The organism is Cohnella sp. (assembly GCF_041640265.1).
Classification (GTDB): Bacteria; Bacillota; Bacilli; order Paenibacillales; family Paenibacillaceae; genus Cohnella.
The window spans coordinates 1-46,305 of record NZ_JBEQAP010000044.1 but is presented as its reverse complement, the minus strand read 5'-3'; the positions used below and the strand labels follow the sequence as shown (position 1 = coordinate 46,305).

62 protein-coding genes are annotated in these 46,305 nt (G+C 48.8%); 56 read left to right on the top strand and 6 right to left on the bottom strand.

Features of this window, described 5'->3' with window-relative positions; genetic code table 11:
• The first annotated feature begins 388 nt into the window (after nt 1-388).
• The 4 genes from ACESLK_RS23455 to ACESLK_RS23440 all read left to right on the top strand — a co-directional run bounded on the left by ACESLK_RS23455 (nt 389) and on the right by ACESLK_RS23440 (nt 3,110).
• Nucleotides 389-775, top strand: coding sequence for a hypothetical protein (locus ACESLK_RS23455; RefSeq protein WP_373232137.1), 387 nt, complete (start codon nt 389-391; stop codon nt 773-775).
• 304 nt (nt 776-1,079) lie between these two features.
• Nucleotides 1,080-1,445, top strand: coding sequence for a hypothetical protein (locus ACESLK_RS23450; RefSeq protein ID WP_373232139.1), 366 nt, complete (start codon nt 1,080-1,082; stop codon nt 1,443-1,445).
• Between the two features lie 303 nt (nt 1,446-1,748).
• Nucleotides 1,749-2,162: a hypothetical protein gene (locus ACESLK_RS23445; protein WP_373232136.1), complete on the top strand. Its 414-nt coding sequence runs from the start codon at nt 1,749-1,751 to the stop codon at nt 2,160-2,162.
• A 237-nt stretch (nt 2,163-2,399) separates the two neighbouring features.
• Nucleotides 2,400-3,110, top strand: a complete 711-nt coding sequence (locus ACESLK_RS23440) for a hypothetical protein (RefSeq protein ID WP_373232135.1) — start codon at nt 2,400-2,402, stop codon at nt 3,108-3,110.
• A gap of 953 nt (nt 3,111-4,063) precedes the next feature.
• Here the strand turns inward: ACESLK_RS23440 and ACESLK_RS23435 are convergent.
• The 3 genes from ACESLK_RS23435 to ACESLK_RS23425 form a co-directional block, all read right to left on the bottom strand.
• Nucleotides 4,064-5,344 carry a tyrosine-type recombinase/integrase gene (locus tag ACESLK_RS23435; RefSeq protein WP_373232134.1) on the bottom strand — a complete coding sequence of 427 codons (1,281 nt, stop codon included), beginning with the start codon at nt 5,342-5,344 and terminating at the stop codon, nt 4,064-4,066.
• Between the two features lie 72 nt (nt 5,345-5,416).
• The gene (locus ACESLK_RS23430) at nt 5,417-5,887 is read right to left on the bottom strand and encodes an ImmA/IrrE family metallo-endopeptidase (RefSeq protein WP_373232133.1); all 471 of its coding nucleotides are present in this window, start codon (nt 5,885-5,887) and stop codon (nt 5,417-5,419) included.
• Nucleotides 5,888-5,904: 17 nt separating this feature from the next.
• The gene (locus ACESLK_RS23425; RefSeq protein ID WP_373232132.1) at nt 5,905-6,348 is read right to left on the bottom strand and encodes a helix-turn-helix domain-containing protein; all 444 of its coding nucleotides are present in this window, start codon (nt 6,346-6,348) and stop codon (nt 5,905-5,907) included.
• A 169-nt stretch (nt 6,349-6,517) separates the two neighbouring features.
• Between ACESLK_RS23425 and ACESLK_RS23420 the strand changes: the two genes are divergently transcribed.
• Both ACESLK_RS23420 and ACESLK_RS23415 read left to right on the top strand, forming a co-directional pair.
• A complete protein-coding gene (locus ACESLK_RS23420) occupies nt 6,518-6,748 on the top strand; it encodes a BetR domain protein (protein WP_373232131.1) in 231 nt (76 codons plus the stop codon).
• A gap of 28 nt (nt 6,749-6,776) precedes the next feature.
• Nucleotides 6,777-7,175, top strand: coding sequence for a helix-turn-helix domain-containing protein (locus ACESLK_RS23415; protein ID WP_373232130.1), 399 nt, complete (start codon nt 6,777-6,779; stop codon nt 7,173-7,175).
• A 26-nt stretch (nt 7,176-7,201) separates the two neighbouring features.
• Here ACESLK_RS23415 and ACESLK_RS23410 read toward each other — a convergent pair whose 3' ends face one another.
• Nucleotides 7,202-7,351 carry a hypothetical protein gene (locus ACESLK_RS23410; RefSeq protein ID WP_373232129.1) on the bottom strand — a complete coding sequence of 50 codons (150 nt, stop codon included), beginning with the start codon at nt 7,349-7,351 and terminating at the stop codon, nt 7,202-7,204.
• A gap of 13 nt (nt 7,352-7,364) precedes the next feature.
• Here ACESLK_RS23410 and ACESLK_RS23405 point away from each other — a divergent pair, with 13 nt between their 5' ends.
• The 32 genes from ACESLK_RS23405 (at nt 7,365) to ACESLK_RS23250 (ending at nt 29,200) form a co-directional block, all read left to right on the top strand.
• Nucleotides 7,365-7,643 carry a hypothetical protein gene (locus ACESLK_RS23405; protein WP_373232128.1) on the top strand — a complete coding sequence of 93 codons (279 nt, stop codon included), beginning with the start codon at nt 7,365-7,367 and terminating at the stop codon, nt 7,641-7,643.
• A gap of 81 nt (nt 7,644-7,724) precedes the next feature.
• Nucleotides 7,725-7,859: a hypothetical protein gene (locus tag ACESLK_RS23400; protein ID WP_373232127.1), complete on the top strand. Its 135-nt coding sequence runs from the start codon at nt 7,725-7,727 to the stop codon at nt 7,857-7,859.
• A 466-nt stretch (nt 7,860-8,325) separates the two neighbouring features.
• A complete protein-coding gene (locus ACESLK_RS23395) occupies nt 8,326-8,976 on the top strand; it encodes a rolling circle replication-associated protein (protein ID WP_373232126.1) in 651 nt (216 codons plus the stop codon).
• Complete coding sequence (locus tag ACESLK_RS23390) at nt 8,954-9,178, top strand: hypothetical protein (protein ID WP_373232125.1); 225 nt, start codon at nt 8,954-8,956, stop codon at nt 9,176-9,178. The genes ACESLK_RS23395 and ACESLK_RS23390 overlap by 23 nt, the downstream gene beginning before the upstream one ends.
• A 24-nt stretch (nt 9,179-9,202) precedes the next feature.
• Nucleotides 9,203-9,754, top strand: coding sequence for a Holliday junction resolvase RecU (locus ACESLK_RS23385; protein WP_373232124.1), 552 nt, complete (start codon nt 9,203-9,205; stop codon nt 9,752-9,754).
• Between the two features lie 216 nt (nt 9,755-9,970).
• Nucleotides 9,971-10,438: a DUF3850 domain-containing protein gene (locus ACESLK_RS23380; protein ID WP_373232123.1), complete on the top strand. Its 468-nt coding sequence runs from the start codon at nt 9,971-9,973 to the stop codon at nt 10,436-10,438.
• 44 nt (nt 10,439-10,482) lie between these two features.
• Complete coding sequence (locus tag ACESLK_RS23375) at nt 10,483-11,292, top strand: DNA adenine methylase (protein ID WP_373232122.1); 810 nt, start codon at nt 10,483-10,485, stop codon at nt 11,290-11,292.
• 36 nt (nt 11,293-11,328) lie between these two features.
• Nucleotides 11,329-11,853: a DUF3310 domain-containing protein gene (locus ACESLK_RS23370; protein ID WP_373232121.1), complete on the top strand. Its 525-nt coding sequence runs from the start codon at nt 11,329-11,331 to the stop codon at nt 11,851-11,853.
• Nucleotides 11,850-12,356 (top strand): HNH endonuclease, encoded by a 507-nt coding sequence (locus ACESLK_RS23365; RefSeq protein WP_373232120.1) that lies wholly within the window; start codon nt 11,850-11,852, stop codon nt 12,354-12,356. Before ACESLK_RS23370 ends, ACESLK_RS23365 begins: the two co-directional genes overlap by 4 nt.
• The gene (locus tag ACESLK_RS23360; RefSeq protein WP_373232119.1) at nt 12,292-12,648 is read left to right on the top strand and encodes a hypothetical protein; all 357 of its coding nucleotides are present in this window, start codon (nt 12,292-12,294) and stop codon (nt 12,646-12,648) included. Before ACESLK_RS23365 ends, ACESLK_RS23360 begins: the two co-directional genes overlap by 65 nt.
• 32 nt (nt 12,649-12,680) lie before the next feature.
• Nucleotides 12,681-12,854, top strand: a complete 174-nt coding sequence (locus ACESLK_RS23355) for a hypothetical protein (protein ID WP_373232118.1) — start codon at nt 12,681-12,683, stop codon at nt 12,852-12,854.
• A gap of 24 nt (nt 12,855-12,878) precedes the next feature.
• On the top strand, nt 12,879-13,274 hold the full coding sequence (locus tag ACESLK_RS23350) for a hypothetical protein (protein ID WP_373232117.1): 396 nt from the start codon (nt 12,879-12,881) through the stop codon (nt 13,272-13,274).
• Nucleotides 13,275-13,363: 89 nt separating this feature from the next.
• Nucleotides 13,364-13,651, top strand: a complete 288-nt coding sequence (locus ACESLK_RS23345) for an HNH endonuclease (RefSeq protein ID WP_373232116.1) — start codon at nt 13,364-13,366, stop codon at nt 13,649-13,651.
• A gap of 5 nt (nt 13,652-13,656) precedes the next feature.
• The gene (locus ACESLK_RS23340) at nt 13,657-14,169 is read left to right on the top strand and encodes an NUMOD4 domain-containing protein (protein WP_373232115.1); all 513 of its coding nucleotides are present in this window, start codon (nt 13,657-13,659) and stop codon (nt 14,167-14,169) included.
• A gap of 27 nt (nt 14,170-14,196) precedes the next feature.
• Entirely contained in the window at nt 14,197-14,556 is a 360-nt protein-coding gene (locus ACESLK_RS23335; protein ID WP_373232114.1) for a hypothetical protein, read from the top strand.
• 127 nt (nt 14,557-14,683) lie between these two features.
• Complete coding sequence (locus ACESLK_RS23330) at nt 14,684-15,292, top strand: hypothetical protein (protein WP_373232113.1); 609 nt, start codon at nt 14,684-14,686, stop codon at nt 15,290-15,292.
• The gene (locus tag ACESLK_RS23325) at nt 15,282-17,024 is read left to right on the top strand and encodes a terminase large subunit (protein WP_373232112.1); all 1,743 of its coding nucleotides are present in this window, start codon (nt 15,282-15,284) and stop codon (nt 17,022-17,024) included. Before ACESLK_RS23330 ends, ACESLK_RS23325 begins: the two co-directional genes overlap by 11 nt.
• A 14-nt stretch (nt 17,025-17,038) precedes the next feature.
• Nucleotides 17,039-18,247, top strand: a complete 1,209-nt coding sequence (locus tag ACESLK_RS23320; protein WP_373232111.1) for a phage portal protein — start codon at nt 17,039-17,041, stop codon at nt 18,245-18,247.
• A complete protein-coding gene (locus ACESLK_RS23315) occupies nt 18,228-18,857 on the top strand; it encodes an HK97 family phage prohead protease (protein ID WP_373232110.1) in 630 nt (209 codons plus the stop codon). The genes ACESLK_RS23320 and ACESLK_RS23315 overlap by 20 nt, the downstream gene beginning before the upstream one ends.
• 13 nt (nt 18,858-18,870) lie before the next feature.
• On the top strand, nt 18,871-20,094 hold the full coding sequence (locus ACESLK_RS23310; RefSeq protein ID WP_373232109.1) for a phage major capsid protein: 1,224 nt from the start codon (nt 18,871-18,873) through the stop codon (nt 20,092-20,094).
• 15 nt (nt 20,095-20,109) lie between these two features.
• Nucleotides 20,110-20,340 (top strand): hypothetical protein, encoded by a 231-nt coding sequence (locus ACESLK_RS23305; RefSeq protein ID WP_373232108.1) that lies wholly within the window; start codon nt 20,110-20,112, stop codon nt 20,338-20,340.
• Complete coding sequence (locus ACESLK_RS23300) at nt 20,324-20,608, top strand: hypothetical protein (protein WP_373232107.1); 285 nt, start codon at nt 20,324-20,326, stop codon at nt 20,606-20,608. Before ACESLK_RS23305 ends, ACESLK_RS23300 begins: the two co-directional genes overlap by 17 nt.
• A complete protein-coding gene (locus ACESLK_RS23295) occupies nt 20,515-20,961 on the top strand; it encodes a phage head completion protein (protein ID WP_373232106.1) in 447 nt (148 codons plus the stop codon). The genes ACESLK_RS23300 and ACESLK_RS23295 overlap by 94 nt, the downstream gene beginning before the upstream one ends.
• A complete protein-coding gene (locus ACESLK_RS23290) occupies nt 20,961-21,398 on the top strand; it encodes an HK97-gp10 family putative phage morphogenesis protein (RefSeq protein ID WP_373232105.1) in 438 nt (145 codons plus the stop codon). Before ACESLK_RS23295 ends, ACESLK_RS23290 begins: the two co-directional genes overlap by 1 nt.
• Nucleotides 21,391-21,747 carry a hypothetical protein gene (locus ACESLK_RS23285; RefSeq protein ID WP_373232104.1) on the top strand — a complete coding sequence of 119 codons (357 nt, stop codon included), beginning with the start codon at nt 21,391-21,393 and terminating at the stop codon, nt 21,745-21,747. Before ACESLK_RS23290 ends, ACESLK_RS23285 begins: the two co-directional genes overlap by 8 nt.
• 5 nt (nt 21,748-21,752) lie before the next feature.
• A complete protein-coding gene (locus ACESLK_RS23280; protein WP_373232103.1) occupies nt 21,753-22,661 on the top strand; it encodes a major tail protein in 909 nt (302 codons plus the stop codon).
• Nucleotides 22,662-22,724: 63 nt separating this feature from the next.
• Complete coding sequence (gene gpG / locus ACESLK_RS23275) at nt 22,725-23,036, top strand: phage tail assembly chaperone G (protein ID WP_373232102.1); 312 nt, start codon at nt 22,725-22,727, stop codon at nt 23,034-23,036.
• A 59-nt stretch (nt 23,037-23,095) separates the two neighbouring features.
• Entirely contained in the window at nt 23,096-23,266 is a 171-nt protein-coding gene (locus tag ACESLK_RS23270) for a hypothetical protein (RefSeq protein WP_373232101.1), read from the top strand.
• 12 nt (nt 23,267-23,278) lie between these two features.
• Complete coding sequence (locus ACESLK_RS23265; protein WP_373232100.1) at nt 23,279-25,936, top strand: phage tail tape measure protein; 2,658 nt, start codon at nt 23,279-23,281, stop codon at nt 25,934-25,936.
• Nucleotides 25,937-25,947: 11 nt separating this feature from the next.
• The gene (locus ACESLK_RS23260) at nt 25,948-26,742 is read left to right on the top strand and encodes a distal tail protein Dit (protein ID WP_373232099.1); all 795 of its coding nucleotides are present in this window, start codon (nt 25,948-25,950) and stop codon (nt 26,740-26,742) included.
• 12 nt (nt 26,743-26,754) lie between these two features.
• A complete protein-coding gene (locus ACESLK_RS23255; RefSeq protein ID WP_373232098.1) occupies nt 26,755-28,581 on the top strand; it encodes a glycosyl hydrolase family 28-related protein in 1,827 nt (608 codons plus the stop codon).
• Between the two features lie 31 nt (nt 28,582-28,612).
• On the top strand, nt 28,613-29,200 hold the full coding sequence (locus ACESLK_RS23250) for a macro domain-containing protein (RefSeq protein WP_373232097.1): 588 nt from the start codon (nt 28,613-28,615) through the stop codon (nt 29,198-29,200).
• 16 nt (nt 29,201-29,216) lie between these two features.
• On the opposite strand, the gene ACESLK_RS23245 is transcribed toward ACESLK_RS23250, so the two are convergent.
• Nucleotides 29,217-29,435: a helix-turn-helix domain-containing protein gene (locus ACESLK_RS23245; protein WP_373232096.1), complete on the bottom strand. Its 219-nt coding sequence runs from the start codon at nt 29,433-29,435 to the stop codon at nt 29,217-29,219.
• Between the two features lie 134 nt (nt 29,436-29,569).
• Here ACESLK_RS23245 and xerA point away from each other — a divergent pair, with 134 nt between their 5' ends.
• Nucleotides 29,570-30,562, top strand: a complete 993-nt coding sequence (xerA, locus tag ACESLK_RS23240; RefSeq protein WP_373232095.1) for a site-specific tyrosine recombinase/integron integrase — start codon at nt 29,570-29,572, stop codon at nt 30,560-30,562.
• Nucleotides 30,563-30,600: 38 nt separating this feature from the next.
• On the top strand, nt 30,601-32,469 hold the full coding sequence (locus ACESLK_RS23235) for a phage tail spike protein (RefSeq protein ID WP_373232094.1): 1,869 nt from the start codon (nt 30,601-30,603) through the stop codon (nt 32,467-32,469).
• Here the strand turns inward: ACESLK_RS23235 and ACESLK_RS23230 are convergent.
• The gene (locus ACESLK_RS23230; protein WP_373232093.1) at nt 32,463-33,002 is read right to left on the bottom strand and encodes a stalk domain-containing protein; all 540 of its coding nucleotides are present in this window, start codon (nt 33,000-33,002) and stop codon (nt 32,463-32,465) included. The two genes, ACESLK_RS23235 and ACESLK_RS23230, sit on opposite strands and share 7 nt — an antisense overlap.
• Nucleotides 33,003-33,218: 216 nt before the next feature.
• Between ACESLK_RS23230 and ACESLK_RS23225 the strand changes: the two genes are divergently transcribed.
• From ACESLK_RS23225 to ACESLK_RS23150, 16 genes are all read left to right on the top strand, one after another.
• The gene (locus ACESLK_RS23225) at nt 33,219-34,043 is read left to right on the top strand and encodes a hypothetical protein (protein WP_373232092.1); all 825 of its coding nucleotides are present in this window, start codon (nt 33,219-33,221) and stop codon (nt 34,041-34,043) included.
• A gap of 12 nt (nt 34,044-34,055) precedes the next feature.
• Nucleotides 34,056-35,390 carry an ISL3 family transposase gene (locus tag ACESLK_RS23220; protein WP_373232091.1) on the top strand — a complete coding sequence of 445 codons (1,335 nt, stop codon included), beginning with the start codon at nt 34,056-34,058 and terminating at the stop codon, nt 35,388-35,390.
• A 51-nt stretch (nt 35,391-35,441) separates the two neighbouring features.
• Nucleotides 35,442-36,131, top strand: a complete 690-nt coding sequence (locus tag ACESLK_RS23215; RefSeq protein WP_373232090.1) for a Rha family transcriptional regulator — start codon at nt 35,442-35,444, stop codon at nt 36,129-36,131.
• A 24-nt stretch (nt 36,132-36,155) separates the two neighbouring features.
• The gene (locus ACESLK_RS23210) at nt 36,156-36,614 is read left to right on the top strand and encodes a phage holin family protein (RefSeq protein WP_373232089.1); all 459 of its coding nucleotides are present in this window, start codon (nt 36,156-36,158) and stop codon (nt 36,612-36,614) included.
• Nucleotides 36,611-37,138 (top strand): HNH endonuclease signature motif containing protein, encoded by a 528-nt coding sequence (locus tag ACESLK_RS23205; protein ID WP_373232088.1) that lies wholly within the window; start codon nt 36,611-36,613, stop codon nt 37,136-37,138. The genes ACESLK_RS23210 and ACESLK_RS23205 overlap by 4 nt, the downstream gene beginning before the upstream one ends.
• 63 nt (nt 37,139-37,201) lie before the next feature.
• Nucleotides 37,202-37,936, top strand: a complete 735-nt coding sequence (locus ACESLK_RS23200; protein WP_483862626.1) for an N-acetylmuramoyl-L-alanine amidase — start codon at nt 37,202-37,204, stop codon at nt 37,934-37,936.
• Nucleotides 37,937-38,203: 267 nt separating this feature from the next.
• Nucleotides 38,204-38,713 carry a DUF1572 family protein gene (locus ACESLK_RS23195; RefSeq protein ID WP_373232086.1) on the top strand — a complete coding sequence of 170 codons (510 nt, stop codon included), beginning with the start codon at nt 38,204-38,206 and terminating at the stop codon, nt 38,711-38,713.
• Nucleotides 38,714-38,989: 276 nt separating this feature from the next.
• Nucleotides 38,990-39,694 (top strand): HAD family hydrolase, encoded by a 705-nt coding sequence (locus tag ACESLK_RS23190; protein ID WP_373232085.1) that lies wholly within the window; start codon nt 38,990-38,992, stop codon nt 39,692-39,694.
• 219 nt (nt 39,695-39,913) lie between these two features.
• Nucleotides 39,914-40,396: a tetratricopeptide repeat protein gene (locus ACESLK_RS23185; protein WP_373232084.1), complete on the top strand. Its 483-nt coding sequence runs from the start codon at nt 39,914-39,916 to the stop codon at nt 40,394-40,396.
• Between the two features lie 237 nt (nt 40,397-40,633).
• Complete coding sequence (locus tag ACESLK_RS23180) at nt 40,634-41,266, top strand: pyridoxamine 5'-phosphate oxidase family protein (RefSeq protein ID WP_373232083.1); 633 nt, start codon at nt 40,634-40,636, stop codon at nt 41,264-41,266.
• A gap of 288 nt (nt 41,267-41,554) precedes the next feature.
• Complete coding sequence (locus ACESLK_RS23175; protein WP_373232082.1) at nt 41,555-42,115, top strand: histidine phosphatase family protein; 561 nt, start codon at nt 41,555-41,557, stop codon at nt 42,113-42,115.
• Nucleotides 42,116-42,291: 176 nt separating this feature from the next.
• Complete coding sequence (locus ACESLK_RS23170; RefSeq protein WP_373232081.1) at nt 42,292-42,954, top strand: 3'-5' exonuclease; 663 nt, start codon at nt 42,292-42,294, stop codon at nt 42,952-42,954.
• Nucleotides 42,955-43,134: 180 nt separating this feature from the next.
• Complete coding sequence (locus tag ACESLK_RS23165) at nt 43,135-43,875, top strand: SDR family NAD(P)-dependent oxidoreductase (protein WP_373232080.1); 741 nt, start codon at nt 43,135-43,137, stop codon at nt 43,873-43,875.
• A 217-nt stretch (nt 43,876-44,092) separates the two neighbouring features.
• Nucleotides 44,093-44,746 (top strand): hypothetical protein, encoded by a 654-nt coding sequence (locus tag ACESLK_RS23160; protein ID WP_373232079.1) that lies wholly within the window; start codon nt 44,093-44,095, stop codon nt 44,744-44,746.
• Between the two features lie 241 nt (nt 44,747-44,987).
• Nucleotides 44,988-45,494 (top strand): HIT family protein, encoded by a 507-nt coding sequence (locus ACESLK_RS23155; RefSeq protein ID WP_373232138.1) that lies wholly within the window; start codon nt 44,988-44,990, stop codon nt 45,492-45,494.
• A 205-nt stretch (nt 45,495-45,699) separates the two neighbouring features.
• Nucleotides 45,700-46,239 (top strand): GIY-YIG nuclease family protein, encoded by a 540-nt coding sequence (locus tag ACESLK_RS23150; protein WP_373232078.1) that lies wholly within the window; start codon nt 45,700-45,702, stop codon nt 46,237-46,239.
• Nucleotides 46,240-46,305 lie beyond the last annotated feature (66 nt).

Genomic DNA, 46,305 nt, shown 5'->3' with positions numbered 1-46,305 from the left:
GGAAATTTTTATACATAGGTATAGATTGATTTATCAAATACATAATGAGCGGATAATAATTCAAACAATAATACACGGGGCAAGAAATTATATGAAAGAATAAAGGGCAATTTGCAGGTATTTCAGGAGCTCCTTCAGATAACACAATATTCACGCTGCGGGCCATGCGGCCCTCGATCTGCCAGAAGTATATTCGAGGAAGTGAAATCAGGCAGATACATCCATTCCCCTAAGACTGGAGTAATTCAGATACAGGGAAGAGGAATCAGCCGAACACATCCAACTCTCTAACCGCATCGCGGCCGCCCTCCGGGCTTAAGAGAGTTGGACGTCGTGAATATAAGAACGTTATCTGAAATATCTGCTTGGTGGGAAAGGAGAAGTGCTTATGAGGGTGATAATTGGTTGTTCTCTAATATTTTTAACGTATTACTTGATGGGGCTAATTTTAGATAGCTCGTTTTTTGAAGAACCAGATTATTCATATTTAATCGAGTACCTGGTTTTAGCATTAATAGGGCTTCCAAACTGCATTCTCTCGTTAAGAATGAAAATACGTAACCTTTATTTAAAATGGATTTTGTATTCGACAGTACCTGGATTACTTTTTATGTTGTTTGCACGATTTCAAGAAAGTTCCGGAGGCTTTATATCATTTTCTTGGGATTGGGGGTTGTGGGAATTATTTTTGCCTGCAATTTATACAGTGGTACAAATCATTTTTATACTATATATTTTGGCGATTAGAAATGAGAAAAAAACAAAAGAGAGTTGAAAAGAACATGTGAGCTAAGAAGGCAGATACTTTCAGATAACACCGTATTCACGCATCGCGCGGGGCGTTGCCCCTCGGTCCGGCCGAAGGACTTCGGGGAAGCGAGATCAGCCGGACACATCCGCATCGACTAACCGCATCGCGGCCGCCCCTGACGGGGCTTAAGTCGGTGAGGCGTAGTGAACACTCGGACGTTATAAGAAATCAGCGCAAAACGAGAAAACAAAAGCAAATTTCTTCTTCTAAAGATGTTAAGATAACGAATAATTTACTTTCAAAAGAAGTGAAGAAAGGACATTCTAAAATGGGAGACGTATCAAACTTAAGTAAGATTGAATCAATAAAATCTATGAAGTCGACAATTAATAAGCTTGAGAATGCCTTATCCCAAATGACTAACAATGGTGCAAATACTACACTAGTAAAGAAGAGACTCCATGCAGTTTACATCGGCTTAGCTATGCTAGAACACGTTTGGAATCAAAGCCCCCTTCATTATACTCAAGAGGATTTAACAGAAGCTCGAAAAGTTATAACTGGTCTACTTCCATCAATTGAAAACAGCTATGTTAAGTCAAAAACTGGTAGTCCTCAAAGGACGCTTTTAGAAAGAAGAATTAAAGCATTAGAACAATCTATTCAAGCGATTGACGAAATTGTCACCAAATAACTCGTGTTGTACGAAAGAGGTTATGTGAAGGTATATCGTAGAAGGCGCTGACATCTTATAACACCATATTCACGCATCGGGCTTTCGCCCTCGGTCCGGCACGAAGTTAGAAGTGGATCGGAGAGGCATTTCAGTTTCGGGGAAGCGGAAGCAGCCGGACACATCCGCACCGACTAACTGCACAAGCGCAGCCGGTTCCTGGCGGAACCTTAAGTCGGTGGGAAGTCGCGAATACGAGAACGTTATATGAAATATCCAGAAGATCCAAAACGGAAAACAAAACTGCTGTACAGGAGGTCTTTTATGAGTGTAGGATATTCTGGAACACCATTAGTAAAAAAACTAGGAATCAAAGAAGGTTCAAGAGTATTGTTTATTAATGAACCTATTAACTATTTTACTTTGCTAGGCGAAATTCCAACGGTGGAGAAAATGAATAGAAATTTATCATCAAATGATATTGATTTTGTTCATTTATTTTCAAAATCACAAGATGAATTATTTTCTTTACTAAAAGAATTTAAGGGTAAAATAAATGATTCAGGTATGATCTGGGTTTCTTGGCCGAAGAAGGCCTCGAAAATAATTACTGATTTGAGTGAGGATAACATTAGAAGATATGCATTAAGCATAGATTTGGTGGACGTTAAGGTATGTGCTATTGATGAGGTATGGTCAGGACTAAAACTAGTAATACCTTTGAAGAATAGAAAATAAGGATTTTTCGAAGAAGCTGGATATTTCACATAACACCATATTCACACATCGGCAGACAAGCTGCCTCGGTCCGGCACGAAGTTTGATGTAAACTCAAGAGGTATTTCAGAAACAAAGAAGTGAACTCAGCCGGACACATCGATCTCCCTAAGATAGGAGCTATCTAAGGGAGATCGATGTCGTGAATACAGCAACGTTATAGGAAATTCCGGCAATTTCAAATAATGGAGGTATTCTATGAAACATTTCTCGTTAATAACATTTCTCGTAACAACATTGATTTTGGCAAGCTGTACTAATAATAATTCCAATAATACTTCAAGCCCGACTGGAACTCCAACCTCAACTCCGAATTTAGCTGTAGCTTCAAATGATACAATACCTTCAGGAACAACTGAAGTGAGTACAGAATCAGAAGTGCCTGAAATTGAAGTGCCTGAATCAGAATATCCTGATGTAAATTCTTCTGAAGTAGGTAAAGTCTTAGAGGATAAATATTATTCAATTAAATCAAATAAATCACTGGTTCAGCTGAGAAATGATGAAGAATCAGTGCTTAATATTTTAGGTAAACCAATAAAGGAAACAACACCAAAACAACTCGGAGATGGAGCAGATACTTTTAGTGAAATGTATAGTAAGACGATTTCCTACGAAGGTCTCTCTTTGCGATTTTTAGGAATGTCCGAAGAAGAACTGTGGTTGGCGGAAATAGAAATAAGCAGTAACAAATATCAAACTTCTGAAGGAATTAAAATAGGAGATAGTTTAAATTCATTGTTAAATGCATATCCAAATATTAAATATAAAGATACTACTATTATCGAAGAGAAACCAAATACAAAGGTTTATGGTTTTTGGCAAGATTACCTTGGATTTTTTGCAGATTTCTTAATTGACGAGAATGAAAATATTGAAGAAATTCATATGTATTTTGTATTTGATTAATTTTGGGGAGTCTCAAGAAGGCCTGAACTTCCTATAACACCATATTCACGCATCGGGCCATTCGGCCCTCGGTCCGGCAGAAGTTAGAAGTGGATGCTAAGAGGGATTTTCAGCAGCAAAGAAGTAGATTCAGCCGGACACACCCGCACCACCTAACCGCATCGCGGCCGCTCCCTTTGGTCGCTTAAGGTGATGGGGCGTCGTGAATGCACAAACGTTATCTGAAAGACCCAAGTGCAAATATTTTCAAATACGTTAATTTGTTGTAAGATAGAACCAATCAAATTAGGAAGTGAGGTTATATTTTGATACCTCCTTATGTTGTAGATCTCTAGGTACCTTACTCAATATCCTTAAACGGGTAAATCTAAAGTATGTACCAGGGATCATATTGTTTAATAATGATGAAGTTAAAGCTTGGGAATTGGAACTGTGTAGCAAGTGTCTGAATGAACAAATGAAGTTAAAGAGAGATTTCGACCCTAGAATCAAGAAATTGAATGAGTATCGAAATCACAGAAAAACCAAGCACTATTATAATCATGAAGTTAAATGGATTCGTAACCTCACCCAAAGAAGATTTAGAATGAAATTTAAGAACAACATTTTCTATGAAGAATATTATAAGCCTATACCACATGACTATCGAACAAATGGATGGTTATCTTTTTAATCAGTGAAGGAGAGAAGAAATTCTCTCCTTTTTTTTAGAAATATTTGAATGTAACTCTTGAAGTGGGGGCCATCAGATAACACCGTATTCACGCTGCGGGGCATTCGCCCCTTGGTTGTCAGATGTATAATCATGGAAGATATGAGCAGACAACACACGACCCAGCCTAAGATAAGAGCTATCTAAGGCTGGGTCGCGTCGTGAATACAAGAACGTCATCTGAAAGAGCCCGTGGCCCTAGTGATTTCGGCGTTTTTACCCACGCATTACCCACAACAGCTTATTTTCCGATGCTGTCGATGAGGGCGTCGAGCTTTTCGACGTCCGCCCGGCGGCGAGCCTCCGTTACATGGTTGTAAATCCTGGTCGTCGCTGCATCTTTCGTGTGGCCGATTTGGCGTTGAATCGAATTGAGGTCGATTCCCGCCTCGGCGGACAAGCTAACGTATGTGTGGCGTAGATTGTGGGGCGTAAGGTGGAGCGGGAAACCCGTCCGGTTTAAGACAATCTTCATGTGTTCTTCCGCATCGCGCGGGGACATTGGGAGTCCCGGAAAAGCTCGAGCGTTGATAAAGATGAAATTTCGATCAGATTTTGCATATCTTTTTCCGACCAACAACCTAAATTTCTTCCGCTCATGAATCTGCGTCTTAAGAGCGGCAATGACCCGATCAGTAACATCTACCGTCCGGATGGACGACTTTGTCTTGGGTGTGTCGATTACGAATTTCTGGATACCGCCAGAAGCGTCGAGATTTTTTATAACCCGAAGCTGCTTAGTGGCCTCTAAGATGTCCTTGTCCTCAAGGGCGCATAACTCACCGATCCGCAGGCCGGAATAGGCGAGGATAAAAAACGCGCGAAAGAGTTGCTTTGAACGAAACGCTTCCTCCTCGTTGCTTGCTGCCGATGCCATTTCCTCGGCGGCGCGCAAGAGCAGGGCGAGTTTATCCTTTTCGAAATACAACTCAGCGGGATCTTGGTCTTCAAGCTCTTCGACCGTAGTGCTAAAATCCGGAAATGTTACTTCTTCAGTGATGTCGTGCGCGATCAAAGAATAGGGCTTATTAGCAGCTTTTTCGAACATCATGCCCATCGTTGACCACGTTTGAGTTATCGTGCTTTTGCTCAACCCTTCGCTCCTCATTTCGTCAAGAAGCTCTTGGTACTCGTATGCAGCGATTTCCTTGAGTTTTCTCCCCGTCCACCGCTTGAGCGGTCGTCTGAGCGATCCTCTACGTACCTTCAGTGTGTTGCTTTTCTTCTTACCAGAGCGCTCATAGATTTCGAGAAACTTTTCGGCCCATTGTTCGAACAGAACATTGTCCGGATCGACGTAACGATTATTGATGATATCGGCCTTTATGAGAACGCCTGCATCGAATGCCGCTTGAGCAGTAGGGTAAGATATGGTTTCCTTAAATTTGCGCCGTTTTTTACCATTCACCGTAATGGGAACGGTGTACCGAAACGTAAACCGGCCATCACGTTCCCGAACGCCTGTAGGCAGCTTCTTCTTTCGCGGCTTCTTTGCTTTTTTCTCCTTCCCTTTCTTCTCCATATTCTGGATACCTCCAAACGTATGTTCGGTTTTTGTATATGATTAATCGCCATGCGGCGAGGAAGCGCAAGATTATGTACTATAGGGCTCGAAAACGATAAGCGGGTCTAATTGGATGAGGTAGTCGTTATGGTAAACGGCGACGCCGTGATGGTCTCGCAAGCGTTCTAATGCCGCGACCAAAAAGGGCTCCGTAACGTCGAGAAATTGAGCCAACTCATATTGATTACGAACGCCAGCTATACTCGCGCGAATTAAATCATCAAGAGAAATTAAACGACGGTAGGCCCAAGCGCGGGAACGAAGTTCTTGTTTCCGGTTTGCGAGAATAGTTTGATCCAGGATGTCGCCGACCGTCTTACAGACATGACCAACCTCTTCGGCGAGTATGCAGGTTCTTTCGATGAGCGATGAAATTGCGGAGTTGATGCCGATTCTATTGTTTTTAAGAAGTCCTTTAGCTCCGGATTCCATAGGGAATTCATATACCCGTGTTCCGAGAGACTCAGCTTCCGCTATCAGAGATTCGTACCTTCTTCGCATGATGTCACGTCACCTCGTCAGAGCTTGTCTAATTTATCCAAGTCCTTCCGCATCAATTCAATTTGTTCCTCCGAATAGTCGTCGTTATGAGCAGCGATAGGCATGAGGTAAGGCTTCGCGCAGCGATCATATTCAACCTCAAGAACAGCATTAACGGTGTATTTGCCTTTTTCATCAAGAGACCTGTACTTGTTCAAAAACAGAATTTCATCGATAGAGATGTCAAAGTCGTTTGATGCGACCTCTTCGTTCGATTCATCTATTCCCATTATATATAGGGGAGTAGTTTTCAAGGCTTTGGCAAGAAGGGCGATTTTATCGCGACGCATATTTTCGATGTCGCCAGTTTCCCACTTGCGGACCGTACTTTTTCCAACGCCAACGATATTACCAACCTGTTCGAGGGTAAGCTTTAGTTCTTTCCTCCTCTTCTGTAGGTGCCGGCCATTAATATCACTCACGATTAATTCCTCCAATCTATTTGCAATTATATACAATTAGTGTCTTTTATGCAACTAATGAATCGAAATAAAAACAAAAAGTGTCTTTTAAGGGTTGACTGCTTAAGCATCGTGGATTAAGATGGAAGTGTCCAAAAAGACACATCCGAAGGAGAAGGAGGGCGGTGATATGGACAGCAATGCTTTGAAGGCAATATTGGTGTTAAAGGGAATGCGAGTCGATGACCTTATCAGAAAATTGAAAGAGAATCAAGGATTAAACCTAAGTAAGAGTGCGTTTTATCGGAAGTTGAAGGGGAAGTGTGAGTTTGACAGAAGGGAAATTCTCGCAATTTCCAAAGAGTTGAAAATCGGGCCGGAAAAAATGATGTCAATTTTTTTTAATGAAAAAGTGTCGTAAAAGATACTTTGTTTTGGAGGGATAGAAATTGAACATCGCCATATTAGAAAAAGCCCTCGATTCCGTCGTAGACGAGGCGGTGTCCGAGATTGCGAATCAAGCCCGTTCGCTGAACGAAGCGCTCGAACTAACTCGGAAAATGATTTGGATCAACAGCAATCCCGCCCTTATTGGATTGGTTCAAACCCAGGTCATTTTCCGACTCGGGGAAGAATTCCGACCGAAACCGAAATTGGTGGAGCCGGAGCCGGAAATCATGACATTCGACGTCGAGGACATCGCAAAGCGATTGAAGATCAGCAAGGAAACCGTAAAGAAGCGGTTGCGCAATGGCGAAATCGAGGGATATCGCCAGGGGCATCACTGGCGGGTACATCGCGACAAGCTTCTCGATTACGAGCGTCGATTAATGGGGGCGAGCGGATAACGAAGGCCGCCGAAAGGAGCAATTATTCAATGAAAACCTACATCGTCCGTTTCCACCATCCCCGGCACGGTTCCGTATTCGCGGAGATCGTCGCCGGTTCGCACTTCGACGCCGAGTCGGATTTCGAGAGCCGATTCGCGCAACGAATTATCTCGATTCACGAGAAGCCGGCTCATTGGGGGCCGTGACATGACGAAGGTTAAATGGGCAACATCGACACCAAAGTCGTCCAAGGTAATCAAGGTGGAAATAGACCATTGGTGGATGCGTGCGAGGATGCACAGGAACGAGATGGATACGATCGAGGAGTTTTTCCCTCATAGGGGCAGATACCGAGAACTATGGTCTGATCACTGGAAAAAGCGCTGCCATGCAGTACTGATGGCACAGACGCTACACGTCGAGCTGAGCGCCGCTGAGCGCAGAGAAGCCGGAGAGGAAGTGAGAACCCATGAGAATCAGTCGTAGGAGTTGGAGTGCGTTGACGCTTCGCGAAAAGCTGGCAATCATCAGCAACGCGATCACCATCAATAGGAGGAGGTGGAGGAAATGAACGTATCCTCGATCGTTATTTACTGGTTGTTGCTGAGCACGCTGGCGCTATTCCTAGTAATGCCGTTCCTGCGGATCGCCAAGCAAGCGGATGAGCGCGCCGAGGATTTGTGGGGAAACGAACGAGAATGAGGAAAAAGGAAATCGCCCCGTGAGCAGCTTTGAGGGAAGCGGCCCCGGGGCGAAATCGTCGCGAACTGATACATACCAACTACTTCCATTGTATCAGATTTCGCGGCAGGCGACAACGCTTTTGCCGAGCGTTATCGGGCTCGTAATGGGTATTATCTTTCCTGCGATGCACGCACGCGAAAGGAGATGGAAGATTAATAGACAGTCCGGCAGGGGGTGGCAACCCCTCGGATGATGCAGCAGGACGGACGTACCCCTACGGCACTATGATGCAGGGGGAGCCGATGTGAGGAGTTTCATTCGCGAAAAGAAGATTTACTGCGGAAAGCAGTACATGGAAGTGGACATATACCCGCTGACTCAGGCGGGGCAAATACCACGGAAGCGGGGGAAGAAGGAGAAAGTATCCGCCCCGAAGCAACGGAACCTGAACGACAAGAACGCCAAGAGGTTTTTCGTACAGCTCGTGAACACGAACTTTGGAGCGGATGATCTGCACGTAACCGTCACCTATGCCCGAGTACCGGAGACGATTGAGGAAGCGGAGCGGGAAGCGGCCAATTACATCAGGAGGATTGCGCATAAGCGGAAGCGGGAGGGACTGCCCCCGCTCAAGTACGTGCTTGTGACGGAGTACAGCACGAAAGCGGACAAGCCCATACGAATACATCATCACATCATCATGTCGGGCGGACTGGATCGGGACTCGGTCGAGGACTTGTGGCGTAGACCGCGGAAGCGGGGGCAGAAGCAGGGAAACAGGATAGGGTTCGCCAACGCAGACCGCTTGAAGCCGGACGAACATGGACTCGAAGCGCTCGCCCGCTATCTCATGAAGAACCCGAACGGACGGAAGCGCTGGAGCAGCAGCCAGAACCTCGAAAAGCCGGAGTGCCGGACCAACGACAGCAAATACACTCGAAGGCAGCTTGAACGGATCGTCCGGGATGAAATCGACAATCAGGCATATTGGACGAAGAAGTACCCGGATTGGGACCTCACGGAATGCAAGCCGGCATATAGCGAAATTACCGGATGGGCCGTCTACCTTAAACTTCGCCGGTCGCAGCCGGCCGACAAGGAGGGGAGAAAGCGTGAGAGCAGCAGACGAAATTGACCAAGAAATCCGAAATGTCGTTAAAGCGCTGGAGCGGGACGGGCTTTCCCGGGAGCAACGCGACCGCGGATGGAAACGGTACGACGAGTTGCAGGCGGAGGCGCAAGCAGCTTATCGCGGCGAAGCAGAAGCGTACATTCAGAGCATTCGCGGAACGCTTGAGTCCAAGGGCGCTAAAAGCCCGAGCCGGAAGCGGGCCTAATCAATTAAACCGAGGTGAGGTCAAATGAGGCACAGTAGAGCTAATAGAGGCATGGCCTTCGAGATGTTAATCGAACATTGTAACATGATGTACGAGATTCGGGAGATAGCAATCATCAACAAGCGGCCAACGCCGGTTAAGATCACGTCCGTAGTAGGGAATCGGGTGAACGGGATGCTGACCAAACCTTCGACGGTCGACTATGACGGTCATTATCAGCAACGCGGCGTAGCGTTCGAAGCTAAGTCGGTTTCTCAGGGAGATCGATTCCCAATTTCGAACCTCGAAAAGCACCAGTTCGATTATTTGGCCCGTGCGCATTACGTAGGCGGCGCAGTAAGTTTCATCATCGTCGAGTATCAGGCCGCAAGACGGACGTTCCTGCTTCCATACCCAACGCTAGAACGCATATGGAGATCGCAGTCGACGGCGATTAAGGGCAGTAAGAGCATCTATATAGCCGACATGGAGCGGGATGGGTTCGAGGTAAAGCCCGGGCGCGGGTTGCCGCTGGATTATCTGGCCGTCGTCGATGTCATTTGGGATATTCCGGGAGGTGAGGCGGGAAATGGTTAAGTACGAGGATAGCTGGTTCTCCACATTTGAAATGCCAGAGAAAACGGCGAACGCAGTCAAAGAGCAAAAGGAAAAAAGTATATTGTCCAAATGATCAAGCAGCCGAACGGGAATTACATCTTGCGGTATCGCGGAATGACGGAACTGGAGAAAGCTGAGAAAAGCCGCCAAGCCAAAATGAACAAAAATATCACGAATTAGGGAGTGATAAGGGCGATGAGACACCCGAAAACGCACATACTAAAATGTTGGACCGAATTTTTTCAGGCGGTTAAATCGGGAGCCAAGACGTTCGAGATCAGGTTAAATGATCGTGATTATCAAACCGGAGATACACTCGTGTTACAAGAGTTCATCCCGATGGGAGAACAGATCGGCGGCGGACAGTTTACGGGAGACAGGTTAATCCGAAGCATCTCCTATATGACCGATTGGGAGCAAAAACCCGGATACGTCGCCCTCGGCATTACGGATCAATGCGAAGCCACAAGGCTAAGAGACGACATCACCGAAGCAATCAGCATTTGGGAATACATGCAAATGGACGATGATCCGGAAAATACTATTGGGCGCGTGATCAATAAGCTCCGTGAAGCCCTCTCCTCTCCCCATAGAGAGGATGAAAGGAAATGTCCAATATGCAATACCAGCATTACAGGGTATTGCATCGTGAATAACCATTAATGCAAAAACGACCCATTATGTGCAGTAGGAAGGAGGGATCCGGAGTGAGTACAGTTTCGCCTCTGATATGGTTTGGCGGGAAGGGGAAGCAAGCGGAATACATCATCGGCAAAATGCCTGCCCATAAGGTGTATGTCGAGCCCTTCGGCGGAGCTGCCCATGTGATCGCTCAAAAGCCGCGAACAAACCACGAAGTATACAACGACATTGACGGTATCGTGGTGAATTTCATTCTCCAGTCTATCGAGAATACAGACGCACTCATTGAACGATGCGCGGTCATTCCGTACAGCAGAGAACTCTATGATCGATGGCGCAGAGAGGAATTGCCTCGGGATCCACTTGAAAGAGCAGTTCGGTGGTTCTACTTGAATAGATCGGCCATTTCCAAAGGAAACGCCGATGAAGTGCCAAAGACAGGTTGGCGACATAGCACAACATCAAGCCAAAATCCAGCTATGGGCTATGTGAATGCTTGCGAAAAAATTCGGACGTTCGCTAAGAGAATGCAAGGCGTGATGATTGAAAGGTTAGATTTTCGCGCTGTAATCGAAAAATACGACTCGGCCGAAGCGTTATTCTACGTAGACCCGCCGTATGTAGGTCGCGAAAAATTCTACGCCGGGGGATTCACTACGAAAGATCACTACGAGCTAGGAGAATTACTTAATTCAGCTCGCGCTAAAGTGATGATTTCGTATTATGACGATCCGATCATCCAAGAGATTTATGGTCACTGGAATGTAGAGAGGCGCGGGGCATTCAAGCAGGCTGTCGGTGGTCAAAATATTGGCGGCCAGGCAGAAGAGTTGTTGATCATGAACTATGAAATAAAGCAAACGACCTTGTTCTGAAGTTGCACAGTTCGAAGATTTTTTGAAGCAAAGGAGATGAACGGAGTCGTGAGATACATCAAACACGGATCGGCTGGTATACGAAAGGACGCATGGACGCATCGGCAGGACATGCTTCTGGCCGAAGTCGTATTGCGCGAGGCGGACGGGGCGGAACGCATTCCGACCGAAGCCTTCGCAATGGCTGCCCCGATTGTTGGACGAAGCGCATCTGCATGTCAGCAGCGCTGGAACAGTGAACTGAAGAGCAAGCATTGGGACTTGAGCGTCATCCAGTCAATTCCCGCCGATGAAGAACCGATATCGGGAGCACAGCACGAGACGAAGGAAGAACCTGTAAAGCACGATCCGGTCGAACATCCATCGCATTACACGAAAGGCGGAATAGAGACGATAGATTTCATCCGCGCCAAATTGAGCAAGGAAGAGTTTGTCGGCTACTGCCGAGGGAACGTACTCAAGTACCTGAGCAGAGGTCCGCATAAGGGCGGCGTTGAGGATTATCGAAAAGCGAATGTATACCTGGAATGGATGATCGAGGCAGCGGAGGCGACGTCATGACGAAAGAGCCTGTGAGCAAAAAGCGTAAAGCAATATGGGACAAGTCCGGGGGGCTGTGTTGGTACTGCGGAACGACCCTGCCGGAACGGGGGTGGCACGCCGACCACTTTGAGCCGCTTGGAAGACGGCCGATCCTAATCAACCGTGAATACCAAAAAAATGAATCCGGAAGGATAGTAGGGTTTACGGAGGCGGAAGAAAAAAGACCGCCATCCCATCCGGAGCGCGACAATCTTGAAAATCTAGTTCCGGCATGTCAGAGCTGCAACACGTTAAAAGGCATGGGCAGCATCGAAGGGTTCCGACGTCAGATCGCCCAATTCATCAACAGCCTGAACCGGTACACCAATCAGTACAAGATAGCCAAAAAGTACGGACTCGTTCAGGAAATCGATAAACCGGTCACATTCTGGTTCGAGAGACGGGAGGGGATATACCATGACCCAGGCGGAACGGGACAGGAACATCGGATTCAACTGGGAGCGGGCATTCCCGATTATTGAAGATGCTTTAGGATTCAAACTGCGGGCATGGCAAAAACACTACCTTCATACAGGGCAGGGCATGCCTAATGGTCGAATGAACGGGCGAACAACCGTGTATTGCATCCGCTTGGCGCTAACCTACGTAAAGCCAATCAAGATCGAAGACATCGGAACCCATCGTGATGAGGAACACGGAAGCCAGTACGTGAGATGGTTCCGTAGCAGGTTTTTGGATATCCAGCACATGTTAAAGAGAGCCGGGCTTCCGGTTGTCGAGATCCTGCGAACTGGAGCGGGTGATACGCCATAATCAGTGGATTATATACGATAATCCTTAATGACGTGGAGCAAGGAACCATCTATCTGCCGGACGTTCATAAGTACATGGATGACTTTTTCGTAGATGTCGACTACGACGTCAACAAGCGGAAGAAGACAATTCACATCAAAGCATCACCTGAAGAGATGAAGGCAATCGAACTATACCGGTATCATCATTATCCGGCAGGGGATTGAAAAGGGGAGAGGGAGGGAAAGCCGATGATCATGAGTGAATACAAGGACACGATAATAGAACTGGACATTCTGCAGGATCTGCGGGCTGATCTCGTAAGGCAACTAGAACAACAACATCGAATAGTGTGGACAGGGATGGCACCTTCCGCGCCGATGCCGGCGCACGTTCCGCTGGACAAAGCTCTCTCCAAGTACGATAACGTCGTCGAGAGATTACGAGCGATCGAGAGCGAGATCGGAATGAAAAGGAAGCTTATTCAAGGGATTGACGAGAAGCTATCGAAGCTTAACGGACTGAATCATACGATCGGATACAAGCGTCTCGTAGAAGGGAAGAGCCTAAAAGAAATAGCCGATGAAATAGGGTATTCATACAGCCATGTAAGAAATGTGATGTCGGGGGCGAAAGTACAATCATAGTACAATGATATTGAAAAATCCTGATATACTCGTAGTATGTGAAGGCTGCATCCAAACGGGTGCGGCCTTTCTTTATTGGAGCTGATGAAATGGCAAGGCATCCCGAGATATACGCCGATCCACAATGGCCGAAGGCGAGGAAGTACGTTATCGCCAGGGCAAACGGGTTATGCGAGGAATGCGGCCGGAATGGAAGAGTTACGAAGGGGCGCGAGGTCGACCACATTATCGAGCTGACGGACGAGAATAAGCATGACTGGAACATCGCGTACAACCCGGACAACCTTCGCTTACTTTGTTCGCCGTGCCACAATCACCGCCACCAACGGAGCATAGGTCTACAGGACTTCGTGACTCCGATAAGATTGGAGGAATGATGGGGTTGGAGATTTGGAAGGACATTCAGGGATACGAAGGAATGTACCAGGTCAGCGACTTGGGGAGGGTAAGAAGCCTTAACAGAATTGATTGCGCCGGACGCAGGTTGAAGGGCACGCTGATGAAGCTATCGAAAACCCGTGGAGATTATCTAATGGTCGGGCTGACGAAGAACGGGGAAACAAAGCTGTTCAGGATAAATCGCTTGGTAGCGATGATGTTCATTCCGAATCCGAACGAATTACCTGAAGTCGGGCATGATGACGACGATAGACAAAACAATAGAGTTCAAAACCTATACTGGACAGATCGTTCGGAGAATTGCACACACAACGATAGGCATAAGAGGGTTGGCGAGAAGATTGGGAAGGCTATCATTGGCGAATCAAGTTGTTCAGTCATTCGTTTCAAATCGTCACTTGAAGCGGAGAGGAATGGATTCAATTCATCCGCCATCCGAAATTGCCTGACCGGGAGATCGCGCACACATAATGGTTACACTTGGAGTTATGCGTAACGCCAATATGAGAAAGGAGCGAACAGAATGAACTGGAACATGGAACGCTGGAACGTCGATAGAAAGCTTGAGTATCTGTCCCACCTGATCGAGCTTCGGGATAGCATAAAGGGGAATGAGGATCGCGACACACTAAACGGTCGGATCAAAAGGCTTACAGATAGCATCGAGATAGATTTGGGCATCGAGAAAAAAATCGATGGCAGACACAGCTTCGCCATTCCCGATACTATTGTTACGCTTAAAGCTCATGAGCCTTCGATTGTAACCAACGCGTTAAGGGATCGACTTGACCTGATCAACAAGCAGCCGCACCGAGAAGATGAATCGAGGTATCGCGAACAAATCGAATTGCTGATTCGAAAGTTTGAAGGAAAAGTTTTCTGAAAAAATTTAAATCCCCCCCGGGTCTGAAAAAATTTTTCGGGTTTGGGAAACCGCAAAGGGGAGCTTCACATTTACTCGCGGGTTTTTCCGCGTATGACCCCCCTCCCCCTCGAAAGGAAGTGTGGACGTGAAAACGAACGAGTTCGACAAACTTCAAAAAATTTCCAATGAGCAATCGGCGGAAGAGTGGGAAGAACGCCTTCGGTTGACGCCGGAAGAGATTGCCAAGCGCGAAGCGGCCGCACAAGTCGAGGTAGAGCGGGAGCGTCATCGCTTGAGACTCGAAGAACTGGCGGCACAGCGGCAAGCTGAAGCCGCGAAAGAGGAAGAAGCACGCAAGCAGGTCGAGAAGGAGAAGAAGGCGCGGAAGCGAAGGCTTGCGAGTGAAGTGAAGCGCCTGCGTGAGAGTTACAACGACTTGCCTCCCGACCTGATGCGCGTTGCGGAAGGGCTGATCCAGCGGGCGGCATTCATGCGCCTAACGTTGGAGGATTACGAACGGGACATCGAGGATAATGGTTCCGTGGAGATGTTTCAGCAATCTCCGAATGTTCCGCCGATGCAACGAAAGCGGCCCGTCGCTGAATTGTACAACACGATGAACAAGAACTATCAAAGCATAACCAAGCAGCTCGCCGACCTGGTACCTCCCGCGCCGCCAGTCCCGAAGGCTCCACCTCCCAAGGACCCTTTCGAGCAATTGTTAGATAGAGGGCGCGAGGGTAATGGCGGCTAATGTACCGCAGTATATTGCCGATTGGCACGACTACGTAGCGCGGGAGCCGCAGAAGCACAGCAAGGACATTAAGAAGCTGAAGAAGCTCGTCGAAAAGCTGCTGAAAAGCAAAACGGTATGGTACGACCCCATCGATGTGGATGCCTTCATTGTGTTTTGCCGCATGGTGAAGCATCGTGAAGGCCGATGGGCCGGCCAGCCGTTCGAGCTGTCGATCGAACAGAAATATATCGCCGCCTGCATATTCGGATTCAAAATGATGGACGAGGAAATCGGAGTCGTGGTTCGCTACTTCCGAGAACTCGTCCTTTTTGTTGCCCGGAAATGGGGGAAATCGACGTTCATTTCGGCGATCGCGAACTTCCTGCTGATGGCCGACAATGAGCCGGCCGCACAAGTCTGGTGTCTCGCGACCATGAAGACGCAGGCGGCGATCGTTTACGAGAATGCGAAGGCGTTCCTGCAATCGAGCCCGATCCTGACGCCTGAAGGCGAGCCGCGGAAGCATTGGCGGACGAAGCGGGACAAAGACAACACGGAAATGCTGCTCTTCCCGAAAATGAACAGCTTCATGAAGGCGGGAAGCAAGAACAGCGAGAACCAGGACGGTCTAAACCCGCACGCCTATGTCATCGATGAGCTACACGCAATCAAGAACCGGAACACCTATGACGTGTTTTCGTCTGCCCAGGGAGCAAGAACGCAACCGCTCGGCGTCATCATTTCGACGTTCGGGTTCGTGCGGGAAGGAATCTTCGATGCGATCCTCGATCGCTGTTTGAAGGTGCTCAATGGCAAGAGCGACGAGCGAATATTCCCGATGATCTTCCGAATTGACGATGACGACGACCCGGCGGATCGCTCCTGCTGGATCAAGGCGAACCCGGGTCTTGGTGATCATCCGACCATGAGTTACTTGGAAGGCGAGTACAAAAAGGCCATGGAAGACCCGGCGCAGCTCCCGTCCTTCCTGGCGAAGCATCTTAACCGCGCATCCGGGTCGAGCGTTGTTTACTTCGATGCCCATCAGGTGAACCGGTGCGCGGTCGACATGACGGTCGATATGATCCGGGACAAGTACGCGGCCGGCGGGGTGGACTTAGCCGAGACGACGGACCTGTGCTGTGCGACGGCGCTTGTTCCGATCGGCGGAAAGCTCCGCGTGTTCCAGAAGTATTTCGTCGCCCGGCAACGCATCGAGCAGAACAGCAAAGCGGACAAGATGGCTTACGAGAGCTTCACGCGAACCGGAGCGGGAGATCCGCTGAACAAGGAACTGCTGCATATCTGCGAGGGGGCCATGGTCAAGAAGTCGGACGTCACCGCATGGTTCGTGGAGCTGGCCGAGAAATACGACGTCACCTTTTGGAAGATCGGGTTCGACCGCTGGCACGGCGGGGACTGGGTGGACGAGATGGAGCAAAACGGATTCCCGAAAGAGGATGCCAGCGAGCGCGGGGTGACGTTCCCGATTGCTCAAGGTTCCAAGTCGCTCAGCCAGCCCATGAAAGAGACGCGGGCTTTGTTCGAGGACGGCATCGTCGAGTATAGCCGGCATAACGGGTTATTCCGCTGGTGCGTCACCAACACGGCCGCCAAAATCGACACGAACAACAATATTCAGCCGAACAAGTCTAAGAGCAGGGCACGTATAGACGGTTACGTATCCTTTTTGCTCGCCTACATTGCCTATAAGAAGGTCGAGGACTTGTTCGCAGAATACCAGCCGTGAGGGAGGTGAAAAATTTGGGGTTTTGGAAGAGGCTTAAAACGATCGGCCGCAAGCAGGAGACGATAACCGCCGCGCAGATCATCGATTTACTGAACCGGGGAACGCCGCTCATGGGTTTTGGTCGGCAGCTCTACGACATTCCGGAAGTGCGGACGGCGATCAACTTCATCGCCGAGAAGGTGGCAAGCGTGCCGTTTTACCATGCACGCGCGGACACTGACGGGAATGTCAAGACGGAGCACAGGAGCAAGATCCAATATGTGCTCGGCATCCGGGCGAATCAGTACCAGGGGCCGCAAGTCTTTTGGACCTACGTCATTACGAGGCTGCTGCTCTCCAACAACGTCTATATCTTCCCGGATTGGGACGACGCCGGCCAGCTTCGCGGACTCTATGTCCTGCCGTTTACAACGCATGAATTTTTCGACGCACCGAACGGCGAGGTCGGGATAAAATTCCCGGCTGCGGGCGGGGGATACGATTTCCACTACAGCGACATCGTGCATCTGCAGCGATTCCCGACGCAAAACGGAGGGGCGCGCAAACAGGCGACACGGGGGTATGTGGAAATCGTCGACACGATGCAGGAGCAGGCGGTCAAGGACAGCAAGAACAGCCAGCGCATCGCGGCGCTACTGATCAACAAAGCGCAGCTCAAGTCATCGGACCAGAAGAAACGTTTGGAAGAGTTCAAGGAAACGTTCCTCACGGCCGAAAACACGACGGGCTTCGGCATGATCGGTCCTGATTATGAAGTGAAGGACTTGAACCTGAAGTCGACGCCGCTGAACAAGGAACTGCTCGAATCGATCGTCAATTATCTGTACGTCTATTTCGGCGGCAGCCGCGAGATTTTCACACATACGGCGACCGAAATCCAGCTCAGTCAATTCGTCGTGAATACGATCCTGCCGTTCATCTATCAAATCGAAGAAGAGCTGACCTACAAGCTCTTCAGCCTGAACGAGATCGGGCACGGCAACAAAGTGCAATCGGAAATGGCTGATCTTGAAATTACCACGATAGCCGCCAAGACGACGTTCTTCAAAGAGATGATGTTCGGCGGCGTCATGACACGGAACGAAGTCCGGCGGCGAATCGGCTTGTCTCGCGGTCCGGCTGAGCTGGACAAGTTCATGGAAAGCAAGAACTTCCAGACGCTCCCTCCGGGCGACTACACGGTGAAAGGTGGTGAGACAACCAGTGGAACAGAATCCGAATAAACGCTCGCCATTGACGCAGCGCTCCAAGAAACGCGTAAATTTTGACGAGGAAAAATCACGGTTCCGAGCCGTCACCGAAGAAGTGGACGGCGCAGAGGTACGGAAACTGCGCGGCTACCCCATCCTGTTCGACGTTCCTGGAAGGCCGTATCGCGGAAGCATGTGGGTCGAGAAGATCGACAAGAACGCGCTTGCGGATGTGGACCTATCGAACATCGTCATCCTCATTGATCATAATACGACCTGGGCTCTCGGCCGGAGCGGGAAAAACATGAACGCGACCGTCGACGACACGGGTCTTTTTGTTGACGTCACGCTCGGCAATACCTGGATCGACGATTACATCTATGACCGGGTGCAGCGCGAGATCATCGACAGCATGTCGTTTTGGTTTGATTCCCAAGCCGTCATCGCGTCGGATTGGGACAATAAAATCGATTACGTCATGAAGATCAACGAGATTTACGAGGTGAGCATCGTCGTATTCCCGGCGTATGACGAGACTGTCATCATCGCAGCCGACGGCGAAGCCGAAGATCCCGAGCCGGAGACGCCGGAAGAGGATGAAGCATTGAAAGCGGCTTTACAAAATCTGATAGAGCAACTTTAAGGAGGGCTTATCCATGAAGATTTCCCAGAAGGAGGCGGCCGAACTGCGCCGCGAGAAAGGCGAACTGGAACAAAAGCGTCTGACGCTGAAGGCAAAGGCGAAGAACCACCGCAGCGCATCGGCGGAAGAATTGCAAACGACGGCCGATGAGCTGCGGTCCATCGGCGAGCGTATCGACGAAATCAACGAACAGCTTGTCGATGCGCCTGAGACCAACCAAAGAGGAGGATTGCAACGCATGAAGACAACCGAAATTACGGAAGAAAACTTCCGCAGCTCCGAAAAGTACCGCGACGCCTTCTTCCGCTCCTTCATCAACCGCCGGGTCGCGGAGGAGGACGCGGAAATCCTGTCCTACGGCAAGCGGGCCATTACCGACATGAACGGCGGCAGCGTATCCAGCGGCGCGGAATATCTCGTGCCGAAGACGACGCTGGACGTGATCAAGTCGATCATCACGAAATACGGCCAAATCTACGCAGCCATCACGAAATACGGCTTCGAGGGCAATGTCTCGATTCCGATCGGTACGGCCGGAGCCCCGACGGCGAACGCCGACGGCACGGTCACGCTGAACTTTTCGTTCACGGAAGTGTCGATCGCGCAAGAAGCCGTCGTCGCGACGATCAAGATCAAGAACCTGCTGCTGAAGAACAGCATTTCCGCGTTGGAAACGTATCTGGCGACCGAGATGGGGAAATATCTCGGAACCTATCTCGACAACGCCGTGCTCAATGGGGACGGCGGTACGTTCACGGGTATCCTGTCGTCCATCACGGCCGCGCCGTCGGCGAAGCAAACCTATTCGGACATGGACTGGTCGACGCTGATGGACATCGAGGCCGAGGTCGACAGCCCTTACGGCGACGACGCCGTGTTCGTGATGCGTCGGAAGACGTTCTTCAAACGTTTCCGCAAGATGACGGACGCCAGCGGCCTCCCGATCGCGACGTCGATCCCGGTCATCACCGGAAACGGAAAGACGAAATTCGTACTCGATGGACACGACGTCATCTTTACGACGGCGATGGTCGAAGACGACATCCTGTTCGGAGACCTGAATCAGTACGTCGTGAACGAGTCGCAAGAGATCACGATCGAGTCCTCGACCGAAGGCGACGACGTGTTCGGCAAGGACCAAACGATGTGGCGCGGTAAGGTCTATGCGGGCGGTAAGCCGCTGTTCGCGAAGACGACCTTCACCTACTGGGGTTACGAAGCTGATCCTGGAACCTAAGAAAGGGTGAGTCAAATGGCGAGAACCAAGAAGACGGAGGGGCTGCCTGCGCAGCCTCTTGAAGGCGTAGACCTTTCGATGGGTCCAGACAAGACGGTCATCGCGTGGAAGGCAACGCGCCCGCTCACGGTCAAGGAGCATGAGAGCATTTCCGCGAAGCTGAGGGCGGAAGCCAAGGCGACGGGGCTGAACATCCTGTTCGTACCGTACTCGGTGGAGGTTGGCGACGATGCCCCTGAGCAATGACGAGTTGCTGCAAAAAGTGAAGGAGGGCTTGGGACTTGGTGGGGATTATCAGAACCACACCTTGCTACCGAAAGTGCTCGCCGCAAGGGGCTATATGCTGAACGCCGGAGTTACGCTGGAACAACTCGAAAGCGACCTGGGGATTGCAACGCTAACGGTCGGGGCGAATGACTTATGGAACCTGACGTCGGGAGAAGTGAAGTTCTCGGAAGCTTTCAACCTCATACTGCTACCGCAGCTCATGGCCGTAAGCATACCAGAGGGTTGATCATGTGGAAACCGAATATTCAGCAAATGACCACGCCGATCCGAATCAAGCGCCGGAAAGAGACGAACGTCAACGGCGCGCCGAAGGTCTCTTTTGAGGATGCGGAACCGCCGATCGCTTACTGCAACTGGAAGAGCCGCGGCGGAACGGAGAGCACACAGTCCGGCACCCTCGTCGTGGACGATACGGCCGAAGTCGTGATGTGGTTCCGACCGGACATTTCCAAACAGGATCAGGTATGGCTTTACGATGACCCGAAACAAGCCTACGACGTCATTAGCGTGCCTGAGAACGTCGAAATGCGGAATCAGTTCCTTATCCTGAAGGTCAAACGCCGGGCGGTGAATGCGTAATGGCGAGATCCTATGGACGCAATGCGCTGCGTGGCGGGGTCAGCCTCGGCTTGTCCGGGCTGGACGAATACCTGAAGCGGATCGAGCAAGCCGGGAAGAACGCGGAAGACGCCGTAATCATGGCGATTGAGGAGTCCTGCGAAATCGTCCGGGCGGACATGGTAGCCGGAGCGGAACGTCATCGGAACAGGGGCGAAGTTGTCGAAGCGATCGCCGTATCTCCCGTGACGAAGGACGGATACGTCTATTCCGCGGCGGTCGGCATCGACCTAAACGAGCATCCGGAAGCCTTTCACGGCATCTACCAGGAATACGGCGACGCGCATTCGCCTGGGTTCCCCGATCCCTTCGTTCGCCCCGCCTTCGACAACAACAAGAACAAAGTCAAGAAGAAGCAGCGCGAAATACTGAAGCGGGAGGGGATGCCGATTGATTAACCTGTACGCCCACGTATACGGCACGCTGTCGGCCCTCGGCTATCCCGTACGGGAGCAAGGGACGTATGCCCCGGGCGACGAACTGCCCGAAACGCACGTCACGTATTTTTTCGTCGACAGCCCGAACGACAGCCACGCGGACAATGAGCCGACCAGTACGACGACCCGGATACAGGTTGCGCTTTACAGCCGAGATCCGGAAATCAAGCAAGCGGCGAACGCCACCCTGAAGGACGTCATGCTGCCGGCCGGCTTCCTGCGTGTCGGCGGCGGCGATCTGCCTTACAACACCGCGACCGGCCATTATGGCTTTCGCTGTGATTTTCGATTCTATGACATGGAGGATTGATCAACTTGGATAAAAAGTATGGAGAGTTCGTTGGCGTCAAAAACCTGCACTACGCCATCATCTCGCAGGACGATGAAGCGGGGTATGTCGCGAACGCACCCGTCTATCTGGCCCCGGCTGCCGAAATCGCGGGCGAAGCCGAAATCAACAACACGCCGACGTATTACGACAACAAGCCCGGGTTTAACTACGTGTCCGAAGGCGTGACAACGCTGACGATCACGGTTTCCGGCGTACCCGCGCGCCTCATGGCGATCCTGCTCGGCAAGCACTTCGACGAGGCCAGCGGACGCGTCTACGACAGCGGGCAGCCGAACCCTCCGAACGTGGCGATCGGCTTCGAGTACGGCGTCGGCCCGCGTGAAAGCCGCCTCTATTGGTATCTCGCCGGTACGTTCTCCGGCGGCGCGGAAGAAGCGGCCACAAAATCCAACGACGTCGACATTCGGACGTATCAGCTTACGTATACGGCCGTTGCCACGACTCATGAATGGGACTTCGGCGGCGAACTTACGGCGTTGAAGCGTGTATTCGGCGACACGGCGGATGACGCCTTCGACAAGGCCGGCTGGTTCGCCCAAGTGCAGACACCGGATGCGTCCGGCACACCGCCAGCGCTCGCGCTATCCAGCATCGTTCCGGCAGACTTGGCGACATCGGTCGCCGTCGACTCGACGATCGTCCTGACGTTCAGCAACCGGATCGCTTCGGACGCCGTGAACGTGCTCAACGCAGATTCGGGAGACATCGTGACGGCCGCACGTTCGTGGGATACCGCCGGAAAAGTGCTCACGCTTACGCCTAACGCAGATCTGGACAACAATACGCGGTATATTATCACGGTGAGCGGCGTGAAAGACGTATACGGCCAGGAGCTGGCGGCGTCGACCTCAGAGTTTACCACGGCCGCCTAATCAAACAAGCGCAACAGGGCGGGGGATTTCCCGTCCTGTTTGCCATTTCAGGGAGGATCAATCATGGCAAAGCCAATTTTCGTCAATTTCACGGACCATAACGGAGATGTGGTCAAGACCTATACAACGGTATCGATCAAAACAGGCATGATGGACAAAGTATTTGACTTGGCCGAAAGGGCCGAAGAACTCGAAAAGAAACGGGAAATCAAGGAAGTCAGGGTCTTCTATGGCGACCTGAAAGCCTTGATCGTCGATCTTTTCGGCCGTCAGTTTACGTTCGACGAGTTGAACGATAATGTCGACCAGGACGAACTCATGGCCGTACTCGGCCGGCTCGTTGGCCGGATTTCCGGAGGAATGCGAAAAAACTAGCTCCGGGGGATCAACCGAAAGACGATTCCCCGGCCAGTTACCGAGCGTCGCTAGTCGGGATGAAATGGAACATATTCAAGGCGTTGAAATGGTCGCTCCATGAGATCGACGAAACCGATTTCGATAATCTGATTGCGTTCATCACTTTCAAGCAGGAAAGTGACCCGAACACGCGCATCATTAACGGCAAGACCTACCACAGGGCGTCCAAGCCCCCATCCTGGCTATAAGGCGGTGAGACAATGGCAGGAGAAAACGACCTTGGCGGTCGCGTAGGACTCGACATATCTGAGTTTCGCGCGAACGTGAACGAATTGAATAGGCAAATCCGCGTCGTGGATTCTGGATTCCGCGCCGCCGCTGCCGGGATGGACGATTGGAGCCAATCGCAAGAGGGTTTGCAGCAACGTGTCACGGCACTGAACCAAATCACAGAATTACAGGCGCAAAAGGTTGCGAACCTGACGGAGATGTACGAGCGTGTCGCAGCGGAGCAAGGCGCAAACAGCCGAGCAGCTCAGGAACTGCTGGTAAGGCTGAATCGGGAAACCGAAGTCCTGAACCAGCAGCGCCGAGAACTGCGGGACGTGACTGAACAACTTGGCAACTTTGGAGCAGAACAGGAGTCGGTGGCCGACAGCGCGGACGAAGCGACGGGGGCGCTCGGGAAGATGAGCGGAGCCCTTGGGGAGATTGGCAAGGTGACGGCTAAGGCGGCCGCGGCCGGCATCATCGCGGTCGGTGTAGCGGTGGCCGGAGCGATCGGCGGCATCGTCAAGTTTGCGGACGACTCTACCAAGGCATTTAACAAATTCCAGGCGCAAACCGGAGCGACAGCCGAAGAGATGGCGGAGTTCCGCGACGTCGCCCAAAATATCTATGCCGCCAACTTCGGGGAGAGTATCGACGATATCGCGGCGTCGATGGCGATCGTTAAGCAGACGACCGGACAAGTCGGAGACGCGCTCGAAGAAACGACCACGAACGCTTTAATGCTCCGCGACACGTTCGAGTTCGAGGTCGCGGAAAGCGTTAATGCCGCGAACTCCATGATGAAAGCGTTCGGGATCACGTCGGAGGAAGCCTATACGCTGATCGCCCAAGGCGCGCAGAACGGGGCAAATAAAAACGGGGATCTGATAGACGTTCTGAACGAGTATTCCGTTCACTTCGCCCAGCTCGGACTGGACGCCGAACAATTCACGAATGTCCTGATTCGCGGAGCTGAGTCCGGCGCGTTCACAATTGATAAGGTCGGCGACGCCGTGAAAGAATTCGGCATACGATCAAAGGACGAGAGCAAAGCGAGCGCGGAAGCATTTCAGGCGCTAGGGCTAAATGCGGAGCAGATGTTCGCCGCGTTTGCAGCCGGCGGACCGGAGGCAAAAAAGGCGTTCTCGACGGTCATCGATCGACTTGAGGACATGGAAGACCCGCTGAAGCAAAACCAAGCAGGTGTCGCGCTCTTTGGCACGATGTTCGAGGACCTTGGCGTCGAGGCGATTGCAGCGCTCGGTGACGTCAATGGCGCGGCTGACATGACAGGGGACACCCTGAAAAAAATCTCCGAAATCAAATACAACGACCTCGGTTCGGCCTTTGAGGGGTTGAAGCGTCAAGCGCTCGGCGCGTTGAAGCCAGTCACGGACAGCGCGACCAATATGATCAGCGGCATCGTCTCCGGTATACAAAATGGGGATTGGGCGTCCGTCGCGACAGCGGTCGCGACAGGCATCGCGGATATGGCGGGCCAGCTCGCCGAAATGCTGCCGGATCTATCCAATATCGCAACGACGATTATCGGTTCGCTCGCGGGGGCGATTACGGCCGCAATTCCGACGGTGCTCCCTGCCGTTGTGGAGACCGTCATCGCGCTCATTACGACGATCGTCCAAGTCATATCCGACAACGGCCCAATGCTGATTACGGCAGCCGTACAGGCGATCATGACTCTGATCGAGGGGATTGTAAGTGCGCTTCCCGAGCTCGTCAAGGTCGCGATCGAGCTGATTAAAACGCTCGCAGAAGGCATCATCGACGCGCTGCCGGGTCTGATCGACGCAGCGGTCGAAATCATTCTGACGCTCATCGACGGTATTCTTGACTTGCTGCCGGAACTCATTCCGGTCGCGCTGGAACTCATCATCACATTGGCCGAAGGGATCATTAATGCATTACCTGCACTGATCGCTAAAGTGCCGCAGATCATCGAGACGATTGTCAAAGTGATTACGCAAAACCTACCGAAGATCATCGACGCTGCGTTGCGAATCATTATGGCGCTGACCAAAGCGATCCTGAACAATCTGCCGCTAATCATCGAATCTGCGATTAAGATTATTGCAGCTCTCGTAAGTGGCATTGTACAGGCGATTCCGACGCTAATCAACGTCGTGCCGCAATTATTTTCGGCGTTGCTCAAAGCGTTCAAGGAAATCAAGTGGCGAGATTTAGGAGTAAATCTGATTAACGGCATTATCGACGGCGTAAAGAGCGCCGCCAAGAACCTTGCGAACAGTGTGGTAGATGCCGCCAAGGACGCGCTAAACCGGACAAAGGACTTCCTGGGCATCCGATCCCCGTCCCGCTTAATGCGAGACGAAGTCGGAATTCAAATCGGCGCAGGTATGGCCGAAGGGATTGCAGACAGCGCGAAACAGGTAAATGCAGCCATGCGGGCCATAAACGCCGACATATCGGGCGGGATACCAGAAATGCGGACGGAAAAAGCGGGAGCGGGCAACGTCGAGAACAATTTCAATTTCGCGGGGCTGTTCGCCGGCGCTCACATCGTCATCCAAAGCGACGACGATTACGAGACGATCGGAGATAAAGTCATTCGCACGCTGACGGATAAGGTCTCCCGGAATGGACGCGGAGCCGGTCTCAATCCGGCATAGGAGGGGTTACTTTGGTTGTTGCATCTATCGGCGGCGTTCGGCCGTCGGAAATCGGGCTTCAGGTGCTCAGGGAATCGGAGCGACCCGTCCTGCCGGACACGCGGGACCGGATGCTCACGATTCCGGGGCGTAACGGCGCTTGGGACTTCGGGTCAGACCTGGAGCCCAAGCGTTTTAATTTGGATTGTGCCTTTATGACGCCGGGAGCCAGAACGCTCCAACAATGCGTCGAGACGTTGGCGCGCCTGCTGCTCGATCCCTACGGTAGGCCGCGTACCGTCGAGTTAATCTTTTCCGTGACGCCGGACCGGTCCTATCAAGTGCGGTATTCCGGCTCCATGCCGATATCCAGACTTGTCGGCATGGGTCGCTTCACGCTGCCGTTAATCGCGGTAGACCCATTCTCCTACCAAATTGAGCCGATCTTAGATAGCGACGTCTTGCTCGACAGCGACGTGCGACTAGACGGGGAGATATACGGGTTCCCAGGCGTCACCAGCGGTTCAACGGTCAATGTACCCAATAAAGGGGACTTCATCGTCCGTCCGTACATCACCGTCGAGGGGAGTTTCGGCAATCTCGCGATAACCTCCGGTGGCAAGACCTTTTACTATACCGCGCCGATCAGCAACAAGACGCTCATCATCGACGGCGAGTCGCTCACGGTAGAAGTCGATGGAGTGAACATGCTGCACATGGTCGCCGGAGACTTTATCGAACTCGCACCGGGAGACAACGCGGTTACGGTATCCGGGGCCGGGCTTGCTTGCGACATTGAATTCGACGTGTCACCACGATACTTATAGGAGGAATCCGCAATGCAGTATCCAACGGGCAGTTACCGGCTCCGGCAAGCTTACCCCTTGTGGAACGCGAACGACCAAGAGCTTAAGCAGGAGATTACAGACCACAAGAACGCGAAGAACAATCCGCATGAGGTCACGGCGGCTCAGGTCGGCGCGGAAACGCCAGCAGGAGCGCAGGCAAAGGCAAACGCCGTACAGACCAATCTGGACGACCATGAGGCTGATATGGTGGCACACGTCACAGAGGCCGAGCACAACAAGCTTACAGGCATCCAAGCGGGGGCCGAGGTCAATCAGAACGCTTATTCTATTGTCTCAGTGCCCGGACAATCCCTACTGGCTGCCGATAACAAAATGTCCATGCTCAAGCTCAAGAATGGCGTCGGAATTGAAATCGTAACGAATCCGACCACCAATGAGGTCGAGTTTAACGCCACGGGCGAGGCGCTCCCCGGACCGCACGGCCCATCCCACGATCCGTTTGGCGCAGATCCAATTCCCGCACTTGTCCAAGTCATCGACGACGTGGCCAACCTTGCGGGAGCCGGCAGGACGACAGAAACGGTCAAGGGCAACGCCGACGCGATCGCTACGGTCGCCGCCGATGTGGTCGACCTGGACGCCGACCTTGCTGCACAAAAGGCGGATTTTACTCAGTTTGAGACGGATTTTGCGAAAGAAGTTGCTCCAGTCTTTAATGTCAAAGGATATGGAGCTAAAGGAGACGGAGTAACAGATGATACAGCGGCATTCCAAGCGGCTATAGATGCAGCTAAAGTAGTAGGAGGAACAGTTTTTGTTCCTGCCGTATTATTTTGGTATAAGATCACAGACACCCTAGATGTCCCATTAGCCGTTAGAATCGTCGGTGATAATTCCACATTCAATGGTTCATCAATTATGAAGTTTTATATGGATGATAAACCTACAACCTCGCCAGCAATTAAAATTCACGGCGTTGATAATGTGCAGTTAGAAAATCTATATTTCTTGAATGCACAAACGGTTAACCGCGTCGGTGTACACATCGACGGTTCAGTTAATAACAATTCATTCGTATCTTGTAAACATATTATTTCCAGTGGTTGGACTCAAGCATTTAGGGTGCGAAATACATGGATTGTGCAATTCCGTGATTGTTATGCCAAGGCATCTACAGACGGTTTTACTGTATCCGGAGGCACAATCACTACATGTCTGTTTGATCACTGTTATGCCGAGAGTTGCACAAATAATGGTTACTTCTCAAGCGGATCACACTACACGACGTTTATAAGTTGTGCTGCAGATTTTTGTTTGACAAGCTACTCAATATGGTCAAGCGACGCCGTGAGTATGGTTGGGTGTGGAAGTGAAGGGGCTATATCGACAGCAATTAGTATCCTTTCATCTACGGTCATTATTGACGGATTCACATCCGTTGGCAACGGGACAGACACAGACGCCAATACAGCGTCAATTCTCAATGCGGTAAACTCGCGAATCAACTGTAGAGGAATGTACGAACACACTTTGGCAAGCCCTAACCATAAGATTGCATCAGTATCGATAAATGCAACAACAACCGGAGAGTATGTGACTTGCCGAGAACTTCTTCCGGTGTTTTACCCTAAAAACGGCAAGTTTTTATTCAATGGACAGGCGTTCACGGCAGGATTGCCAACGGCTACGGGGTGGTTAGCATCCGATATCGGCAAGGTCGTATATGAGTCGGCCCCGGCAGAAGCAGGAACAACCCCTAACAAATACACAATATTCGGATACCAGAGGCTTACAGCAGGGGATGGCAACGTTCTTAATACTGATTGGCGCGCCCTAAGGGCATTGACGGGAAACTAATGGAACATTTTGTGCAGTAAAGGAGGAGCCTATGAACATCGTTTTTGTGGATACGAATCTTGATGTTTGCAGGGCGCTTGACGATGCGTTTCGGGGTGTTTCCGGAGTTGAAGTGGAGCACGGAAGATTCCAGGACGTCCCGGAATGGGATTGCGTAGTGAGCCCTGCAAATAGTTACGGCATGATGGATGGGGGTTTCGACCTCCATCTTTCTCGTTTCTTCGGACCCATGCTGCAGCAGAACGTCCACGATGTCATTTCGAGGCAACATGCCGGGGTTCAGCCGGTAGGAACTTGCGAAATCGTGGAGACAGGAAGCATCAAGCACCCGTTCGTTGCTCATGCTCCGACGATGGTTGTTCCTGGTCCGATCCACATGACCAATAACGTTTTCTTCGCAATGAAGGCCGTTCTGCTCGCCGCCAAGAAACACAATCGAAAAGGTAAGAGGATAATCCAACGACTCCTTTGCCCAGGACTCGGAACGGCCACGGGGCATGTCCCGCCCCATTCAGCGGCACGGCAAATGCGAAGAGCCTTCGGCCTGGTCGCCGATCCTCCAAAAGGCATGGACTGGAACGAAGCCCAAAAGATTCAGATCAGCATAGCGCCGGGGTAAGAAAAGAGCCTGCGGATTACTCCGTCGGCTCTTTCTCGTGCTTTAGCAATATGTCGGGCGTCACATTCAGATAGTCACAAAGCTTAGCGAGCAATACACGAGGATATCGCTCCATCTCGTCATTATAAAGCTGCCGGACGGAATCGAATCTGTAATCAATGTCCTTTGCGATTTGACGAATCGACAATCCTCGTTCGTCCGCGATGCGTTTCAGATCAGAATGAATCCTTGACACTGGTCAATCGCCTCCTTTGGTCCTATCATATACCATACTACGACCCGTAAAAAGGGTCAATAGTAGGATGACACACAAAGCGGGTCGTGTTAATATGAAGACACGCTAAACGGGTCATCAAGGAGGGCGAGGGAATGCAAGCTGCCGGAGAACATTTACTGTCGCAGATCAGTCAGTCGCTATTCACGATCCAACCGAACGTGAGCATTACGGAGATTCAGGCAAGATTGTCGGAAATCATCTCTCAATACGACATTAGGCGCATTGAGATCGAGGAGCCGCACCCGGACCTGCAGGAGAAGATTGAACTATTCCTGTCCGGGAAGAAACTCGAAGGGTTGTCGCCGCTGTCGCTGGACGGGTATCGGCTCCAATTGCGCGTGTTCGCGGAACACGTGAAGAAAAAGGTCGAGGACATCACGACGGCCGACCTTCGCGTCTATCTCGGACGCTTCCAGAACTTGAAGAGCGCAACCCTGGCATCCAAGCTATCCGTGCTCAAGTCGTTCTTCGGCTGGCTGGCCGCGGAAGATATCATTCCGAAAGACCCGTCGGCCAAAATCAAGCCTCCCAAAAAAGAAAAGCGTCTGCCGAAGGCGCTGACGATTGAGGAACTCGAAATGATGCGGGAAGCCTGCAAAACGATCCGTGAACGGGCGCTGATCGAGGTCATGTACGCGACCGGTTGCCGCCTCTCGGAGGTACAGCAGCTAAACCGGGCTGACATCGACTTTACCACGCAGTCATGTCGGGTCATTGGCAAGGGCAACAAGGAGCGGGAGGTTTATTTCAGCTTCAAGGCCATCTATCACCTGAAAAAATACTTCCTCTCGCGTGGGGACCAGGAACAGGCGCTATTCATCACCGAGCGCCGGCCGTTCCGCCGTATATCAGGGCGCGGGATTCAGCGCGAGATCGGGATTGTTGCGGCTCGGGCTAAGATCACCAAAAACGTCACGCCGCACACGATGAGGCACACCTTCGCGACATTGACGCTTAATAACGGCGCGGAGCTGGTGGCCGTCCAAGAGTTGCTAGGCCATGAAAACCCAGCGACGACGCAGATATATGCGTCCATCACTGCAGAGCGGAAGCGGGAGCAGCATAGAAAATATCTTGTTCAATAAGCCCCTTCGAGGGCTATTTCTTTTGGGGAGGGTTTTTCATGATAAAAGTCTATGACCAGACAATGAAGCTTGTCGCCTATCTGCAAAACGCTTTTAATGTCTCCTACGAAACGCCGTTCAACGGCCTATGGCACGCGTCGTTTTCGTTGCCGGCCGGAGACTCCAAGAACGAAGAATGTCAGGGATTGCGCTATGTCGAACTGTTCGACGGCGAAGAGCGGATAGACCTCTTCCGAATCATTCCGTACACGGCGACCAGGAGCGAAGACGGCACGACGATTTCCTACGAATGCGAGCACGTACTTGCGACGCTGCTGGACGACTTGCTGTTCCAGTTCCACACGATCGGCAACCTTGGCGTTTATACGTTTGATGTACTGCAATACGTCCTGTCCAAGCAGACGACGACGCGTTGGCAGCTCGGGTACACGACATTTAACCATCAATACGAGTATACGTGGGAGAACGAATCCCTTCTCGGAGCGCTGCTGTCCATCCCGAAGCCGTTCGCGGAGGAATACGAGTGGAAATGGGACACGACCGTATACCCATGGAAAATCAATCTTGTGACTCCATCGTCGGCGGTGCAGGCGTATATCCGCTACGGCGTAAACATGATCGGCATCACCAAGGAGACGGACCCGACGGCCATCTGCACGCGCATTTACCCGCTTGGATACGGCGAAGGCGTCAATCAACTCACAATCGCGGAGGTAAACGGCGGCGTGCCGTACATCGATGCGGACACGATCGGCACATACGGGATTATTGCAAAGACCTACGTCGACCGCAGATTTACCAACGCGGACACGCTCAAGGCTCAGGCGCAGACGATCCTCGACAATCTCAAGCGCCCACGAGTATCATACACCGTCCAGGCGGCCGAGCTGCACCGGATCACGCGGAACCCCATCGATCTATTCAAGGTCGGGTCAATGGTACGCGTGCAAGACGCGGAGCTGGGCGAGGACGTCGTTGTTCGCGTCGTAAACAAGCGCAAGGGGGACGTATACGGAGCACCGGGGAACATCGAGCTTGAGATCGCCAACAAACCCGTAGACGTGGCCGACGAAATATCAAGCCTGCAAAAACGGCAGCATATCGCGGAGGTTTACGCCCAAGGGGCAACAAACTGGGATACGCAACCGTTTGCCGATAACGCCGATCCATCACATCCGGCCACGCTTCGGTTCTGGATTCCGCAAGAGGCCGTCCGGATAAACAAAGTTCGGCTGTCATACGAGAGCCAGCGCTTCCGGGGCTATACGCAGGCGATCGAGGGCGGGGGAGCTGCGGCAATCACGAGCGGACCGAGCAGCCTGACGACGACCGGGCCGAGCAGTACAGTAACAACAAGTCAAGTAGGGGTAAATAACAATACGGATACGGGAATTGGGTTCATTGCATTTGACACGAATTTCAATACCTCCGGAACGATGGAGCAAGCTCCGAATCACAACCATGGTATTGCACCTGGTACGAGATTGGCTCTCGAAGGTGGCGGGGGAGTTACTTGGACGGCGTCAGGAGCACACGAACACAAGGTAGGGTATCACACTCATTACTTTACTAGCGACCCGCATGCCCACGGTATGGATCATACGCACCAAATGCCGCATGACCATGTCGTCGAATTGCCAAACCATACGCACGGAATTCAATTCGGAATCTATGAGGGACCGATTCCCACGGCTATGGGGCTGCTGGTAGACGGTGAACTCGTTCCTGGATCGGCAATCAGCGCAAATGATGTGGACTTGTTGCCGTACCTGAGCAAGGACGATGAAGGGAAAATAAGAAGAGGCCAATGGCACGAAATTGAACTCGTACCAAATGGCCTCGGTCGCGTTGTGGCTTCTGTCGTGATTCAACTGTTCGTACAGTCGCGAGGTGGCGGGGATTATTGAAAATACTCGTAAGTGGACCAACTAAATGAATAATCCCCGTTTTTGCGCTGGATGCTGTGATTATTCTTGTTGATCACAATGGCGTCCTTGTCGAGAACAGGGAATAAAAGGGTTTTATCTCCCGACGACAAAACAAACATCTTTTGGTCTTCTGACTTTTGGATGGATACGCCTATGACTTCGAGGTCGTCGGGTGAAACCCAATCTTTATTTTCAACAACATTCGTTCCGACATTCGGTTCACTCACTTGTTCCACATCCTTTTCCTTAGAATTGAGGGTGATCGTGCTTGATTCAAAAGTTACGTCATATCCAAGTATGTCGCCAGCTTCCCGGAGCGGGATATACGTCGAACCGTTGTACACGATTGGCGAGTATTTCAGTTCTACGTCAGATCCGTCCACCTTGACCTTATAATCTGGTCGCAAGGTCGCCGCGATCCTCTCAAACGCCGGTCCCGCAAAGGCGGTGGCCGATGTTGCAAGGAGCACGCCAGCGATCAGGCCGACGATAAGCATTCTAATGTTCTTCAAAGCGATTCCTCCCGTTCGTTTTTGATCATTATACCATATATTTACTAGATTCGACCCCGAAAGGTTTCGGGGTTACTTCATTTTAAAGGCTCTTCGGATAGTTTGGTGGAAAAGCCTCTTATGTAATTCTATTATAAATTCGGATTATACGGTGGAAAACCACCCCTTAAAATGGTATAATTGAAGTATGAAAAAGCCATTCTGGAGGTGCGGAAAATGTGGCGCGTAGTGATGTTCTCGGCTGGTATTGGTAGTTGGGCTGCTGGTATGCGAGTAGCCGAAAAATATGGTACAGAGAAGCTCATCCTCTTATTTACGGATGTGAAGCATAAGCTTGATCAGCATCCACACAGAGGGGAAGACCAAGATGCATACCGCTTTCTTGTTGAAGGAGCTCAGGTTATTGGCGGTAAGCTTGTATGGATTTCCCGTGGGAAGCATATCTGGCAAACGTTCGAAGATAACCGATATATGGGCAACAGTAGGGTTGACCCATGCAGCCGCGAGTTGAAGCGTGAATTGGCTCGTGAATGGGTCGAGAAGCATTTCAAACCTGATGAAGTAACCCTCTATATCGGTATCGACTGGACAGAGATGCACCGCTGTGCTTCTAACGAAAAGGCTTGGTATCCGTACAAGGTTGAGTTTCCGATGTGTGATCAGCCTTACCTGGTAAAGAGCGATATGTGTCGTTGGGCTGAATCTCTTGGTGTAAAACGCCCTAGGCTTTATGACTTAGGGTTCTCCCATAACAACTGTGGAGGCTTCTGCGTTAAGGCAGGATTGGGGCAGTTCTACAACCTGCTCAAAACGATGCCAGAACGCTATGCATACCACGAATCGAAGCAGGAGGAGCTGTTCTCCGTACTTGGAAAACGTGTTCCATTCCTGCGTCAGACAGTCAACGGCAAGCTACGGTATTTGAGCCTCAAAGAGTTCAGAGAACAGGTTGAAGCCGGTAAGCAGATCGATATGTTCGATTTAGGCGGTTGTGGCTGTTTCGGTGATGTTGATTTATCCTCGGATGTAGAAACAGCATAAGGAGCCCAACCAATGGACATTCTCAATCTGCCAGACTTCAAAATCATCGAGATAGCCGACAACGAACATGATATCCAGATTCGGGTGGAGGCTAGTTCTCCACCCCTTGCATGCCCTCACTGTGGCTGCGTAGCGAACCTGTACAAGCACGATAGTCGAGAACAGGTCTGTATGGACTTGCCCATCCATGGAAAGCGCGTAGGGCTCCATATACGCCGTCAGAGGTACAAATGCCGTGAGTGTAGCCAAACCTTCTGGGAGCGCTTAGAACGCACTATAGACGACAAGAGGAACTGTACACAACGCCTTGTGATCTACATCAGCAGACAGAGCCTCAAGCGGTCATTTACCAGCATTGCAGAAGACGTAGGGATGAACGAAAAGACAGTACGCAATATCTTCCGCGATTACATCAATGAGTTGGAGCAGCTGGTGCAGTTCGAGACTCCACGCTGGCTTGGAATTGATGAGATCCACATCATCAACAAGCCAAGATGCGTTATAGCCAATGTCGAGGAACGTACTGTTGTCGATATGCTCCAGAATCGAAACAAGGAGACGGTCGTAAATTACCTCTACAGGCTTCCGAACAAGGAACGGATAACTCACGTCACCATGGATATGTGGCAGCCATACAGGGACGCTGTGAAGGCCGTACTGCCCAAGGCTACAATCATCGTCGATAAGTTCCACGTAGTTCGTATGGCTAACCAAGCCATGGAGACGATCCGTAAGCAGCTTAGAGAAGGTCTGACAACGAAACAGAGGCGCGGCCTTATGCATGACCGTTTCATCCTTCTCAAACGCCATAAAGAGCTTAAGGAAATGGAGAAGGTAACGCTTGATCTATGGACTAAGAATCACCCCTCTCTCGGTATTGCTTATGAGTTGAAAGAAGCCTTTTTCGATATCTGGGAATGCGACAGCAGACAAAAGGCTTTTCTCAAGTACCACGATTGGAAAGCTAAGATCCCTAAAGAGCTTAAGCCAGCGTTTGAGCCTCTCACAAAGGCTATGGCGAACTGGGAAGAGGAAGTGTTCTCCTACTTCGACCATCGCATTACAAACGCCTATACGGAGTCTTTGAACAGCCTTATACGTGTTATGAATCGCATTGGCAGGGGCTACTCCTTTGAAGCCTTACGAGCCAAGATACTCTTTACAGAAGGCGTTATGAAGCAAGCCAAACCTAAATACGTTAAGGACTTCCGTTCTGATTTTGCACATCTGCCAGAGGATCACCCCCATCGGAAGCATCCTTCTATCGGCATTATTACCGATGTTGGAGCATTCCTTGGAACGGATATTTCCACCTTAATCGCTAAACTGGAAGAGGGTTCTTTATAGGCCCTTTTCCACCATAAAATCCGAATACCCATTTTAAAGGAGACATGTTCAATGAACCAATTGGTATTCATCGAAAACAACCGGCCAGTAACGGACAGCCTAACGGTAGCGGAAGCATTCGGAAAGGAACATAAGAACGTTCTCCGGGATATTGAATCACTTGAATGCAGTCCGGAGTTCTCACGGCTCAATTTCGAGCAGTCAACATATACGAATGACCGAGGACGAACCTATCCCAAATATCTCATGACGCAAGATGGTTTTTCTTTTCTCGTCATGGGGTACACCGGTAAAGAGGCGGCCAAATTCAAGGAAATGTACATCTCCGAGTTTAACCAGATGAGAGCCGAAATCGAAAAGCCAGATCCACAAAGACTCATTGCTATTGCACTAATTGAAGCTGGAAAGCTGCTCGAAGCCAAGGACGCACAAATCGCGTTGCTTGAGCCGAAGGCGGCTTTTTTCGATGCTGTAGCCGACAGTAAATCGGCCATCGACATGGCGCAGGCGGCGAAGGTTCTTGATTACGGGAAGGGGCGGACGACGTTATTCCGTATTCTACGGGACCGCGGGGTGCTACGGGCGAACAACGAACCCTATCAAGAATACATCGACCGCGGTTATTTTAGAGTCGTCGAGCAAAAGTACAACAAGCCTGACGGAAGCACGCACATCCACATCAAAACATTGGTTTACCAGAAGGGCCTCGAATATATCCGACGCCTGTTGAAAGAAAGCTAAAAAACAACAAAGGAGATTTAAACGATGAGCCAAGGAAAAGAACTGATTACGAACGTATGGACGGCGGCGTTGTCCGCCAGTGGAAAAGAGGCAGCGTTCAGCGGATGGGTGGCGGCCGCGGGCGTGACCATATCGGCCGCGCTCGGCGGATGGGACAAGGCGTTACAGATTCTTCTGGCGCTGATGGTCGTTGATTACCTGACCGGTCTGGCTGGGGCGATCAAGTCCAAGACGGTAAACTCGGATACGATGTATTGGGGCGGCATTCGGAAAGTTACAGTGTTGGCCGTTATCATGCTAGCGTCGATGATTGACGATTGGGTACAGCCAGGGCAGCCGATCTTCCGGACGGCCGCTATATATTTCTACGTGAGCCGAGAAGGATTGAGCGTAGCTGAAAACCTCGTAACATTGGGCGTTCCGTTCCCAGATAAGATCAAGGACTTCTTGGAGCAGGCGAAGGGTAAGGAGGACGCGCAATGAGCAGCCTTATCGCACTGGATGACGGAATTCGAAAACCGTCACAGGTGGAACGAACGTGCATTAATTGCGGCATTTCGTTTTTAACGTGGCGCTGCTATTTGAGGCGAGAAAATGCAGGGAAATATTGTTCTGGAAGATGCAGAAGGGCATATCGAAACAAGATAGATAACCCTGCCAAACGTGAAGAAGTGCGTCAAAAGATAAGTGCGAATCACGCAGACGTGAGTGGTGAAAAAAATCCAATGTACGGAAGGGTCGGAGAAATCAGTCCGGGATTTATTGATGGAAGGTCTGCTGAAACAAGTTATTATCGATTCATAGCTTTTAAGGAAAAACCAAGGAAATGCGAAGTCTGCAACGTAGAGCCTGAAGGATATAGTTTGCAAGTACACCACAATGATAAGGACCACGGGAATAACCATATTTCAAATTTGATGGTGGTTTGTGCAAAATGTCATTCAAAAATTCACAAGGATACACACGCCCGCGCTCGCGATGAGTTCGGGCGTTTTGTATCTCAATAGGAGGTGGTTTATATGGTACATCGTCAGCTACTCATAGCTCTTGACGATGGTCATTAGCACGGCATGGAAACAGCAGGAAAGCGGACGCCGCTCCTTCCGGATGGAGTCGTAATGCGCGAGAACGAATTTAACCGACGCGTTGTCGCGCTACTGGACGGCCATCTGCGGCGATGTGGGTTTAGGACGATACTGGTCGCTCCGACCGACGTCGACACGCCGCTCAAGCAACGAACGAACGCCGCCAACGCGGCTAAGGCTGACTTGTATATCTCGGTACACGCAAACGCCGTGGGCTTAGGAGAGCTTAACGGGACTCGGGGCATTGAGACGTTTCACTACACGTCCGCCAGTTCTGAGAGCCGACGAGCTGCGGCGATCCTACACCGGCATTTGATCGACGGGACACCGCTGCCGGATCGAGGCGTCAAGGCGGCCGATTTCCACGTTCTGCGCGAGACGAGAATGCCGGCCGTATTGGTCGAATGTGGATTTATGACTAACGTCTCTGACGCAGCGCTCCTCCGGTCGGAGGAATACCGCGCAGAATGTGCGGAAGAGCTGGCGCGCGGCGTGTGCGAATATTTCGGCGAGGCCTACAAGGAAGAGGCGGCACGCACGCCAGAGAAGGAGGGCAAGCCCTTGGACAAAGTGACGGTGATTGTAGATGGTAAGCAGATCGCCGATGGCGTGATTATCAGCGGCAGCACATACGTACCGCTGCGCGCCGTTGGAGAGGCGATCGGGGCAAAGGTTGGATGGGACAACAAGACCAAGACGGCAACGTTGACGAGTAAATAGAAGGTCGGCACAAGGTATAATCTCGGGATGTGGTGTTACCCACACATTACCCACACAGGTGGAGTAATGGTGTAAAATGAGGAGCAACGGAAAAACCGATAAAACGCCGGAATCACTAGGATTATTCAGCATTTAATCATGCTTAGACACGGACAGAAACGTTCATGTAAATATAAGAACGTTATAGGAAATCAGCGTAAGTCTAATACAAAAACAAAGTACATGAAAAAACCTAAAATCATGATTACAAATTCACGGAGGCATGTCATGGAGATTGCAAATGAAGTGATTGATAGTATGTTGATTAAATTTAACTCTGAGAAGAAATGGACTCTTCAAGCGATTGCTCAGCTATCAGAAGAAGATATCACTTGGGCGCCAAACTCTGAAAGCAATAGTATTACTAACTTGGTCGCACACATTCGAGGTTGTGTTCACTCAAGAATAGAAACTATTTATTATGATATTCCAGATACTCGGGACAGAGATAAGGAATTTGAACGTGGACTTAAATATTCTAAAGAACAAGTTTTCAACATGGCTAAAGAAGCATTCGATATAATCATTCAATATCTCGAACACCTCAGATCAAATCTAGAATTGTTACTATCCCAACCATTTATTAATCGTCCACCACTTACATATAGCCAAGTAAATAATGAGACGACAGTTCTAAATCTAATGATCGCAATCGTAAGAGAAATTCATTATCACACCGGGCAAATAATATATGCAGCAAAGATTAGAAAGGGACAACTTGTTTGGAACTATGATTGAAGACATGAATATGCAAGTGATTCGAAGAAGACGCTGACATCCTATAACACCATATTCACGCATCGAGTCGACTCCGTCGCCCCTCGGTCCGGCAGGAGTCTGATGTGATTCGAAGAGGCACTTCAGTGTTCGGGGAAGCGGGATCAGCCGGACACATCCGCACCACCTAACCGCATCGCGACCGCCCTTCGGGCATAAGGTGGTGGGACGTCGTGAATACAAGAACGTTAGATGAAATAATATGCAGTACAAAATATCTGAAGGGACAAAAAAACAATGAACTTCAAGCTGATCTTGTTTGATCTTGATGATACTCTTTTATACTTTGATGATTATTGGGAACAAAGCACAAAAGAAACATTTAGGACATACTCTTTAACAAGCAATCTGAATATTAATGATTTGTTTAATATTCTTAAGGTCAAAGAAATAAACTTAGTGCAGAAATATCATAATCAGGAAATCACAATGGAAGAATATCGTAAATTTCAAGTTAGCGAGACATTATCAGAATTTAACCTTCAAATAGACGATTCCGAAATTGATCTTTTTCATAATCAATATAAACAAATTAGCAAATTATTCATAAAACCTGATATACAGATAACCAAGATGCTTGAATCGGTTTCTACGAAATACCGAATTGGAATTGTTACTAACGGAACAGCTTCTTGGCAATACGATAAGATTGAGTCACTTGGATATGATCGATTTTTCTCACGCGAGTCCATGATCATTTCTGAGCTGGTCGGTGTTGAGAAGCCACATCCATTCATATATCAAAAAGCACTCGAACAATTTGATATAAAGCCTCAAGATACATTATTTGTTGGTGATAGTTGGAAGAACGACGTTATTGGACCCACAGAAATGGGGATGAAAGCAATCTGGGTAAACTTTAGGAACAAACCTATACCAAATAATAATATTGCTCATGGAGTAGTTAATAGATTAATCGAAATAAAAGATTTTTTAAGCTAACACGAAGAGGGCATATTACTTCATCTAACACCGTATTCACGCTTCGGGCCATTCGGCCCTCGGTCCGCCCGAGGCATTTCGGGGAAGTTGAGTCAGGCGGACACACCTGCGACGCTAACTGCGCAAGCGCAGCAGGGGACTTCGTCCTCTTATGCCTCTCGGCGTCGTGAATACAACAACGTTAGATGAAATTAATGTAGAATACAAGGAATGATAAACATGCAAAATTTAAAAAACGCTATTCAATTAAGGGAAGCTGGCAAATTTGAAGAGGCGCGCTCTTTATTACTTAAACTATTGGATCAAGAACCAATGAATCCCTCAGTTTGGTATCAATGTGCTTGGATTCATGATGTCATGGAATTAGAAAGGGAAGCAGTACCTTTTTATAAGAAATCTTTAGAACTTGGAATAGTAGGTGAAGAAAAACAAGGCGCATACTTAGGATTGGGCAGTACGTACCGAACCTTAGGCATGTATAGTGATGCCAAAGTAATCTTGGAAGAAGCCATTAGAGAATTTCCAGATCGAAGAGAATATCAAGTTTTTTATGCGATGGTTTTATTCAATCAGAAGGAATACAGTGACGCAATGGAAATCTTATTAAAGCAATTAGCAGAAACAAGTAATGATAAAGGCATTCAAACCTATAAGAAGGCAATAATATTTTACTCTGATAAGCTGAACCAGACATGGGGTTAAGGCGGTTGGAAGCTGATTCTTCATCTAACACCGTATTCACGCATCGCAGCCTGGTGGCTGCTCGGTCCGCCCGAGGCATTTCGAGGGAGTGGTCCAGGCGGACAACCCTGCGAACCTAACCGCGTCGCAGCCGGCTCCTCCGGAGCCTTAAGGTTCTCGGGTTCGTGAATACGAGAGACGTTATAAGAAACCGGTGCAAAGATTTTTGAAACCAAAACTTAGAACAGAGGAAACCAAGTGAAGAATCCCTTTATAGAGATTTTGTCTTCAGAAGAAGAAATTAGAGAGCTCTTGGGTTTTCCAAGTGAGATTGTAAAGAAGAAAACAGTACATGACCTAGATTTTCATTGTCGCAATTTCATCTCATTGTCACCCTTATTATTTTTATCTACTTCAGATGACGAAGGCTTTTGCGATGTGTCTCCACGAGGTGATGCACCAGGATCGGTAATCGTTTTAGATGAAAAGCATTTAGTTATTCCAGAAAGACCAGGTAATCGTAGATTAGATTCATTGAGGAATATCTTATTGAACCCAAGAGTAGGCATTATATTTATTATCCCCGGACTAGAAGAAACGCTTAGGATTAATGGAAAAGCATATGTTATAAAAGATGAAAAAATTCTTGATCTGATGAAAGCTAAAGATAAAAAACCAGTATTAGGAATTGGAGTAGAAGTAGAGGAATGCTTTATTCATTGTGCTAAAGCATTCAAACGGTCCAGAGTATGGGAGAGCAAGTCGTGGGTGGACGTTGATACACTGCCATCGATTCCATCAATCCTTAAAGATCATGTTAATTCAACTGAATTTACAACAGAAATAATCAGGAAAGGACTACAAGAGAGTTACGAAAAGAGACTTTATTGAAGGAATATTTGTTTGTAATCTCGAAGAAGGCACCGGCATCTTATAACAACGCATACACGGCGGGCTAGCAGGGAAGTAAATCGAAGAAGTAAGCCCTTGGTCTGCCCGATGGATTTCGAAGAAGCAATTCAGGCAGACAAACCTGCGAGGCTAAGTCCTGACGGACCCGGCAGATAGGTCGCTTCGCTTGACCGACTTGGCAGCTTAAGCCTCTGGCTTCGTGAATGCAGAAACGTTATGTGAAATCACAGTTAAAACTATCTTCGAGAGCGACTCAAGGAGGTCTACATGAAAACCATTATCTATATGGTCAGGCATGCCGAATCACCATATGATGAAGGAGACGAAAGGACAAGGGGCCTTACCGCAAAGGGTAAGGCTGATGCTGAAAAAATAACGAAGTTACTTAGTGGTGAAGGAATAGACATCATTATTTCAAGTCCATATTCTCGAGCAGTACTGAGTGTTGAGGGATTGGCTCAGCACTCAAACTTAGGAATTGAAATATTTGAAGATCTAAGGGAACGCCATTTTTCTTCAGAGATAATTATTGATTTAATGTCTAACATTAGAAATAACTTTTACAACCCTGAATATGCGTTACCAGGTGGCGAATCTAATGTAGATTGCCAGAATAGGTCAATTGCAGTGCTCAAGACCATATTAAAAGAACACAAAGGGAAGAAAATTGCTATTGGAACACATGGTCTTGTAATGACTTTGATGATGAATCATTTTGATTCAAAATATGGCTTAGATTTCTTAGATCAATTAAAGAAACCGGATATCTATAAATTGCAATTTGAAGATCTGGAATTAAAAGACGTAGTAAGAATGTGGGGCGAATAGATTTATGTGGGTTACTCGAAGAGGACTGTGACTTCACATAACACCGCATTCACGCATCGGGCTGACGCCCTCGGTCGCAGACGTAGGTTCGGTGGATGCTGCGACAACTCCCTGCGGGAGTTCGTGAATGCGAGGAACGTTAGCTGAAATAAGTGCATTAAAGTGAGGGAAATTCGATGAAGATAAAGCATATTTCATCCGATGTGTATGAAGTAACCCAGATTAATATAAAAGATATGCTAAACAATCAATATTGCATATTTGACCTTGAAGCAACGGGGCCGAATCCAGAGGAAGCTCATGTTACCCAAATAGGGGCCTTGGGGTTTAAGGGATTCGTTATTCAAGATGAATGTAGGTTTTCCTCCCTTGTGCATTCTCCAAAGGAAATTCCCGAAAAGATAGTAAATCTAACTGGTATCAGTAATGCGGATATTAGTAGTGCGCCTGTATTCAGTGATGTCTATAAGAAATTCGTAAATTTTATTGGTGATTCAATATTGGTCACACAAGCAGGATTCGAATTCGACAAGCCACTTTTGAAGAACGAATGTAAACGTAATGGTATGAAAGATGTTCAAAATCAGATGCTTGATATTAAAGTGCTGTTTACTTTTCTATATCCGGACATTAAAGAAATCATATCAACCAATTTTCTAATTCGTTTTTATCAGATTGATGATCAAAAGTTTAAGAGACATGATGCAATAGGGGACTGTAAACTAATTGGAAATATTCTTACAAAAATCCTCCGTGATTTTGAAAGAAGGGGGATCACGGACTTGATTATACAAGAACCTCTAATAATTAAAAAAATGAAACTACAACCATTGTTGTGAGTATCTCGAAGAAGGCATTAACTTCAGCTAACACCGCATTCACGCATCGGGCTTACGCCCTCGGTCGCAGATGTGGGTTCGTGGAAGTGGTTGCTTCGACAACTCCCTACGGGAGTTCGTGAATGCGAGGAACGTTATGTGAAATTAATGCGAGTGCTGATAAAAACCGGAGGTAATTTAATGAATAAAAGCCATTTCATTATCACTGGAACATCAAGGGGCATTGGCGAACAATTAGCCAAGATGCTCCTTGAGAACGGTAACTTTGTCTATGGTATTTCAAGAGGGGATTCTAATTCCCTAGTGAAGTACGAGAATTACATCCATTTCAATATTGATTTATGTGATGTATTGGTAATTGAGAATTTGCTTGGGAAGATTTTCGATCAAATCAACATAAACAACACGGGAATGATTTGTCTTATTAACAATGCTGCCATGCTTGAACCTTTGAAATCAGTAGATCAATGTAATGCAGAAGAAATTAATAAAAACCTACAAATAAGTTTAATTGCACCGATGGTGTTGACATCTTGTTTTATTAAACAATTGGATAATGTCGAAGTAAGACGAAAGATTATAAATATATCATCAGGCTCAGGGACATCTCCAGCACCTGCAATGAGTGTGTATTGTACCGCGAAAGCTGGAATAAATATGTTTACCCAATGTGTCGGGGTAGAGCAATCGAAACGGAATAATCCTATTGAAATCATTGCTGTTGACCCGGGAATGGTCGAAACAGAAATGCAGATAGTCGCTCGAGGAAAGAACACTCATGATTTTGAAATGTCGAATTTCTTTAAACAAGTACATCAAACAGGGCAATTACAATCAACAGAAGATCTTGGAAAGCACTTACTAAACATTATTGATAAGGAGATTGAACCTGGAAAGCTAGTGAAATACTCCGAAGGATGATCCAGAGAAGACATTAACTTCACCTAACACCGTATTCACGCATCGCAGCCATACGGCTGCTCGGTCCGCTCGAGGCTTTTCTAGGTAGCTGGATTCAAGCGGACAACCCTGCGAACCTAACCGCGTCGCGGCCACCCCGATAGGGCTTAAGGTTCTCGGGTTCGTGAATACAAGTACGTTAGGTGAAATAAGCATAAGTGCTAAGGAGATCAAGAGCATGAAGACATTTCTAATAACAGTAGTGATTATCGTTCTTTTATTTTTAATTTCTTTCCTCTACGATAATTTCTCAAAGTCAAAGATTATTCCAAAAGAATCATCGAGTAGTAACAATGAAGATAAAGGGATAGCCTCTTTAATCAATGAATTGGATCAACTTGGATATTACAAATATTTAGAGCTCAGAATCAAAGAAGAAGTAAAAGAAGAATCGATAAAAGTAGGTTATCTATTTGGGTGGGAAGAGTCTGGAAGAGATTATTCGTCAGATGCTGAAGACTTAGCTGAAGGTGGAGTAGGGAAATTAATAGAATCTGTAAAGCCTTATTTAGAAACACAAAACGTCAAAATAACTGAAATAAAAGATGACATTGTTGATATGGATTATAGTGTTGTAATAAACGGGATATCTTACAAGATCTATAGTGAGGATGAAATGGATAAGGATATCTGGGAACTTAGCACAAATAGAGCTTTTGGAATAATAAACAAGCTCCTAAAAGAAGTCTCCTCTAATGAGAGAGTGTACATTCTTTATGGTGGCAATGATCTAAGGGCTGTGTTTTTAACAAGCGAAATGTATAAAGCAATCAATGAATCAAAATTAATACCTGATAGAGAAATGCCAATACCGACTCCTGAGCAGTTCTAAGAAGATGCTTACATCACCTAACACCATATTCACGCATCGGGCATTGCCCTCGGTCCGGCAGAAGTTAGGAGAGGATTCGGGGAGGCATTATCAGTTTCGGGGAAGTTGGGCAGCCGGACACATCCGCACCACCTAACCGCATCGCGGCCGCCCTTCGGGCTTAAGGTGGTGGGACGTCGTGAATACAACAACGTTAGATGAAATTACGAAGCTAGTTCTTATCAAATCCATGAGGTGTATAATGCCAAGACAGATTACATTGGCTGATGGAAGATCAGTAGTAGTTGAATGTTTAAGCTGCGCTTTGACAAGTGGGTTGATTGCACCAACAGGTGGAGTAATCTATGAATCAAGCAACTTCCATGTCCATCAAGATGTTGCTTATCCAATCAAAGGGTTAGTTATATTGGCTTCAAAGAGACATTTTTACTGTATGGATGAATTAACAGAAGAAGAACAGTTTGAGTATATTTCATTGATCCATAAGATCAGAAATGAACAAAGAAAACGATTGGGAATAGACAAGGTCTATTATTTTTATAATGAAGACACAACACATCACTTTCATTTATGGATGGTTCCAAGATATGAATGGATGTATCAATTTGGGAATTCAGTAGAATCATTAAGGCCTGTATTATTACATGCAAGGAATAATATGAACGACGAAGAGAATATGAAGAGCGTAGTAGAAGGAATTAGAATTTTAAGAGAGGGCATGAGGGATTATGTGAGTAGCTCATGGTAACATCATCTAACACCGTGTTCACGCATCGCAGCCTGTGGGCTGCTCGGTCCGCTCGAGGTATTTCGAGGAAGTTGGATTAGGCGGACAACCCTACGAGGCTAAGTGGCGAAGCCACCCGGCGACTCCGTCGCCTTAAGCCTCTCGGGTTCGTGAATACAACGACGTTAGGCGAAACTCTCGTAAAGCATAATTTTAGGGGGATATGATGAGAGGCAAAACTATTAAACTATATATTATGGGCGATAATTATAAGAATTTAAAAACGGCTGAGCTTAGCAATTGGACTGGAAAATCATTTGTTGGAAATCGGAAGCATGTTCAACTACTTCAAATGTTTGATGAACTATCAGTGCCAGGGGTATATTTCCTAATATCTGAGGCTGAAGATTCACTACAAAAACATATATATGTAGGTGAAGCAGATGAAGTGAACAAACGTATTGCTGAACAATTTAGAGCAAAAGACTGGTGGAATGATTTTGTAATCTTCATCAGTAAAGATTCTAATTTAACTAAGTCTCATGTTAGATTTCTTGAAAAAGAGTTGTATGAGTTGCTAAAGCGAAATCAGACTACTATTGATCTCAATAACTCTAAGAGTCCACCGGGATCTAAATTACCAGTTTCAGACTGTGATGATATGAATGATTATATAGAAAATATGATATTCGTTTTAAGTCAATTACTCAACTTTCGCAGAGCACAAATCATCTTGAGAGCATGTCGTTGTAGTCTTTCAAGGTGATCAGGTATTGGGCTTGTAAATAGAAAAACACCGCTTCGTTTGCTAAAGTGAGAGTGTCGAGCAATC

Coding starts and splice junctions, on each gene's coding strand:
- ACESLK_RS23455 (WP_373232137.1), top strand. CDS start 389: ATGAGGGTGATAATTGGTTGTTCTCTAATATTTTTAACGTATTACTTG.
- ACESLK_RS23450 (WP_373232139.1), top strand. CDS start 1,080: ATGGGAGACGTATCAAACTTAAGTAAGATTGAATCAATAAAATCTATG.
- ACESLK_RS23445 (WP_373232136.1), top strand. CDS start 1,749: ATGAGTGTAGGATATTCTGGAACACCATTAGTAAAAAAACTAGGAATC.
- ACESLK_RS23440 (WP_373232135.1), top strand. CDS start 2,400: ATGAAACATTTCTCGTTAATAACATTTCTCGTAACAACATTGATTTTG.
- ACESLK_RS23435 (WP_373232134.1), bottom strand. CDS start 5,344: ATGGAGAAGAAAGGGAAGGAGAAAAAAGCAAAGAAGCCGCGAAAGAAG.
- ACESLK_RS23430 (WP_373232133.1), bottom strand. CDS start 5,887: ATGCGAAGAAGGTACGAATCTCTGATAGCGGAAGCTGAGTCTCTCGGA.
- ACESLK_RS23420 (WP_373232131.1), top strand. CDS start 6,518: ATGGACAGCAATGCTTTGAAGGCAATATTGGTGTTAAAGGGAATGCGA.
- ACESLK_RS23410 (WP_373232129.1), bottom strand. CDS start 7,351: ATGAGCCGGCTTCTCGTGAATCGAGATAATTCGTTGCGCGAATCGGCT.
- ACESLK_RS23405 (WP_373232128.1), top strand. CDS start 7,365: ATGACGAAGGTTAAATGGGCAACATCGACACCAAAGTCGTCCAAGGTA.
- ACESLK_RS23400 (WP_373232127.1), top strand. CDS start 7,725: ATGAACGTATCCTCGATCGTTATTTACTGGTTGTTGCTGAGCACGCTG.
- ACESLK_RS23385 (WP_373232124.1), top strand. CDS start 9,203: ATGAGGCACAGTAGAGCTAATAGAGGCATGGCCTTCGAGATGTTAATC.
- ACESLK_RS23380 (WP_373232123.1), top strand. CDS start 9,971: ATGAGACACCCGAAAACGCACATACTAAAATGTTGGACCGAATTTTTT.
- ACESLK_RS23370 (WP_373232121.1), top strand. CDS start 11,329: ATGAACGGAGTCGTGAGATACATCAAACACGGATCGGCTGGTATACGA.
- ACESLK_RS23365 (WP_373232120.1), top strand. CDS start 11,850: ATGACGAAAGAGCCTGTGAGCAAAAAGCGTAAAGCAATATGGGACAAG.
- ACESLK_RS23360 (WP_373232119.1), top strand. CDS start 12,292: ATGACCCAGGCGGAACGGGACAGGAACATCGGATTCAACTGGGAGCGG.
- ACESLK_RS23350 (WP_373232117.1), top strand. CDS start 12,879: ATGATCATGAGTGAATACAAGGACACGATAATAGAACTGGACATTCTG.
- ACESLK_RS23345 (WP_373232116.1), top strand. CDS start 13,364: ATGGCAAGGCATCCCGAGATATACGCCGATCCACAATGGCCGAAGGCG.
- ACESLK_RS23335 (WP_373232114.1), top strand. CDS start 14,197: ATGAACTGGAACATGGAACGCTGGAACGTCGATAGAAAGCTTGAGTAT.
- ACESLK_RS23325 (WP_373232112.1), top strand. CDS start 15,282: ATGGCGGCTAATGTACCGCAGTATATTGCCGATTGGCACGACTACGTA.
- ACESLK_RS23310 (WP_373232109.1), top strand. CDS start 18,871: ATGAAGATTTCCCAGAAGGAGGCGGCCGAACTGCGCCGCGAGAAAGGC.
- ACESLK_RS23305 (WP_373232108.1), top strand. CDS start 20,110: ATGGCGAGAACCAAGAAGACGGAGGGGCTGCCTGCGCAGCCTCTTGAA.
- ACESLK_RS23300 (WP_373232107.1), top strand. CDS start 20,324: ATGCCCCTGAGCAATGACGAGTTGCTGCAAAAAGTGAAGGAGGGCTTG.
- ACESLK_RS23295 (WP_373232106.1), top strand. CDS start 20,515: ATGGAACCTGACGTCGGGAGAAGTGAAGTTCTCGGAAGCTTTCAACCT.
- ACESLK_RS23290 (WP_373232105.1), top strand. CDS start 20,961: ATGGCGAGATCCTATGGACGCAATGCGCTGCGTGGCGGGGTCAGCCTC.
- gpG (WP_373232102.1), top strand. CDS start 22,725: ATGGCAAAGCCAATTTTCGTCAATTTCACGGACCATAACGGAGATGTG.
- ACESLK_RS23270 (WP_373232101.1), top strand. CDS start 23,096: ATGAAATGGAACATATTCAAGGCGTTGAAATGGTCGCTCCATGAGATC.
- ACESLK_RS23265 (WP_373232100.1), top strand. CDS start 23,279: ATGGCAGGAGAAAACGACCTTGGCGGTCGCGTAGGACTCGACATATCT.
- ACESLK_RS23255 (WP_373232098.1), top strand. CDS start 26,755: ATGCAGTATCCAACGGGCAGTTACCGGCTCCGGCAAGCTTACCCCTTG.
- ACESLK_RS23250 (WP_373232097.1), top strand. CDS start 28,613: ATGAACATCGTTTTTGTGGATACGAATCTTGATGTTTGCAGGGCGCTT.
- xerA (WP_373232095.1), top strand. CDS start 29,570: ATGCAAGCTGCCGGAGAACATTTACTGTCGCAGATCAGTCAGTCGCTA.
- ACESLK_RS23235 (WP_373232094.1), top strand. CDS start 30,601: ATGATAAAAGTCTATGACCAGACAATGAAGCTTGTCGCCTATCTGCAA.
- ACESLK_RS23225 (WP_373232092.1), top strand. CDS start 33,219: ATGTGGCGCGTAGTGATGTTCTCGGCTGGTATTGGTAGTTGGGCTGCT.
- ACESLK_RS23220 (WP_373232091.1), top strand. CDS start 34,056: ATGGACATTCTCAATCTGCCAGACTTCAAAATCATCGAGATAGCCGAC.
- ACESLK_RS23215 (WP_373232090.1), top strand. CDS start 35,442: ATGAACCAATTGGTATTCATCGAAAACAACCGGCCAGTAACGGACAGC.
- ACESLK_RS23210 (WP_373232089.1), top strand. CDS start 36,156: ATGAGCCAAGGAAAAGAACTGATTACGAACGTATGGACGGCGGCGTTG.
- ACESLK_RS23205 (WP_373232088.1), top strand. CDS start 36,611: ATGAGCAGCCTTATCGCACTGGATGACGGAATTCGAAAACCGTCACAG.
- ACESLK_RS23200 (WP_483862626.1), top strand. CDS start 37,202: ATGGAAACAGCAGGAAAGCGGACGCCGCTCCTTCCGGATGGAGTCGTA.
- ACESLK_RS23195 (WP_373232086.1), top strand. CDS start 38,204: ATGGAGATTGCAAATGAAGTGATTGATAGTATGTTGATTAAATTTAAC.
- ACESLK_RS23190 (WP_373232085.1), top strand. CDS start 38,990: ATGAACTTCAAGCTGATCTTGTTTGATCTTGATGATACTCTTTTATAC.
- ACESLK_RS23185 (WP_373232084.1), top strand. CDS start 39,914: ATGCAAAATTTAAAAAACGCTATTCAATTAAGGGAAGCTGGCAAATTT.
- ACESLK_RS23175 (WP_373232082.1), top strand. CDS start 41,555: ATGAAAACCATTATCTATATGGTCAGGCATGCCGAATCACCATATGAT.
- ACESLK_RS23170 (WP_373232081.1), top strand. CDS start 42,292: ATGAAGATAAAGCATATTTCATCCGATGTGTATGAAGTAACCCAGATT.
- ACESLK_RS23165 (WP_373232080.1), top strand. CDS start 43,135: ATGAATAAAAGCCATTTCATTATCACTGGAACATCAAGGGGCATTGGC.
- ACESLK_RS23160 (WP_373232079.1), top strand. CDS start 44,093: ATGAAGACATTTCTAATAACAGTAGTGATTATCGTTCTTTTATTTTTA.
- ACESLK_RS23155 (WP_373232138.1), top strand. CDS start 44,988: ATGCCAAGACAGATTACATTGGCTGATGGAAGATCAGTAGTAGTTGAA.
- ACESLK_RS23150 (WP_373232078.1), top strand. CDS start 45,700: ATGAGAGGCAAAACTATTAAACTATATATTATGGGCGATAATTATAAG.